A 57671-nucleotide genomic window follows, 5' to 3' on the forward strand; every position below is an offset into this window, starting at 1 on the left:
ATGACGTGAAGGTGCATCTGTTTCTCCAATCCGGAAGCCCGAGCAGCCTAGCATGCCCGCCAGGCGGCGAGTAGCACGGGCGTGTCGGGGCAGAACGACAGACACGTGGCATCCGGGCGTCGTGCAGGGGTCATGTCTTTCGGATATGATGCGGCGGGTAAGCGCCAGCCCGTTCAAGACCATGACAAGGAAGCAGAGACGAGAAGCCCATGCCCCAGCACAATGCCTTCTACGCCCAGTCCGGTGGCGTTACCGCCGTCATCAATGCCAGCGCCTGTGGCGTGATCGAAGCCGTGCGTGAACACGGCGACCAGATCGGCAAGCTCTACGCCGGTCATAACGGCATCATCGGCGCCCTGACCGAAGATCTGATCGATGTCAGCCAGGAAAGCGACGAGAACATCGCCGCCTTGCGCCACACCCCGGGCGGTGCCTTCGGCTCCTGCCGATACAAGCTCAAGAGCATCGAGGATCACCGTACCCAGTACGAGCGTCTGATCGAGGTGTTCAAGGCCCACGATATCCGCTACTTCTTCTACAACGGTGGCGGCGACAGCGCCGATACCTGCCTGAAGGTCTCCCAGCTGGCCGAGACCATGGGCTACCCGATCCAGGCCATCCACGTGCCCAAGACCGTGGACAACGACCTGCCGATCACCGACAACTCGCCGGGCTTCGGCAGCGTGGCCAAGTACATCGCCACCTCCACCCGCGAGGCCGGCCTCGACATCGCCTCCATGTGCGCCACTTCCACCAAGGTGTTCATCCTTGAGGTCATGGGACGTCACGCTGGCTGGATCGCCGCCGCCGGTGCCCTGGCTGGCGAAGATGCCACCCAGCCGCCGCACATCGTGGTCTTCCCGGAAGTCGCCTTCCACCGCAAGGACTTCATGGCGCGTGTCGACCAGTGCGTCAAGGACCACGGCTACTGCGTGGTGGTGGTCTCCGAAGGTGCCCGCTATGAAGACGGCACCTTCCTGGCCGATGCCGGCAACACCGATGCCTTCGGCCACCGTCAGCTGGGCGGCGTGGCGCCGACGCTGGCCGGCATGGTCAAGCAGGACCTCGGCTACAAGTATCACTGGGCCGTGGCCGATTATCTGCAGCGCGCGGCACGCCACATCGCCTCGAAGACCGACGTCGAGCAGGCGTACGCCACGGGTCGTGCTGCCGTGGAAATGGCCCTGGCCGGCAAGAACGCCGTGATGCCGGCGATCCGTCGCCTCGGCGATGGCGCTGACTACGCCTGGGACATCATCGAGGCGCCGCTGGAGCAGATCGCCAACCATGAGAAGTTCATGCCGCTGGAGTTCATCAGCGAAGACGGCTTCTACATCACTGACGCCTGCCGCCAGTACCTGTCACCGCTGATCCAGGGCGAGGACTTCCCGCCCTTCGTCAATGGTCTGCCGGCGGTCGCCCGCCTCACGCTGGCCAAGGTCGAGAAGAAGCTCACGCCGTTCTCGATCTGATCGATCGCGCTGCCCGTTTTCCCGAGCAGCGCTGTGCCAACGCCGTTGCGGCACCCATGAGAAAGCCCCGCACAGATCACTGTGCGGGGCTTTCTCGTTCATGACGCGAGGCTGCTCTCGACAACCGCACGCCACCGACACACGCAGGGCTATTTGAGCAACCAGGACAGCACCAGCAGCAACAGCAGGATGCCGGCGACGCCCTGCCAGAAATTGGCTGGTTCGCGCATGGCCTCGGATGGCGTGATGGCCTTGCCGGGGTCCTGCTGTGGCAGGCGCAGTGCATAGAGCAGCTCCGACAGACGTCGGAAGCGCAAGGTGCGCTGGGGGTCCAGCGCACGCCTCAGGGCATCGTCCAGCATCTGGGGAACCTGCGGGTTGCGCATGCGTGCCGGCTGATACTCCAGCAGCTCGAGGTCCGTCTGGGTGCGCAGCTGATCCATCGACTGAGCGTAGGGCTGCATGCCGGTCAGCAGCCAGTAGATCACCGACGCCAGCCCGTACTGATCGCTGCGGCGACTGACCTCGGCCCCCAGCGCATATTCCGGCGCACTGTGCTCGGTCAGCCCGACCTGGCGCACCAGGGGACCGGCACTCTCGTGCCCATCCCCTTCGCGCAGATGACAGGCCCCGAAGTCCACCAGCACTACCTTGCCGTGACGGTCGATCATCACGTTGTCGGGGTGGATCAACTGATGCAGCACTTCACGCCGATTGAGTGCGTGGACCGCCTTGCCCAGCTGGCGGGCGATATCCAGGCGCTGCTCGAGATTGGCCTGGGGATGCTGGCGCGCCCAGTCGGTCAGCGTCTGCGCCTCCAGATGCTCGAGCAGATAGTAGAGGTGATCCCGCGGGCGCGAGGGTTCCACCACCTTGACGACGAAGGGCGAGTTGACGCGATCCACCACCCACTGCTGGAGCAGGAAGTGCTCGAGATAGGCGTTCTTGAGCGAGAGCTCCGGACTCGGCGCCTTCATCACCATCACGCGCCGGCTCTTGAGATCCCGGACCTTGTAGACGCGCACCCGCGCACTGCGTGACATCACCTCCAGCACTTCCAGCCCATCGATGCGATCCCCCGGCTCCAGCTCGCGCGGCACCGGCAGATCCCCATAGATGCGCCCCGGCGTGTCCTCGCTGGCACTGGCCAGGCGATCGATACGCACCAGCTGGAAGCAGAACTGATCCGCGGTATAGCCACGTTCGTCGGCACGGTCCGCCGCGGCATGCGCGAGACGCTCGCTGGCGGCGTCCAGATCCGAGACATCATCACGAATCAGTGACACGAAGTCCGAGGGCAGCAAGGTGCCGCGCACCGCCTGGGTGGTCAGCAGGAAGATGTCGCCCTGCTTGAGCGGCAATTCGATGTAATCGATGTCGAGACTGACATCCATGCCCAGAGCCCGTGAGGGATAGCGATAACCGCCCAGGTCCGTGACATGATCACGCGAGATCTGTTCGAACTCGCCACCACGCAGACGGAACACCACGGTATCGCCGGCATGGAACAGATGCGCCGACTGGCCACGGAAGATGACCGCGGAAATCGAGGTGACGTAACTGCCGCCACGCACAAAGCGACTCTGGCTGTAGCACCAGCTGTTCAGCGCTCGCAGCACACGAGTCGCGGAATACTTGACGCTCCAGTTGTCGGGCGTGGCGAAGTAGTCGGCCAGAAAGCCACGCACGGCCAGATCGCCCGCCTGCTTGGCGATGGCGTTCTTGCTGGTGGTATCCGCGATCAACGCACAGCCGCCCTTGGTCGCCAGCGGGCCACGCTCGACAGGAATTTCCAGCGACATCGAGCTGCGGTGGCGCTTGCGGTCCGGTGCCACGAAGGCCTGACCATAACTGAGTGAAAGCTCTGCATCCGCCAAGGCGGTCTCCTTGCATGTCTGTCCTGCGGTGACGACCCTGCTGGTGCATGCCGGCCACGACAGGCCTCGTCACAGTGTCTGCACGGCACCGCGAGTCGCGCGGCGATCCTTGAACAACGGGCACACCATCGGCCAGAGTATCGAGGGATGGCCTCCACATGGGCTCGCGCGCTGCCAAGTGTTACCCGAGTCAGCCTGCAGTGCCACCACTCGTTGGTGCAACGCAAGGCGATCGAGCGTGGCATAATGGCAAAACGGTCTGCCAGTTCGTATAATTCAGCGGAATTTTGACCCGCAGGCCTTCAACCCGCAAACCCAAGGACTCGACAATGAGTTTCGACAAGATCCCCGCTGGCAAGGAATTGCCGAACGACGTCTACGTAGCGATCGAGATTCCGGCCAATCACGCGCCGATCAAGTACGAGATCGACAAGGACATCGATGCACTCATGGTGGATCGTTTCATGGCCACTCCGATGTTCTACCCGGCCAACTACGGTTACATCCCGAACACCCTGGCTGACGATGGCGATGCCCTCGACGCGCTGGTCGTGACTCCGTATCCGGTCGCGCCGGGCAGCGTCATCCGTGCGCGTCCGGTCGGCGTGCTCAACATGAGCGACGAAGCTGGCGAAGACGCCAAGCTGGTCTGCGTACCGCACCAGAAGCTGACCTCCCTGTACGACGACGTCCAGGAAGTCACTGATCTGCCGGAACTGCTGCGTCAGCAGATCGCGCACTTCTTCGAGAACTACAAGGATCTCGAGAAGGGCAAGTGGGTCAAGATCGATTCCTGGGACGGCGCTGATGCCGCGCGTGCCGCGATCGAGAAGGCAGCGGCTGCCTACCAGAAGGACTGATCCTTCCCGTGACGGTCGCCAACTGACCCTCATTTGCTGACCGCTCATGAAAAAGCCCCCGTCATTGACGGGGGCTTTTCGTTTTCTGGGCTCAGCCCGATCCAGCTCAGGCTGACGAGGCTGGCGGACATGACCTCCGTCAGGGTCCGCCAGCCTCGCGTCAGACTTCAGCCCTTCTCGAGCAGGCTGCGCAGGTCACTGATCGCGGAATTGGCACGTGCGATGTAGTTGGCCATGACCAGCGAGTGATTGGCGAAGAAGCCGAAGCCGGAACCGTTGAGGATCACCGGGCTGCCGATATCGGTCTGGGTCGACTCCAGCTCACGGATGATCTGGTCGATGGAGGTCAGGGCATTCTTGTCTTCCAGAACGCCCTGGAAGTCATGACGAACCGCCTTGAGCAGATGGATCAACGCCCAGGAGGTGCCGCGCGCCTGATAGAAGACATCGTCGATCTCGAGCCACGGCGTCTTGATCTCTTCTTCCGTCTGGGTGCTCTTGGCCGAGGTCGCGTTCTTGTCACCGGCCAGACTCAGATTGAGCTGAGACTTGCCGACGCTCGCGGACAGTCGCTGTGACAGGGAACCGAGACGATTCTCGACATCCGACAGCCAGGCCACCAGATTGTCGGCGCGCGCATAGAACTGGCCGTTGTTCTGGGTGTCATCGCTCAGACGCTTGAGGTAGTCCCCCAGCTGGCGGTTGGCATCGGCATATTCATGCTCGGCTTCCGGCAGCATCCAGGCATTGGCGTCGATGAACAGCAGCGATTCCGCCTTGCCCAACGCCTTGTCATCACTGGACTGGGACTGTGAACGACTGAATTCCTTGCGCAGCTCGCGCGTCATGTCGCGCACCTGCACCAGCACGCCATATTCCCAGTTGGGCATGTTGTCCAGCCACAGCCCCGGGGGTGCCACGTCATTCTTCAGATAGCCGCCGGGCTTGTGCAGCAGGGTATCGTTGAGTTTCATCAGGGTCGCGACGGTCGCCGTGCCCGTCGGCAGGACCTCGAAGGCCGGTGCCGGCTGCTCGCCATCGACACTGGCAACGGGTGCCGCCAGCCCATGTACGCGGGCCAGTTCGGTGCGCGTGGCCTGGTCGACATTGAATTCGTCCGGCTCGCTGCTCCAGTAGATCCCAAGGCCAACGCAGACCAGCAGGTAAATGACGAACAGCCCGACCAGTGGTTTCCAGATCCAGCCATACTGAGGTGTTTCCAGCACGTCGCGACCCGCGCCACGCTTGCTGCCTTTACCGAATAGGGCCATGCGTTCTTCCTTGTATGAAGCCTTGTAAAAAGCCGTGTGAAAAAAGACGAGTCAGAAGACCGTGAACCGGTGTCGATACCCGCGTTGCCTCCAGCGCCGGTACTCATGACGTACGTCCTATCCTATCATGCGTCCCTGCGTGTGCCAGTCGCGCTCATCGCGACGTCAGAACCGGGGGAGATCATCGCTACATGGTGGCGCATTCATCCTGGTGCAAGTCGCGACCCGTGATCATCGTGGGCATCATTGCCGGCCCTCTTTCCGTGACGAACACCTCAAGCGAGCTGATCGCGCAGAGGGCACAGGCACTCGCAAGATCGGCTTCTTCTCCCGGCACTGCAAAAGGATGCCTTCGTGCTTCGTCCGTTTCCCGCAAATGACGCGATCTCCCGCCAGATTCGCGCCAGTCTCGCCCTCGCCCGACCGATGCGCCCCGGGGTGCTGCTGGTCATTGTGCTGCTCCTCAGCCTGACCACTTTCGCCCTGCCAGCCCATGCCGGGCTGTTCGGCAGCAGTCCGGCCGCCTCCTCCAGCAGCGAATCGTCTACCGGGCTGTTCACGAGACAGGCATCCAGCAGCGACTTCCTGCCGGTCAACGAGGCCTTCACGCCCCGCGCATGGCGTGAAGGCGACACCCTCTATGTCGGCTTCACCAGTGCCGAGGGCTATTACCTCTATCGCCATCAATTCGACTTCGCGACCTCCCGTGACGACCTCCGGCTCGGTGCCGCGGACCTGCCCCCCGGCGAATTCAAGCAGGACCCCTATCTGGGCGACGTGCACGTCTTCCATGACCCACTGGTCATTCGCCTGCCTCTGACAGCCGCAGACCGTCAGAATGCCCCGGACGAGGCGTCATCGATCAGTGGTCCGGTACCGATATCCATCACCTTCCAGGGGTGTGCCGACGCCGGCCTCTGCTATCCCCCCGAGACCGTCACGCTCGAGGCCGGTGAGCAGAGTGCGCCCGACGCCTTTGCCCACCTGATGCCTGATGCTGCCGCCCTGGAGAACGGCGCTGCCGACGACACTGGCGCACATCGTGCCGGCGAGCCCACCGCTATCCCGGGGACGGATGGCAGCTTTCGAGCATTGTTCACGGATGCCGGCCTCGTCACCTTGCTCGGGCTGTTCTTCCTGGCAGGCCTCGGGCTGACCTTCACGCCCTGCGTGCTGCCGATGATCCCGATTCTCAGCTCGATCATCGTCGGCCAGCGCCCCAGCCGCCCGCGCGCCTTGCTGCTGTCGTCAAGCTACGCCCTGGGCATGGCGTTCACCTACGCCGCGGCCGGCACGCTGATGGGTCTGTTCGGCGCCGGCCTCAACCTGCAGGCCCAACTGCAATCTCCCGTCGTGCTGATTCCCTTTGCCGCCCTGTTCGTGCTGTTCGCGCTGGCCATGTTCGGCGCCTTCAATCTACGCCTGCCCGGCCGCCTGCATTCGCGCCTCGACACGCTGCAGGGGCGCCTGATGAATGCCGGCCCGGGGGGATTGGCGCTGGCAGGCGCGTTATCGGTACTCGTGGTATCGCCCTGCGTGTCGGCACCTCTGGCCGGAGCGCTGGTCTATCTCTCCGCCAGTGGCGATGCCACCAGTGGCGGGTTGGCGCTGTTCGCGCTCGGGCTCGGCATGGGGGTGCCGCTGGTACTGGTCGGCACCTTCGGCGCCAGTCTCCTGCCCAGGGCCGGCGGCTGGATGGAAGGCATCAAGCAGGCCTTCGGCATTCTGCTGCTGGGCGTGGCGCTGTGGCTGGTAGAGCGCTTGCTGCCGGCCTCGCTGACGGTGCTGGGCTGGGCGGCATTGGCCATCGGCACCGGGGTGGCGCTCGGCGCGATCAGCTCCTCAAACCACGGCTGGGCCCGCGCCCGTCAGGCACTGGGGCTGCTGGCACTCGGCTGGGGGATGATCAGCCTGCTGGGCGTGGCCGGCGGCGCAAGCGATCCGCTACGCCCATTGGCCCCCTTCACCGGAGGCGGAACTGCCTCGGGACAGGCAACCGAGCAGACGCTGGACTTCACCACCGTCACCGACTTGGCTGCCCTCAAGCGCGAGCTGGCACTGGCTGACCGTCGCGGGCAGCCGGTCTTCGTCGATTACTACGCCGACTGGTGCATCTCCTGCAAGGTGATGGAGCGCGAGGTCTTTCCGCGCGTCGCGAGTCAGCTGCGACAGTTTCATCTGATTCGCGCCGATGTCACCCAGACGGATGCCACCACCCGTGAGCTGCTGTCATCGTTCGGCCTCTTCGGACCGCCCAGCCTGCTGTTCTTCGCAGGACAACAGGAAATGACCGAAGCGCGGATTCAGGGAGAGGTCGATGCCGAGCAGCTGGGCGAGCATCTCGACGAGGTACTGCGTCACCATCGCACTGCCGCGGGTGCATGATCTGGCGGGAGTCAGCCATGCCGGACACCGGCAGATGACGTCGCGATGTTGACGGGATGGCAGCGCGGGAGAGTCGGCGTGGCAATCAGGATAAAAGCGGCAGGAAATCCGGTTCGGTGCCAAACTGGACAGCGTTCGAGAATTTCGGCAGAATCCGCGTCACTGCGACAACAGTCTAGGCTCAATAGGTAAACGTCGCGGATAGTGACGGTATCTTTGCATTTTCACCCAGGGTTAACAGCTCAGCGAGTCACGCACTTGCTTCCGCTGACAAGAGGACTTTCATGGCGCGCATCCTGGTACTCAACGGCCCCAACCTCAATCTGCTGGGCACCCGCGAGCCCGAGGTGTACGGCACGACCACCCTGGAAGATATCCGCTCGCGTCTGGAGACACGGGCCAGCCAGGCTGGCCACCAGCTGGACTGGCTGCAATCGAATGCCGAGCATGTGCTGGTAGATCGCGTGCATGCGGCCCGTGAGGATGGCACCGCCATCATCCTGATCAATCCCGCGGCCTTTACCCATACCAGCGTAGCGCTGCGCGATGCCCTGCTGGGGGTCGCACTGCCCTTCATCGAGCTGCACCTGTCCAATACCCATGCCCGCGAGGCGTTCCGCCATCATTCCTATCTTTCCGATGTGGCACGCGGCGTGATCATGGGGTTTGGCGCTCGAAGTTACGACATGGCGCTTGATGCCGCCCTGGCCGATCTTGCCTAGCAGGAACGTCCCGGCGCAGCCTTCAGGCACGGCAGGCCTCATAGCTGCCTGAGACAAGGATTGACCGGCCCATCGGTCGGGACAGCCAATATCGCTGTCACCCGCAACCAGTGACGTCTCGGTTGCACACCCCATTTCCAGCCACCTTTATATCGGGATGAATTTCATGGATATCCGCAAGGTCAAGAAGCTGATCGAGCTGCTCGAAGAGTCCAACATCAGCGAAATCGAGATCCAGGAAGGCGAAGAGTCCGTTCGCATCAGCCGCCATCCGCAGGGCTTCGCCCAGCAGCCGATGATGCAGGCCCCGATGATGATGCAGCAGCAACCGATGCAGCAGCAGGCCGCACCGGCAGCCGGCAGCGTCGAGGCACCGGCAGCCGCCGCTCCGGCAGCGCCGCAGGGCCACACCATCAATTCGCCGATGGTCGGCTCCTTCTATCGCTCTCCGGCACCGGGCTCCAAGGCCTTCATCGAAGTCGGCCAGAGCGTCAAGAAAGGTGATACCGTCTGCATCGTCGAAGCCATGAAGATGATGAACCAGATCGAAGCCGACAAGGATGGTGTGGTGGAAGCCATTCTGATCGAAGACGGCGAGCCGGTTGAATTCGACCAGCCCATGATCGTCATTTCCTGATCCCAACGGACACGTCACCATGCTCGACAAGGTACTGATTGCCAACCGCGGCGAGATTGCACTTCGCATCCTTCGCGCCTGCAAGGAACTGGGCATCAAGACGGTAGCGGTGCACTCCAAGGCCGACCGCGATCTGATGCACGTCCGCCTGGCCGACGAAGCTGTCTGCATCGGCCCGGCCTCCTCTGCCAAATCCTATCTGCACATCCCGGCGCTGATCGCAGCCGCCGAGGTGACGGACGCCGACGCCATCCATCCGGGCTACGGCTTCCTGTCGGAAAACGCCAACTTCGCCGAGCAGGTCGAACGCTCCGGCTTCGCCTTCATCGGCCCGCGCGCTGACACCATCCGCATGATGGGTGACAAGGTCGCGGCCATCGAAGCGATGAAGCTGGCCGGCGTCCCGACCGTACCGGGCTCCGATGGTCCGGTGCCGCAGGATGAAGACGAGATGTTCGCCATCGCCGAGCGCATCGGCTACCCGGTGATCATCAAGGCCGCCGCTGGCGGTGGTGGTCGCGGCATGCGCGTGGTGCACTCCAAGGCCAGCCTGCTGTCCTCGGTGAGCATCACCCAGGGTGAAGCCGCCGCGGCCTTCGGCGACGGCACGGTGTACATGGAGAAATTCCTCCAGAACCCGCGTCACGTCGAAGTCCAGGTGCTGGCCGATGGCCAGGGCAACGCCATTCACCTGTATGACCGCGATTGCTCCCTGCAGCGTCGTCACCAGAAGGTGCTGGAAGAAGCGCCGGCACCGCAACTGGATGAGGAAGCCCGTGCCAAGGTCCTCAAGTCGTGCACCGATGCCTGCATCGAGATCGGCTATCGTGGCGCCGGCACCTTCGAATTCCTGTACGAGAACGGCGGGTTCTACTTCATCGAGATGAACACCCGCGTTCAGGTCGAGCACCCGGTGACCGAGATGGTCACGGGCGTCGACATCGTCAAGGAGCAGCTGCGCATCGCCTCCGGCCTGCCGCTCTCCATCAAGCAGGAAGACGTCAAGCTGCGTGGCCACGCCTTCGAATGCCGCATCAATGCCGAGGACTCGCGCACCTTCATGCCGTCTCCGGGCAAGGTCGAGCTCTATCACGCGCCGGGCGGTCTGGGCGTGCGCATGGACTCGCACCTGTACTCCGGCTACACCGTGCCGCCGCACTACGACTCCCTGATCGGCAAGCTGATCACCTGGGGCGAGAGCCGCGAGATCGCATTGACGCGCATGCGCAATGCCCTCGACGAGCTGCTGGTGGAAGGCATCAAGACCAACACTGACCTGCAGAAGGATCTGGTGCGTGATGCCGGCTTCCAGGAAGGTGGCGTCAACATCCATTATCTGGAGAAGAAGCTGGGCCTGTAATCTGCCCTGCTTGAGACTGGCAGCATCGGTCGACACATGACAGAAGGGTGGCCTCGGCCGCCCTTCTGTCGTTTGCGCAGGGGCCCTTGAGTGCGCTCAGGGTCATGCCGGCATCCGAGCGCCCCTGCCCCACTGCCGCTTCGTCTATTCTCTTCACTCCCTACCTATTCGACAGGAGCCACCATGTCCTGGCTGCAACTCAAGGCGCGTATCGCCCCCGACCACGCCGAGATTCTCGAGCATCTGCTGATGGAAGAAGGTGCCTGCGCCATCACCCTGCAGGACGCCGAGGATCAGCCACTGTTCGAGCCGGACCTCGGCAGCACGCCGCTGTGGAGCGAGACAGTGCTTACCGGCCTGTGGGATGGCACCGAAGGCATCGAGACCATGCGCGAGCGGGTCAAGGCCGGCTGGGCAGCGCTGATTCCCGATGAGCCCTGCCCGGAGATCGAGGTCGAGATTCTCGAGGATCGCGACTGGACACGTGAGTGGATGGACGGCTTCGAGCCGCTCAAGATGGGCCAGCGGCTGTGGATCGTGCCCAGCTGGCATGACGCGCCGGAACAGGACGCCGTCAACCTGATGCTCGACCCGGGTCTGGCCTTCGGCACCGGCACTCACCCGACCACCGCCCTGTGCCTGGAATGGCTCGATGGCCTGGCCGTGGAGGGCAAGCTCGCCCGGCACAGCGTGCTGGACTTCGGCTGCGGCTCCGGCATCCTGGCCATCGCCGCACTCAAGCTCGGCGCGGTGGATGCCATGGGAACCGATATCGATCCTCAGGCCCTGCAGGCCTCCCGCGACAACGCCCAGCGCAACGAGGTCAGCGACAGGCTGACACTGTGCTACCCGGACCGCCTGCCGGACGCGGGCTATCAAATCGTGGTCGCCAACATCCTGGCCGGCCCGCTGGTCGAGCTGGCCCCGCAGATCGCGGGCAGTGTGGCCCCGGGTGGCCTCCTGGCGCTCTCCGGCATTCTCGCGCCCCAGGCGGGAGACGTGCTCGAGGCCTATCGTGAGGCCGGCCTGATCATGGAAGAGCCCACCGAGCGCGATGGCTGGGTGCGCCTCAACGGCCAGCGCCCGCTCGAGGGCTGAGCCACGCGATACCATGAGTGCCGCAGCGCAGGGAATCCACGGCGCAAAGGAAGACCTCCGGAACGCGCCACGGATGAAATAGCCCTTCAAACCCTGCGGCGCTCTAGGTATCATGACGCCCCCGTGATGCCTGCATCGCGCGCCACCCCACTGCATGACACGAGCCCCATGACCGAGACATCCCTTCACGCCGAGCTCCCGCGCATCGGTGTGCACCAGTTGCCCAATCGCGTGATTCTGGCCCCGATGGCCGGCGTCACCGATCGCCCGTTCCGACAGCAATGTCGTGAGCTGGGCGCGGGGCTCGTGGTCTCGGAGATGGTGACCAGTGACAAGCGCCTGTGGAACACCGTCAAGTCGCGCACGCGCATGAATCATGCCGGTGAACCCGGCCCGCGTGCCGTGCAGATCGCCGGGGGCGATGCCGCGATGCTGGCCGAGGCCGCCGCGCTGAATGCCGAGATGGGCGCCGAGATCATCGACATCAACATGGGCTGCCCGGCCAAGAAGGTCTGCAACAAGGCCGCCGGGTCTGCCCTGATGCGCGATGAGCGGCTGGTCGGCGAGATTCTCGAGGCCGTGGTGCGTGCCGTGAAGGTGCCGGTCACGCTGAAGATGCGCACCGGCTGGTGCGAGGAAACACGCAACGCCATCACCATCGCGCGCATGGCCGAGAGTGCCGGCATCCAGGCGCTCTCCGTGCATGGTCGCACCCGTCAGCAGAAATATACCGGTGAGGCCGAATACGACACCATCGCTGCGGTGAAGGCGGCAGTCTCGATCCCGGTCTTCGCCAATGGCGATATCGACAGCGGCGAGAAAGCGCGACATGTGCTTGACTATACGGGCGCCGATGCCGTGATGGTCGGCCGTGCGGCCCAGGGCAACCCCTGGATCTTCCGCGAGATCAATCACTATCTGGCCACTGGCCAGGTAGCTTCCGGCCCGAGCGATGCGGAGCGTGCCCAGGTGATGCGCACCCATCTCGAGGCCCTGTATGAATTCTACGGTGACTACATGGGCGTGCGCATCGCGCGCAAGCATGTGGGCTGGTACCTGGCGACCCGCGAGGATGGCAGTGAGTTGAAGCGCAGCTTCAATCCTCTCGAGGAGCCCGATGAACAGCGCCAGTTCCTGACCCGCCTGTTCGGCGAGCCGGAAGGCATCGCCCGCACCGAGACGCAAGGAAGTCACGCAGCATGACCAGCAGGCACCCTCTATCCCCTGACGACGCAAGCCAGGCCACGCTGATGACGCCCGTTCGGCACCATCAGACCCTGCGCGAAGCCGTCGAGCATTCCATGGCGCGCTACTTCGCCCACCTGGATGGCGAGCAGGTCACCGACCTGCATGCCATGGTGATGGCCGAGGTCGAGGCGCCGCTGCTGGAAGCGGTGATGGCCCACGCCCAGGGCAACCAGACCCGCGCCGCCGATATGCTGGGCCTCAATCGAGGCACGCTGCGCAAGAAGCTCAAGCAGTTTGATCTGATCTGACCCCGCCGGGGCATCCTCACAGGTGCCCCGGCGTCTTTTTGTTGATCCACGAGTGGAGCATCATGCAAGCCAAGCCCCAAGCCATCCGTCGCGCCCTCCTGAGCGTTTCCGACAAGACCGGCATCGTCGAATTCGCCCGTGCCCTCGACGCCCGTGGCGTCGCCCTGCTGTCTACCGGCGGCACCTTCCGTCTGCTCAAGGACAACGGCCTGGCCGTGACCGAAGTCTCCGAGCACACCGGCTTCCCGGAAATGATGGATGGCCGGGTCAAGACCCTGCATCCCAAGATCCACGGCGGTATTCTCGGTCGACGCGGTCAGGATGATGCGGTGATGGCCGAGCACGGCATCGACCCCATCGACATGGTCATCGTCAACCTGTATCCGTTCGCCGCCACCGTGGCCAACCCGGATTGCTCGCTGGAAGACGCCATCGAGAACATCGATATCGGCGGCCCGACCATGGTGCGTTCCTGCGCCAAGAACCATGCGCACACCACCATCGTCGTCAACGCGGCCGACTACGACCGCGTGATCGCCGAGATGGATGCCAATGACAACGCCGTCAGCGACGAAGCGCGCTTCGACCTGGCCGTGGCAGCCTTCGAGCACACCGCCGCCTACGACGGCGCCATCGCCAACTGGCTGGGTCAGCGGGTCGAGGGTGGCAGTGAAGGTCTGCCGCGTCAGTACAACGTCAGCCTGAGCAAGAAGCAGGACATGCGTTACGGCGAGAACCCGCATCAGCAAGCGGCCTTCTACGTCGAGGACGGTGCCACCGAGGCCAGCGTCGCCACGGCCGTGCAGGTCCAGGGCAAGGCGTTGTCCTACAACAACGTCGCCGATACCGATGCCGCCTTCGAGTGCGTCAAGGCCTTCGACGAGACCGCCTGTGTCATCGTCAAGCACGCCAACCCGTGTGGCGTCGCCATCGGCGAGTCTGCCCTGGCCGCCTACGAGCGCGCCTATCAGACCGACCCGACCAGCGCCTTCGGCGGCATCATCGCCTTCAACGTGCCGCTGGACGCCGAGACCGCGCAGGCCATCGTCTCGCGCCAGTTCGTCGAGGTGATCATCGCCCCGGGAATCAGCGACGAAGCCGCTGCCATCGTCGCCACCAAGGCCAACGTGCGTCTGCTCGACGTCGCGGATGCCTGGGCGGCCGAGCGTACCGGCGGTCACGACTTCAAGCGCGTCACCGGCGGTCTGCTGGTGCAGGACCGCGATCAGGGCATGGTCGGCCGTGATGAACTCAAGGTCGTCACCGAGCGCGCGCCGAGCGAGCAGGAACTCAACGACCTGACCTTCGCCTGGAAAGTGGCCAAGTTCGTCAAGTCCAACGCCATCGTCTACATCAAGGATGGCCAGACCATCGGTGTGGGCGCCGGTCAGATGAGCCGCGTCTATTCGGCCAAGATCGCCGGCATAAAGGCCGCCGATGAAGGGCTGGAAGTGCCGGGCTCCGTGATGGCCTCCGATGCCTTCTTCCCGTTCCGTGACGGCATCGACGCCGCGGCGGCGGCCGGTATCACGGCCGTCATCCAGCCGGGTGGCTCCATGCGTGATCAGGAAGTCATCGATGCGGCCAACGAAGCCGGCATCGCCATGGTCTTCACCGGCATGCGTCACTTCCGTCACTGATCGACGGCTCTGACACATGATGTGTGAGCCTCTCTGACGCTCACGAAAAAGCCCCCGCCAGCGAATCGCTGACGGGGGCTTTTCGTATGCCGGGGCATCAACGCCTGCCCCTATTCGACAGGCAGTCTGACCAGGCGCAGGAAGTTGTCACGGGCGACATTGTGCGCCGTCTGTGGCGACAGGGCATCGAGGAATGGCGTGTAACTTGCCAGGATATCGCCCACCGAGCCGAAGCGCCCGACCACGTCACTGCCAAGCACGAAGCGCTGTGGGAAGCGCTCGACCAGCTTGACCCAGCGCGGGCGCGGCTGGCCCTTGTCATCCAGCAGATACGGCTCCAGCACTGACCAGGACAGGTCGATATTCAGGTTGGGATAGGTTTCCAGCATGCGCTCGATCTCGCCGTACAGCCATGTCATGCGCCCCAGGCGACGATTGAGCTCGGCACTGGTACCCGCATGTGCCCAGATGAAGGTCGTGTCCGGATTGTCGCGCACCGCACTCTCGAATTCCTCGAGATACAGCCCCTCATGCCCCTCACGCTTGCTGGTGACATTGGAATGCACCATCACCGGCAGGCCCTTCTCCGCCGCCAGCGCATAGACCTTTCTCAAGGCGGGATGATTGGCTCGTGGCGTCTCGCCCTCGGTCAGGCGCGTCAGGTCATCATGACGCGTGAAGACCTCGCCGATGCCTTTCCAGAAGCCGGGATAGATCGCCATCAACTGGCGAATCTCATCGGCAGCATTCAGATCAGTGGGGTTGAAGCCGGTGATGAACGGCGAGAAACGCGCCTGGACCGGCTCGGGAGCGCGAGTCAACGCCTCGGCCAGAATGTAATCGGTACCGGAGTACCAGTAGACCGGCCCATCATCACCCATGTAGTAACGCGGCTTCTTGGGCGCGTCCTGCTGCCATTTCTTGGCGACACCGATGCCCGTGATCAGGGCATGATCCACCTGCGCCTCATCCATGGCATCCAGCAAGGCCCCCAGGCCATCGCCCTGCTGGAAGAAGTCGACGAAGTGCAGGTGGGCGTCGCTGTAGTGATAATCGCGTGTCTCATCGGCAGCCACGGGCTCGGCGACAGCCATGCTGCCGGCAAGCCCCAACAGCAACACCAGCGCCCCCTGGAGGAGAGGACGCTGGCGCAGACAGGACAGGCGAGAGGAACGGACGGGGCGAGAGGCAAGCTTCAGCATGGGTGGCTCCGAGGAAAGATCGCTCGATTCTGCGGTGCCCACCCTTGCCGACGCAAGTGTCCTCAGCTCGCCAATACCGCACCATTCATGCCGGAGGGGCGGCTGGCCTGTTGTTCAGCTGCCTGCTGACGACGGGCAGTCACACGATTCCAGACCTTCTCGTGGAAGAAGAAGGCGACGGTGTTGACCGCAGGCTCGACGATGGCGACCAGACCGCCGACCACGATGTCACCGGTCAGCAGGTAGGTGACACCGAAGGCGATGGAGAAGTGCATGCTGGCAAAGGTCAATGTCTTGATCATGTTGGCTGCCCTCCGGGCGGTCTGTGCTCAGCGAGACGCTGAACCCCAGCGCGTCGCGTGTCTCTTGGTGGGCAACCTGTTGTTGCCTCGATGTAATGAATGATAGTGAGTCTCATCTGCAACTTGAAATCACTTTGCCCTACCCCGCTGATAAGGGCTGGCTATCAAGCGCTCGGATCACCACGCGCCACAGCCCACAGGATTGGGTAGAATGCGCAGCCGTACCATGCGATTGCATTCCCATCCACTCTGTCTCCTCAAGGTCGCCATGACGCCGCCACTCGACTCTGATGCCCTCCAGACGCTGCTTGAACGCCTGTCCAATGATGCCAGCCGCTGCTTCAACGAGGGCAAGGTCGCGGATTACATCCCGGCCCTGGCACAGGTGGACCCGGATCAGTTCGGGATTGCCGTCTGTCATGTCGATGGCCGCGTCCAGTATGCCGGGGATGCACACACGCGCTTCTCGATCCAGTCGATCTCCAAGGTCCACGCACTGGTACTGGCGATGCAGCGTCTGGAAAGCGACGAGATCTGGTCACGCGTGGGACGTGAACCCTCTGGCCAGGCGTTCAATTCGATCATGCAGCTGGAGGTCGAGAACGGCATTCCACGCAACCCGTTCATCAATGCCGGGGCACTGCTGATCACGGACCTGCTGGTCTCGCGCATCGTCTCGATCCAGAACACGCTGCGTGAACAACTCAGACGCCTGTCCGGCAGCCCCGACATCGGCTTCGACGAGAAGGTGGCGCGCTCCGAGATGGACCACAAGGCACGCAATGCCTCGCTCGCCTACCTGATGCAGGCCTATGGCAACGTGCACTCCGATGTGGATGACCTGCTGGACACCTACTTCCACAGCTGTTCGGTATCGATGAACTGCGTGGAGCTGGCCCGCAGCTTCGCCTTCCTGGCCAATCGTGGCGTCAATCCGCTGGATGGCAAGGAAGTGGTCTCGCCCTTGGAGACACGTCAGCTCAATGCGCTATTGCTGACCTGTGGGCTCTATGACGCGGCGGGAGACTTCGCCTGGCGCGTGGGCCTGCCGGGCAAGAGTGGTGTCGGCGGCGGCATCATCGCCATCCTGCCGGGACAGATGAGCATCTGTGTGTGGTCGCCGCGCCTGGACGGCTATGGCAACTCGATTGCCGGCCGGCATGCATTGGAAGGATTGGTGGCGGGAATGGGGCTGTCACCGCTGGGCTGAGAAGTGCGGGCTGACAATACTGAGCTGGGAAGCGGCCATAAAAAAGGGCAAGTCGCGTCCGCCACGCCACTCGCCCTGTCTTCAATCCTTGAAGACTATCACCACAGGTCCCGCTCTTTGACTGTAGCGTAAATAAGCATATCCACAAGTAAGAGAATGCCGACAAAGCACACCTGTCTTTGTCCCTGATCCGCGGTAAAAGACAGCGGCATACCGCTTTGGTCTGACACGCGCAGCGCGATCAATGCCCAAGACACCTCACCTCTACGACCAATGACGCATGGGCCTCTTGTCGCGAGATTGCCCCCTCTCGCGCATGCCGCTCTCTTATCAGCAGCGAAAGATCGCTCGCAGCAGCAGCGAAAATTCCATAGGTTGCAGACACGCTTGGCGGCAACAGGCCGAATGACTGAATGACATGAAAAAGCCCGCCCGGTGTCCCGGGCGGGCTTTTTGGCATCTGATGTCATGTCCGGTCATTGCCTTGAGCGCTGGCCATCCATCGACGATGCCACGTTCAAGGATGCAGGCTCATGCAGGGATCGACGGCGCAGACCCGATGACGAACGGCTCAGCCAAGTGAGAGACACAGATACTTGGTTTCCATGTACTCCTCGAGGCCATACTTGGAGCCCTCACGGCCCAGCCCCGATGCCTTGGTGCCGCCGAAGGGCGCGGCGGCGTTGGAGATCAGTCCGGTGTTGATACCGACCATGCCGTAATCCAGACCTTCCGAGACGCGCCAGACACGCTTGAGATCCGTGCTATAGAAATAGCTGGCCAACCCGAACTCGGTATCGTTGGCCATCTCGATGGCCTCTTCCTCGCTCTCGAAGGGGAAGATGGCTGCCAGCGGCCCGAAGGTTTCCTCACGGGCCACCTTCATCTCCGGCGTCACCTGCGAGATCAACGTCGGGGTGAAGAAACTGCCACCCAGCGGATGCGGATGGCCGCCCAGCAGCAGCTCGGCCCCCTTGTCGAGCGCATCCTGCACGTGATCCGTGACCTTCTCGACGGCGTCACCATCAATCAGTGGGCCGACCTTGACGCCCTCTTCCATGCCGTTGCCCACGGTCAACTCGGCATTCATCGCCGCTGCCAGCTTCTCGCTGAAGGCATTGACCACGCTGGACTGCACCAGGAAACGGTTGGTGCAGACGCAGGTCTGGCCGGCATTGCGGAACTTGGCTGCCATCGCGCCTTCCACCGCCGCATCGAGATCGGCGTCTTCGAACACCAGGAAGGGCGCATTGCCGCCAAGCTCGAGCGAGATCTTCTGGATATGCTGTGAGGCATTGGCCATCAGTCCGCGGCCAACTTCGGTGGAGCCGGTGAAGGTGACCTTGCGCACGAGACGCGAATCGGTCATCGCCTTGGCGATATCCCTGGCAGAGCCCGGCACCACGTTGAAGACACCACGCGGCACACCAGCGCGCTCCGCCAGCACCGCCAGCGCCAGCGCCGAGAAGGGAGTCTGACTGGCCGGCTTGACCACGATGGGGCAGCCCGCCGCCAATGCGGCACCCGCCTTGCGGGTGATCATCGATGACGGGAAGTTCCACGGCGTGATCGCCCCCACGACACCGACGGGTTGCTTGAGCACCATGATGCGCTGATCACGCTTGGCTGCCGGAATGGTGTCACCGTAGACTCGCTGCCCTTCCTCGGCGAACCAGCGCAGGAAGCTGGCGGCATACTGGATCTCACCGGCGGATTCGGCGAGTGGCTTGCCCTGCTCCAGGGTCATGATCTGCGCCAGGTCATCCTTGTGCTCCTGCATCAGGGCGTACCACTTCATCAGGATGTCGGCACGTTCCAGCGCGGGGGTTTCCTTCCAGTCAGCGAAGGCATTCTGGGCCGCCTCGATGGCACGCTCGGTTTCCGCATAGCCCAGACGAGGCACTCGGCCGATGATCTCGCCGGTGGCCGGATTGTCGACCTCTATCTGCTCACCGGAATCCGCGGCGACCCAACCACCATCAATATAGGCAAAGGGGCGAAAGAGACTGGTATCGTTGAGATGTTCCATGAAGACTCCAGAAGCATGCAGGTGGATCGAGGCGGCGTTGAGCGCTAGCCGAGACTATTCAAGACTAGCCTAATAGAACCTAGATGCGGGTTCAGTGCCAGAACCACAACCCTGCCAGCACCAGCCCTGCCATGGCCAGCCCCGTGATCACACGCCCCATAGGCCACTCGCGTCGGCCGGATGGCTGCTTGCCGGCCCCGACAGACGACGGCGGTACCTCACCGAGCTCGCGCTCCGGCGGCATCGACACGACACGCCGCGCCTTCTGCTGCTTGACCCGCGCATTGAACACCTGGCTCGCACGCCCGTCACGCACCTCGAAATCCACCGCCAGTCCCGGCCCCGGGAGACCGCGGCCGCGCCAACCGACAAGATCGAACACGTACTCGGCGCCCCTGTCATCCGTGATGACACCCTCCTGGGTGGCATCATCGAACCGAGTGATCTCTCCGATCATGCTGCCCCTCCTGACATCCCGTCTCTCCTGACTGTCTAGCGTCCGACACTTGCCGTCTGGATATGGTCTTCCCGGCTGTCCGACAGGGTGATGGACACCGAATCGGAGAAGCGCAGCGCATGCGGCTTGTCGATCTCGACCTGAGCCGTCAGCACCTGCTCATGCTGCATCACGATATCCAGCACTTCCCGCGTCATGCGCTCGAGCAATGCGAAACGCCCATCCTCGACATGCGCGATCAGCTGCTTGGTGATGGTGCGATAGTTGAGGGCTTCGCTGATGTGGTTGAACTGAACCGCACGCGCGGCGCGGTAGCGGATCACCACATTGATCACGACATCCTGACGATTCTGGATCTCGTCATCGTTGATCCCGATATAGGTGCGCAGACGCAGGTTCTTGATGCGAATGGTGGCAAGATCATGATCGAGATGTTCATCGTGCAAGGCATGCATCGGCATCGACGGGGACTCCTGAACAAGAGATGTCAGACAAACGACTCACAGACGACGACGCCGCCTCGAGAGGCGGCGTCGTGGCTATCGGATCAGCTGATCAGGGTCAGGAATTCCTGACGGGTCGGCTGATTCTCGCGGAAGGCCCCCAGCATCACGGAGGTCTTCATGCTGGAATTCTGCTTTTCCACGCCACGCATCATCATGCACATGTGGCGCGCCTCGACCACCACCGCCACACCCCGTGCGCCGGTCACCTGCTGGACCGCCTCAGCGATCTGCTTGGTGAGGTTTTCCTGGATCTGCATGCGGCGCGAGTACATGTCGGTGATGCGCGCGAACTTGGACAGCCCCAGCACCTTGCCCGCCGGCAGATAGGCGATATGGCACTTGCCGATGAACGGCAGCATGTGATGCTCGCACATCGAGTAAAGCTCGATGTCCTTGACCAGTACCATCTCGTCGGTGTCCGAGGTGAAGACGGCGCCGTTGACGATCTCCTCCAGCGACTGATGATAGCCATGGGTCAGGAACTGCATGGCCTTGGCAGCACGCATGGGCGTGTCCTGCAGGCCCTCGCGCTGCGGATCCTCACCCAATGCAGTGATGATCTGGCGGTAATGGTTGGCAATCTCTTCGGTCATCCGTCTGCCTATGGTATCGGTCAGGGGCGCGCATGAGCGCACGCATAGCAGGGGTAAAGCACATAACTTATACAATATCTTAACGTTGAATTGATCTTGTACAAGTTAGTGTTCAATGTCAGCGCAGATTCTACCTCAGGCCTGCCTCCAACGCAGGCCTGATCACGTCTTTCCCGCAAGGCCGCAACGACGACGCCCTCAACGCAAGGCGTCGAGGGCGTCGGGTCATGGGACTCAAGAATGGCCCACAGGTCTCCGGCGCGGGCGGCTCACGCCAGCCAGCGAGGAGCATCAAGCACGACTCGCTGCTGCTCAAGACTGCGGATGTGGTCATCCCAGTACCCCAGGCTCGCGACATGCGAGAAGGCCTGCGGGAAGGCGGGATCCGTCCAGCGCCGTACCACCCAGGCACTGTGACGCACCATGCGCAGCGTACGCAGTGTCTCGATCCACTTCAGCTCCCCGCGATTGAAGTCGCAGTGCTGCTCATATCCTTCCAGCACCTCGGACAACTGCATGTGGAGCTCGGGGTCACTCTCTCCCGTCAACAGCATCCACAGATCCTGAATGGCAGGCGCATTGAGACAATCATCGAAATCCACCAGCGCGAAGCTGTCATCCCGCCCCAGCATGTTGCCGATATGGCAGTCACCATGCGCACGCAGCAAGCCACTCTGCGGCCAGCTCTGCTCCGCCACCAGGGGGCGCAACGCCTCGATGACACGCTGATAGCTTTCACTCTGACGCTCACTCAGCCAGTCGGAGGCCAGCACGCTGTCACGACTCTCGTCGAGGATGCGCAGTGGCGTGAGCGTTTCACGCTCCTGGAAGAGGCCTTGACGTCCGACGGCGTGCACGCGACCGATCAGCTCTCCCAGATGGTAGAGGTGCTCGGGAGATTCGAGTTCGGGAGCCCGCCCGACCACATGGGGAAACAGCGCGAAGTCGAAGCCTTCGTGATGATGCAGGGTCTCCCCCCTGGCATCCGCCCAGGCGGGCGCACCGGGAACGCCCTCGGCTTCCAGCTCGGCCAGAAAGGCGTGTTCCTCGAGGATCTGGGCGCGGCTCCAGCGATCCGGACGATAGAACTTGGCGACCCAGCGCCGCCGGTCATCATCGGCCAGGTGATAGACCCGATTCTCATAACTGTTGAGCGCGAAGGGCTCGCCGGGCAACCAGAAACCAAGCGACTCGACGGCGGCCACGACACGATCCGGCGCAAGCGCATCAAAGGGATGTGAACGCTTGTCCAGTTCGCCTTCCCGGGATGACGCAGCCTCCCAGGTGTTGCCGTTGGCGCGCTCATCAAGCTCGCGCGAGGTGCCGGATGATTGCGAATCAGCAGGTGTAACAGGATCAATAGGCATGGCAATTCCTCGGGCATGGACCAGCAAACGGCTGCCGGACCTTGCATGCTATGAGATTAGACCCTCACACCGCCAGTCCCGCAGGCCATAGACCAATAGCATCATGACGAACCAGGCGGCGTACGCGCCAGCACACAGGCGACGACCTCTCGAGCCCCCGCCCGCTGACAGGCCTGCGCCAGGCTGTCGAGGGTCGCGCCACTGGTCATGACATCATCGATCAACAGCACGCTTTCCGGCAGAGGAGCGCTGATGTCATAACGTCCGCGTTGCGCCTTCAGACGTCCGCGCCGCCCCCGCAGACGCTGATCCTCATCGGCCGCATGTCCCGAGCGAATCCGCACCACGTCACCGCGTTGTCGTTCACGCACCCGCAGACCACGCGTCAGCTCCACCAGCACCTCATGCCCCCGCGTTCGTCGCCGTCGCGAATCCCCCGGCACCAGGATGACCCATGCCTCGGGACGTGCTGCCAGCCACTCCCGGCAGAACGGGGCCAGCTCTCGCGTCATCAATTGACGCAGCAGGAGCCCGGCACGCCTCTGATGCTGGTCCTTGTAACGCTGGAAGAGACCCGCGATCAGCCCCTCATAGCGCAATGGAGCGTATACGTGCTGATAGGCCGGTGGCGTCCGCAGACACCGTGCACAGGCCACCTGACTCAATGCCTCGGAGGCCACCGGCTCGGCACAGCACGGGCAGGCATGACGATTGCGCACGATCCGCTCTTCACAGGCCTCGCACCAGTCGCCATGGCGACCCCTCGGGCGCCTGCCATGCGCATGCCCTCGTTGCTGCTGCAGGCAGAAGGCACAGGGGCGTGACACACGCCTCCTGTCAACCAGCAGACCTTCTAGCGTTGACAGCACTCGCGAAAACTCTATCATTTCAGTCAACCCTCATTCATGAATCGCGTTGACTGACCGACAGCCGTTGCTCGCGGGACTGGATGGCGGCGTGCGCCTGACCCGAAGACACTGGCGATCGTCCGGCGCTGACTGCCACCTGACGCGTCTCACTGCCTGCCTGAAGAAGGATCTCACTCCCATGACCGTAGAAGCCCCGAGCGTGACCACGCAAACCTCGCACGACGAACGGACCAACGCAGATGGCGAGGTACGTCACGACTGGCGCGTCGAGGAAATCGAAGCGTTGTTCGCCCTGCCCTTCAATGACCTGCTGTTCCGGGCCCAGCAGGTCCACCGCCAGCACTTCGATCCGAATGCCGTCCAGGTCTCGACCCTGCTGTCGATCAAGACCGGCGCCTGCCCGGAGGACTGCAAGTACTGCCCGCAGTCAGGCCACTACAACACTGGCCTGGGCAAGGAAAAGCTGATGGAGATCCAGAAGGTGGTCGAACAGGCCCGCGCCGCCAAGGATGCCGGTGCCAGCCGTTTCTGCATGGGCGCCGCCTGGAAGAGCCCGCGGGAGCGCGATCTCGAGGTGGTCACCGAGATGGTGCGTCAGGTGAAATCACTCGGACTGGAAACCTGCATGACGCTGGGAATGGTCGATACCGATCAGGCCAGAAAGCTCGCGGATGCCGGCCTCGACTACTACAACCACAATCTGGACACCTCACCGGAGTACTACGGCGAGATCATCACCACGCGCAGCTACAGCGAGCGCCTGGACACCCTGGCCAGCGTGCGCGAAGCCGGCATGAAGGTATGCTCCGGCGGCATTCTCGGCATGGGGGAAACCACCACGGATCGTGCCGGCCTGCTGCGCCAGCTGGCCAATCTGCAACCACAGCCGGAATCGGTGCCGATCAACATGCTGGTCAAGGTGGCGGGCACACCGCTGGAAAATGTCGAGGATCTCGACCCCATCGAGTTCATCCGTGCCATCGCCGTGGCGCGCATCATGATGCCGAAGAGCCACGTGCGCCTGTCCGCCGGTCGCGAGCAGATGGACGATTCCACCCAGGCGCTGGCCTTCCTCGCCGGTGCCAACTCCATCTTCTATGGCGAGCGTCTGCTGACCACCGGCAATCCGCAGGCCAACCGTGACCGCGAGCTGTTCGAGCGCCTTGGCCTGCACCCGGAAACCCGCCAGGAAGTCGCCAGTGACGATGTGCGGGAAGCGGCGCTCAAGGCGGCCATGGAAGAACAGGCGCGCGCCAACGTCGAAGGCAGCCTGTTCTACGATGCCACCCGCGAGGCGACGCCCGCCAGCGATGAAGGCCACGTCCGTGAACGCAAGCCCTGCGGTCTGGTGGTCTGATCCCACGTGGCCACCGACATGCCCACCCGCTCACACACGCGCTCCAGTGGCGGCGCAAGCTTCGCCCACCTGGACGACCTGCTCGCCAGACGCGAGCAGGTCGGGCGCTATCGCCGGCGCCTGACACTGGGCTCCCCACAGGGGCCCAACGTCAGCCTCTCCGGGCAGGCAGCAGATGAAGAGGCACGTCCGCTGCTCAACTTCGCCGCCAACGACTACCTGGGGCTGGCCAACCACCCGGCACTGGTCGAAGCCGGCTGTCGTGCAGCCCGGAAATTCGGTGTCGGCAGCGGCAGCGCTCACCTGGTCAATGGCCACCAGCGCGCTCACCACCAGCTGGAAGCCCGTCTGGCCAAATTGACCGGACGCCCGCGTGCGCTGCTGTTCTCCACCGGCTTCATGGCCAATCTCGGCGTGATCGATGCGCTCGCGAGCGCCTCGCGCGAGGCCGGGCGCACTCTCGAGATCTTTCATGACCGTCTCAACCACGCCAGCCTCCTCGATGGCGCGCGGCTGGCATCCTCCGGCAACTCAACCGTGCGCTCGCGCCGCTTCCATCATCGCGACCTCGAGGATCTCGAGCGCCAGCTGGCACGCTCACAGGCCGACGACAGACTGGTGATCAGCGATGGCGTGTTCAGCATGGATGGCGACTGTGCCGATATCACGGGCCTCGCTCGGGCATGTGCTCGCCATGGCGCCTGGCTGATGATCGACGATGCGCATGGGGTGGGCGTGCTGGGCGAGCACGGCGAAGGACTGGTCGGACGGGACACTCCGCTGGCCGAAGTGCCGGTATTGGTGGGCACGCTGGGCAAGGCCCTGGGCAGCGCTGGCGCCTTCGTCGCCGGCAGCGAGGCATTGATCGAAAGCCTGATCCAGCTGGCCCGCCCGTATATCTACACCACGGCGCAACCCCCGCACGTCGCTGCCGCCACCCTGGCAGCGCTGGATATCGTCGAGCAGGAACCACAGCGACGCGAGCACCTGGCGGCGCGCGTACGACAGTTTCGCGAGGGGTGTGCAGCTCTGCTGGCAGGCAGTGATCTGGCGCTCGGCCTGCCCCCGGTGACGGCAGGCGCCCCCTCGCTCCTCACTGACCCGATGACACCGATCCAGCCACTGATACTCGGTAGCGAAACTCGTGCCCTTGCCTGGAGCGCGGCACTGCGCGAGCGAGGCATTCTGGTATCTGCCATTCGCCCCCCGACGGTCCCAGCCGGCAGTTCACGCCTGCGCTTCACCTTCAGTGCCGCGCACAGCGAGAACGATGTCGAGACTCTGCTGGCCGCCCTCAGGGAGGTGCTGGAATCGAGCACTACCAGACCCACCACGGGGGCCGAGACATGACGCGATTGACACGTCTGGTGCTGTTCAACGGCTGGGGTATCGATGCCCGCATCTGGCAACCCTTGAAGACGCGACTGGCCGAGCGACAGCAAGCTGCCGAACGAGAGCGGACTGCCGGACCTGCGACACGCCCGATCGAGATCGTGACGGCAGACTGGCCCCTTGCGGCGCCTGACGATCCCGAAGCAGCTCCTTCGCACCTCGGCGGAGCGGACACGCTGTGGCTGGGCTGGTCATTGGGTGCGCTACGCGCCGAGGCACTCGCGACTGCGCTGCCGATGGACCAACGGCCCGCGGCACTCATCGCGTTGGCCATGGGGCCGGCGTTCATCACGCCGGATCACGCGACTCCCGAGACGACTCTTGCTCATCGCAGGTCCCCGGCGCCCCTTCCGGCACTGCCCAGCACCACGCTCACCACTTTCCAGACAGCCTTTGCCCGCTCTCCGCTCGCCAGCTGGCAGCATTTCCTGCGCTGGCAGGCCAGTGGCGAGCCTGACCCGCGCGACTGCCTGCGGCAGTTGCGTGAATTGATCGGCACTCGCCCTGAAAGCTCTGTCGATGCACTCTCGGCAGGGCTCGAGGAGCTGGCCACGCGGCGAATGTCACTGACACGAGCAGGTCCGAATCTCGAGTTCTGGCTGGGCCGGGATGATCCATTGCTGGCACCGGGACTTGCCGAGGCACTGCGTGATCACGGCCATCAGGTGGTGGAATATTGCGGCGGACATTGTCTGCCACTGAATCACCATGATGACCTGGCCGATGCCCTGCTGACTCGCATGGGCCATGTCGTCGTTGCAAGGGAAGAAGACTGAGATGCAGATGGTGACCCTGCCCCACGCGACGTCGCGCCAGCGTATCGCTCAGGCCTTCGATCGCGGCGCGAGCGAATACCTCACCCTGGCACGCGCCCAGCATGTCATGGCCAGCCGATTGTTCGAGACCTTGCCGACAACGCTTCCGGATGCTGCGGTGGTGCTGGACCTGGGGTGCGGCCCCGGCCAGTGGACACGTGAGCTGGCGTGCCACTACCCCACCGCACGTTGCCTGGGGCTGGATCTGTCGATGGCCATGCTCAGAGAGGCCTCGAGATCCCCCGACACGCCGCCTCGGCACATGACACTGGGCAACTCGCAACCTCCTATCCACTGGTTGCGCGGCGATGCCGAGCGCCTGCCAGTGGCCGACAACAGTCTGGACCTGGTGTTCTCGAGCCTGGCAGTGCAATGGTGCCACACCCCCCGCCATTGGCTGGGGGAGCTTGCGCGTGCTCTGAAGCCGGGTGGCAGGGCGCACATCAATACGCTCGGACCAGGCACATTGGCAGAGATCCGCCATGCCTGGCAGCGACAGGATGACTCGGTCCGACACTTTCCCTCCCGAGAGCAGCTGATCGACTGGGCACGGCGCACTGGCCTCAAGGTGCATTGTCAGACACATCGTCATGTCTTCCATTATCCTGACGTCTCGGCCGTGATGCGCTCCATCAAGGGAATAGGCGCCCAGACAGCGAGCGGGTATCGCCTGACACGTGCGGATCTGGCCCAGGCGACCGCCCGACACGAGGCGCTTCGCACATCGCAAGGATTACCTGTAAGCTATCAAGTCATTGAACTTGTCATGGAAAAATCAGTCACAGACTGACAAACATCAACGCGAACACTTTGCAGAAAGATAACGAAATGCCATCAGCGCACTTGAGCAATACCAGCCAGCCTTCCGCCTCCCATGCCATCCCCCACGGCATCGCGGCCTTCGTGACCGGCACCGACACGGAAATCGGCAAGACCTTCATCGCAAGCGCCTTGCTGGCTCGTGCCCGCATGCGGGGCCTGAGCACTCTCGGACTCAAGCCCGTGGCGTCAGATTGTTTCGAGAGTCACGACGGGCTGGTCAATGCCGATGCCCTGTCGCTGCAGGCACAGTGCGAGCCGCCCGCGGATTACGAGAGCATCAATCCCTGGCGATTCGCTCCGGCCATCGCGCCACACATCGCCGCACGCCAGGCAGGCGTGAGTCTCGAAGTGGCCAGGATCTCTCGACACATTCGTCACCAGCGCGAGACGGCCCCGCGTGACCTGACCTTGATCGAGGGAGCAGGCGGCTGGCGCGTTCCGCTCAATGACGAGGAAGATTTCTCGGATCTGGCCATCGCCTTGGGGCTACCGGTGATCCTGGTGGTAGGCCTGAGACTCGGGTGCATCAATCATGCACGTTTGACCCTGGAAGCCATCGAGCGCGATGGGCTTGAGGTGGCAGGCTATGTCATCAACCATCTGGAAGCCGACATGGAAGTCAGTGAAGACAACATGGCGACGTTGTCGCGCACGCTGAAAGCGCCCTGTCTCGGCGTGGTGCCTTGGGTGCGTGATGATGACCTCACTGACAGCCGCCATGCGGCAGAACGCGCCGCGAGCTATCTGCAATTGCCCTGCGGACTCGAGTCACGCAGCCAACATGGCCACCATGACTGACAAGCCGTCGCTATGGCCTCCCTCAAGGGATAATTGGCCACAAGCGATTGACTTGAAAGGCATCGCAGGTAAAATGCACGCCAGCTTCTCGCGGAAGTGGTGGAATTGGTAGACACGCCAGATTTAGGTTCTGGTGCCGCAAGGTGTGGGGGTTCGAGTCCCCCCTTCCGCACCATCAGCACATCCTGCTGATGCCCTCTCGAAGCATCCTCTCTGTCTTTCCTGATCTATCCCCTGCTCCATCAGTCCGCTGTCCACATGATGCGACCTTTCATGGGATACGACTTTCCATGTGCTTCTCACGCGTATCGCGATCTCTCGTAGTGGCTTGCCGCACGCTGCATTCCCATGGCGTCGGGCTTGTGTACTCCGTCATTTCCCCTTGCCGTTCTCGCTAGCCGTTTCCCCTTGGCTTCTCCCTCTGTCGTCACACTCCAGTCGTTTCCCTGTCGGATTCAGCGCCCCCTTTCAGCGTCCAATCGCTTGCATCGAGGAAACGACATCCTCGCTGTCTTTGTCTGGCTCAACGAGGCCTCAGCCTGTCCTGCAGCGTCGCCAGCGTCAGGCGCGCGTCGTCCAGAAGTGCCTGTTGCTCATGACGATCATGATACGCCTCACCGGCCGCTGCCAGTTGCAGATTCAGATACTCGACACCGCTGGTGAAGCGATAGAACGCCTTGTGCGAGGCCACGGCACGGAATGCCTCGAGCTGATCTCCGGGCACCTCAAGCGGTCTGCCGGCGATGACCTCGGGCTCAGCCTCGCGAAGTGTCGCAAGCAGTGGCCTCACGGCAGCATTCCACTCGTGACGACGCGGTAGATGGCGTGCGAGCAAGAATCCGACGAAGCCGCCAAGCACTATCCCACCAAGGCCCCACAGCAGTTCACTTGTCATGTTGGTGTCTCGGTGCATCCATCAGTGATCCAGCATCCTGGTAATAAAGCATGAGTCCTTCTGATACTAACGCGCTGGTGCGCAAGGGGTGTAGCGCCTTGACGGAATCCTCCATTCCCGACATCCGTCATGGGACCTTCGTCCTACAAGATCGGCCTGCTGCAGCGGGCGATCACGCCATCAGCGCCAGGCGTTCAGGGACCGGCTCAGCGAGCCCGCCCGCGGACTCACTGCGCCCGCCCTCCCCACAGAATCAGCGCACTGCCCAGCAGGCAGACCAGCGAGCCGAGCAGATCCCAGCGACCCGGCACCTGTTGCTCCACCAGCCAGAGCCAGAGCAGCGAGGTGACGATATATACCCCACCATAGATGGCAAAGGCTCGCCCCGCCTGATCGACATCCACCAGCGACAGCAACCAGGCAAACGCACCAAGGCTCATCATGCCCGGGATCAGCCACAAAGGGCTGCGATCCAGTTTCCACCACGCCCAGAAGGCGAAACAGCCGGCAATTTCCGCCAGTGCCGCCAAGGGATAGATCCATACGATTGCCATGACGATATCCTTGCAGGGAAAGATGACAGCGCCTCATCACCTGTCGTGATCAGACGACTCCCCTGTACGAGAAAAAGCGAATAGGATTGACCTGCGGCTGACAGGAACCTCGGGGCCACCCGGACGCCAACCGCTTCCCACGAAAACAATGCCAGGATTGGCGACGTCTTGCGGCGCAGCATAGCGCGACGCGACGTGATGACAAGGAACCTGCAGATGACTCGGCCACGTCTGATCATCAACCGTCTGGATGCGGATCGCATTCAGCGCCTGATCGATAGCCAGCAGCATGATGACGAGCTGGCAACCCGCCTGGAAAGCCGCCTGATTCAGGCGGAGATCGTGCCACCGGATGACTTCCCGAACAATCACGTCAGCATGCGCAGTCATCTGCGCCTCACCGGCTCTCGCTCTGGCCATCATGAACTGATGCTGCGTTATCCAGACCCCGCAAGCGAGGAATGCATTCCGTTCGCCTTCGGCTCCACCGCGCCTTCCCTCCAGTCGGCCATAGCCCCGCTGTGCATCATGTCCCCCCTGGGGATCGCCCTGCTGGGACTGGCTGTCGGCGAGCAGATCACCCTGCCCTGCGAGGATGGCCTGAGCGACATCATCCGTGTCGATGCCATCCTGCATCAGCCAGAGGCCTGTGGTCAGTTCCACCTCTGAATTCGCCGCCAGCGCTGTCGCCTTCTCGCCCGCGCTGGCGCGGCAGACCCCAGACCGGCCAGGCTGACAGCCGCCCTGTGCCCTGCCGGCCGACACGATACGCTATGATGAAAGTCAGCAGGGTTGCCGGACCTTGCTGCATCACGCCAATGCTCTCTGACCTCCCCACGCCACCTATCCCGCTGCGCACGCGCCAGCCGGGCACTCATCATGTCTGTCAGGAGATCTTCACATGGGCATCTCATCGCACTCGCACATGAGTCTTGGCGCTCAGGCGCGCCTCAAGGAATCGCTGGCCCACTACTCGGCCAGCCATCGGCACCCCGACAATATTCGTCTGCATCTCATCTGTGTACCGCTCATCTTCACCGCGACGCTGATCCTTGTCTGGCGGCTGCTGGGGGGCCAGGGGATGTCCAGCGAACCCGGCGCGGGACTGTGGATGCTGCCCGGCGGCCTGCTGACCCTCGCTGCGCTCGGGTTCTATGCCCGACTCTCGTGGCGCGCATCGCTGGTGATGCTGGTCTGGAGCCTGATCAGTCTTGCCGCGATGTTCGCGATGCTTGGCCTACGCTGGCCAGTGGTCCCGTTGATGGTGGCAATCTTCCTGCTTGCCTGGGTCGGTCAGATCATCGGCCACCGTCTCGAGGGGCGAAAACCCGCATTTCTCGATGACCTGCGCCAGCTTCTCATCGGCCCGCTGTTCGTACTTGTCGAACTGTTTCCCGACCTGCGTGACTGGCTTCTCGCATCCAAATCCTCCTCTGACGACGCCTGAGTCCGCCCTCTGCCATGCAAAGATCTGCAATGCAAAGGCCTGAAACGCAAACGCCCAGCGATCCGGAAGGATCGCTGGGCGTTTGCGTTTCAGAGTGTCACGAATGAGCCGTTGCCCGAATCATCGCATGGCTCGCCGTACCGGCACGGCTCACTGCGCCGGATCGAAATCCTCGAGACGGAAGGCCATCAGCGGTGCAGCACCTGCCGCGATCTGGGCTTCCAGCGCGACGGCGCGCGGCAAGACCCGCTGGACGAAGTAGTTGCCCATGGCCAGCTTGCGACGGTAGAAATCCTCCCCGCTGGCACCCGATGTCGCCAATCCCTGTACCGCGGCGCGCGCCATGCGCAACCACAGATAGCTGTAGACACACAGCCCGGCCAGGTCGAGGAAATCGCAGGCCGCTGCCCCCAATTCCTCGGGATTATCATCCGCGCGGGCCAGCAACTGCTCGGCGACACGCTCCAGGCGCGCCAGTTCCTGCTGGCAGGCCTCGGCGAACGGCCGGGTCCGCTCGTCGTCATCCTGCCCCTCAAGCTCGGCCCTGACCTGCTCGGCAAAGCGTGCCACGTACGCCCCGCGATTGCGGTAGAGCTTGCGTCCGACCAGATCCATCGCCTGGATCCCATTGGTGCCTTCGTAGATCATCGCGATGCGGGCATCACGCACGTACTGCTCGGCACCCCACTCCACGCAATAACCATTACCGCCATAGAGCTGTTGCGCCATGACAGTGGCATCGAAGCCACGATCCGTCAGCAGCGCCTTGGCGATCGGCGTCAGGAATTGCACCAGTGCATCCGCATCAGCCTTCACCGCTTCATCGGCGTGATACTTGACGCGATCCAGCTGCTGACCGACGAAGACGGCAAAGGCCCGTCCGGACTCGTTCCAGACACGGGTTTCCAGCGCCATGCGGCGAACATCAGGGTGAACCAGAATCGGATCAGCCGGCTTGTCTGGTGCCTGTGCGCCCGTCGGTGCGCGGCTCTGCAGACGTTCAGCAGCGAAATCCATCGCACTCTGATAGGCCACTTCCCCCAGTCCCAGCCCTTGCAGACCGATGGAGAGGCGCTCGTAGTTCATCATGGTGAACATCGCCGCCAGCCCCTGGTGCGGCTCGCCGATCAACACCCCTTCGGCACCATCGAAGTTCATCACGCAGGTCGCGCTGCCCTTGATGCCCATCTTGTGCTCGATGGACCCACAGCTGACCGCATTCGATGCCGCGGGCTGTCCCTCGGCATCGAGCAGTTGCCTGGAGACCAGAAACAGCGAGATGCCGCGGGTGCCGGAAGGCGCATCCGGCAGCTTGGCCAGCACCAGATGCACGATGTTGTCGACCATGTCGTGCTCGCCACCGGTGATCCAGATCTTGGTGCCGGTAATGCGATAACGTGGCAGCCCCAGCAGTGGGTCATCACCCTCGAGGGGCTCGGCACGAGTGCGGATCATGCCCAGGTCCGTCCCGCAGTGAGGCTCGGTCAGACACATGGTGCCCAGCCAGTCGCCGGCGTACATGCGCGGCAGAAAGACCCGCTTGACGGATTCAGGGGCATGACTGTCCATCGCCAGACAGGCCCCGGCATTCAGTGCCGGGTAGAGCGCGAAGCTGGTATTGGTGGCGTAGAGCATTTCCTCGAAGGCCACGGTGAGCATCTTTGGCATGCCCTGACCGCCGTATTCAGGGTTGCCACCCAACCCCATCCAGCCACCCTCGGCGAGCACCCGATAGGCTTCCTTGAAGCCCTTGGGCGTGGTGACACGCCCCTCTTCGAAGCGCGCGCCCTCGGCATCACCACTCAGGTTCAGCGGCAGCAGCTCTGCCTGGGTCACGCGCGCGCCTTCCTCGAGTATCGCCTCGGCCAGTTCCGCATTCACCTCGGAAGTGGCCTCCATGGTCGCCCATTCCTGCTCGGCCGCGAATACCTCGTTGAGCACGAAACGTGCATCCTTGAGCGGTGCCTGATACTTGGCCATGTGACTCTCCTTGCAGGTCTCTTCCGACGACGTCTTGCAACGGCGTGGTTCGTGATGGCGTGCTGTCGGCCGCGAGCCTTCCGTCGTGACACTGCAATACCGTGACACTGCGCCGCTGGAGCGCTGACAGGGTCCGACCCGCGATTCAAACGATTGCTTGAAACAATAGGCGCAATCGCTGTCTGCGTCATCTCGACCTTGGCCCAAGGCGTACCGCGCGACGCTCGCTGCGCGCCACGAGACCTCATGACGCAAGACGCCGCCCCGGCAGGAACCGGGGCGGCGTCTTGAGTACTTGATTACTTGAATGCTCGAAGCCTCACCTCTCTCAGGCAGTGTTCACCTGGGCCAGCGGCGTCGGGTGCTTGCCATCTTCCCAGCCAAGGCTGCTGTCGGCCGTCGGCGAGAACCACTTGAGGGAATCATGCAGGCTGACGACATCCCCGACGATGATCAACGTCGGCGGCTTGAGCCCCTGCCCCGCCACCTGTGCCGGCATCTCCGCCAGAGTCGCCACATGCACGCGCTGACGCGCGGTAGTGCCCTGCTCCACCAGCGCGATCGGCGTGCTGGCCGCCAGACCATGGTGGATCAGCTGCTCGCAGATCAGCGCCAGACTGCCCAGCCCCATGTAGAACACCAGGGTCTGGGCGGGGCGTGCCAGCGCCTCCCAGTCAAGGTCACAGCTGCCATCCTTGAGGTGCCCGGTGACGAAACGCACCGACTGGGCATGATCGCGGTGGGTCAGCGGAATCCCGGCGTAGGCGGCGCAACCGGAGGCCGCGGTGATACCTGGCACCACCTCGAAACTGATCCCGGCATCCGCCAGCGTCTCGAGTTCCTCGCCACCACGCCCGAAGATGAAGGCATCGCCTCCCTTGAGGCGCACGACGCGATGGCCAGCGCGCGCATAGTCCACCAGTGCCTGATTGATGCCTTCCTGGGGCACGCTGTGGTCACTGCGCGCCTTGCCGACATACAGCCGGCGGGCTTCAGGCCTGGCCAGTGCCAGAATCTCGTGACTCACCAGCCGGTCATGGATGATCACGTCGGCCTGCTGCAGATGACGCAATGCCTTGAGGGTCAGAAGCTCCGGGTCGCCGGGGCCGGCGCTGACCAGCGCCACCTGACCATGCGTGCCGGTGAAGCGATCCTCCTCCTTCACCGGCAACACCGCCTCGCCCGCGACCAGCCGGGGCGGAAGACGCACGCTGGAGTCCGCCGGATGACGCGGCGCAAACACCATGACGTGCTGCTCACGCGCGTGGCGCAGGATACCGCGGTCCCGGCCCTCGCTGCCCGTGACGACCAGCCACAGCTGGCCGGGTGCAGGCACCGGCAACAGCGTATCGGCCACTTCCCAGCCCTCTTGACCGCACAGTCTCTCCAGCGCCGGCATTCGGGCATCGCCGTAGACACACAGATCCGCCCCCAGGCCGGCAAAGCGCTCGGCCAGCGCCAGCGCCTCCTGGCCACCACCGATCAGGCACAGCTGGAGTCGTGAAGGATCACAAGAGAGATTGAGAAATTCCATGGGCATATCCACAAACGGGGCGAGGCTGGATAGCAGCCTTCGATGAACGGCATTTTAGAGCATAAGAAACACTCTCTAAAATAACCAATAAGCATAACGACCCCGAAGGCACGTTGTAGCAGAGCCGCAGACGAAAAACCCCCGCTTCCGGCAGGAAGCGGGGGTTCGGGGCGCGAGCGGAGCTGCGCGGCGGGCCTCAGACGTTGAGGGTGTCCACACCGCCCATGTAGCTGCGCAGCGCCTGCGGCACGCTGATGGAACCATCCGCATTCTGATGGTTCTCGAGCACCGCGACCAGACAACGTCCCACCGCCAGGCCGGAGCCATTCAGTGTGTGTACCAGCTGCGGCTTCTTCTGTCCTTCGACACGGGCGCGTGCCTGCATGCGACGTGCCTGGAAGTCTTCGCAGTTGGAGATGGAGGAAATCTCGCGATAGGTATTCTGGCTCGGCAGCCAGACTTCCAGGTCATAGGTCTTGGCCGCCGCGAAGCCCATGTCGCCGGTGCACAGCGTCACGGCACGGTACGGCAGCTCCAGCGCCTGCAGGATGGCCTCGGCATGGCCGCGCATCTCTTCCAGCGCGTCATAGCTCTTGTCCGCCTCGACCACCTGCACCATCTCGACCTTGTCGAACTGGTGCTGGCGAATCATGCCGCGGGTATCGCGACCATAGGCACCCGCCTCGCTGCGGAAGCACGGCGTATGCGCGGTGAACTTGAGCGGCAGATCGCTGGCGTCGAGAATCTCGTCGCGCACCATGTTGGTCAGCGGCACTTCGGCGGTCGGGATCAGGAAGAATTCGCGATCGTCATTGAGCTTGAACAGGTCTTCCTCGAACTTGGGCAGCTGGCTGGTGCCCATCAAGGAATCACGGTTGACGATGTAGGGCACGTAGAACTCTTCGTAACCGTGCTCGAGGGTCTGCTTGTCGAGCATGAACTGCACCAGCGCACGATGCAGGCGTGCGATGGAGCCGTGCATGATGGCAAAGCGTGAACCGGTGATCTTGGCGGCGAGCTCGAAGTTGAGCTGCCCCTTGAGTTCCCCGAGGTCAACGTGATCACGCACCTCGAAATCGAACTCACGCGGGGTGCCCCAGCGATGCAGCTCGACATTGTCATTCTCGTCGGCGCCTTCCGGCACGTCGGCGTTGGGCAGGTTCGGGATGCTGGCGGCCATGGCCTCCGCCTTGCTCTGCAGCTCGGAGAGCTCTTTCTTGGCGGCGTCGAGGCGCTCGCCCAGATCACTGACTTCCGCCAGCAGCGGTGCGATATCTTCACCGCGAGCCTTGGCATTGCCGATGGACTTGGAGCGAGTGTTGCGCTCGTTCTGCAGCGATTCGGTCTCGATCTGCAGATCACGGCGACGCGCTTCCAGGGCGGCGAAGGCCTCGGTATCCAGCTGATAGCCACGACGTGCGAGGCGCTCGGCGGTCGCGTCAAGATCGGCGCGCAGAAGTTTCGGGTCCAGCATGTGGGAAGGCTCTCTCGTCAGTTCACTCAGGCCGCATCGCGGCACGGTAAGGTCATGCGCACTAGTCTACCTCAGCCACGCCCCGCTTCGCAGCCGCCGCAATGCCGAGGCAGCCACCCGGGGGCAGGCCGTCGCTCACAGCAGGGCGCGGGCGAGCTTCATGCCGAGCGCCACCATGCCCAGACAGGCCACCACGCTCACCGCGACGTAGATCAGCCCTGCCAGCATGCGACCGCTGATCATCAGATTGAGCGCTTCGAGGGCGAAGGTGGAAAAGGTGGTGAAGGCGCCGGTGAAGCCGGCCACCATGATCGCATGCCAGACAGGCGCAAGCTTGAGCTCCTGGGTGACCCAGATGAACAGGAAGCCCATCAGGCAGCTGCCGAGGAGATTGACCCCGAGCGTCCCCCAGGGGAACCCTCGACCCGCCGTTCCCGTGATCCAGCCACTGACCAGATAACGTCCAAGAGCGCCGATGGCGCCGCCCGCTGCTACTGCCAACCAGGTTCCCATGTCTCGCATCTGCCTCATGTCATGAGCCGCCAACGGCTCGTCCAGCTGTCGAAATACAAGACCATGCCTCAGGTACGCAGCCGCACCTGAGGCATGTCATTGACTGCCAGTGTAAGAAAATCGCGGGACGCGGGGAACTCGGGTCACGGGAAAGACGGGTTCAGCAAAGCATGACTCGCCGCCCGTGATGACCGACGGCCATGGAATCAGTTCAGCTCGCTTCTCAGCCCATCCAGCACTTGCTGCCACCGATGGTGGGCACCGTCCTTGCCGCCCAGTTGCTCAAGCCCGCGTGCCGTCCAGGTGCCGGGCGTGCCGATGCGCGAGGCAAGCTCGCCCGGCGGGGTATCGGGGTGGGCTTCCATCAGGGCAAGGGCATCACGCATCTGGGTCATCAACAACTGGCGGGCCTGCGGCCCGGTGATGCCGGGGACAGTCTGGAACCAGTCAAGCAGCGCCTGCTGCTGGGCCAGCTGCCAGGCATTCACGCAGACTGCCAGCATGCTGGCCTCGAAGGCGGCCTCTTCCTCGAAGGCAATCACCTGCCGGACTGCCGGACTGAGCAGGTCCCGCGTGAGGGGGTCTTCCGGATAGAGCGTGAGCGCGCTCTGCCCCTCGGACACCGCCAGCCCCGTCATCACGCGCACCACCCTGGCCGGCGCGAACCAGCGCTGCAGGTTGGCGAGTGAGACACCGGCCGCCATCACCATCAGATGATGGTCCTTGCTCAGAGCGCGGCTTTCACGCAGTTCCATGGCCAGCGCTTCCAGCTGCTGCGGTCGGACCCCGACCAACACGCAGAGGCTGGCTTCGCATACCGCGACGTTGCTGGCGTGGCGGACGGCACCGAAACGCCAGCCCAGACGGTGGCTGCGGACATCATTGCGCGGCGAGAGGTGGAACTCGAGATCATGCCGCGAGCGCCCATCGCGCAGGCAGCCTCGCGCCAGCGCGACCAGAAGAGACTCCGCCAGTTCTCCCACGCCCAGCACCCCCAGTCGCGTAGGAGGCTGACGGGATTCGCGATGGCAGGTGGAGGTCGAGGGATAGGATGACGATGCCATGGAACGGCTCCTGCTGAGAGAAAGGAAACGAGCAAACCACAAGGGTGTCGGTCGATGGTGCCTCTGCCGATATCCTGCATCGGTAGCTCCTTCACGGCAGAGGATGCGGCAAGGGGGATTGCCTCGAGAAGCTCCCGCATGAAGGGGCGTGCCACAACGAGACGTGGCGGGAACTTCCCGGCGATCTAGCCCCTTTCTAGCGTAGTCAGTCCTGACTCGGATGACCGGATTATCCTGACGGAACAGCGCAGGATGCCCCTTGAGGCTGGGGCCACGCCTTCAGCTCAGGTAAGCTTAGGCACATCGGCCCACGTGGCCTGCCTGACGCGACTCACTGCCCGAGCGAGATCATGACCGAACGCCTGCTGGATACGCCTGCCCCCGTCGATGCCCTCTACCTGGACTTCCTGGCCGCCCTGCGCGATGCAGGCTTTGCCGGTGACATCAGTCCGGACTACGCCAACCGTACCGTGTTGTCGACTGACAACTCACTGTATCAGGTACTGCCTCAGGCCGTGGTCTATCCACGTCATGCCGAGGACATCCAGTGCATCGCGCGGCTGTCCAACGACCCCCGCTTCGCGGCGGTCACCCTGGCACCGCGTGGCGGCGGTACCGGCACCAATGGCCAGTCACTCAATGATGGTGTGCTGGTGGATGTGTCGCGCCACATGAACCGCATTCTCGAGATCGATGTCGAGAAGCGCCGCGTACGGGTCGAGGCCGGCGTGGTGAAGGATCAGCTCAATGCCGCGCTCAAGCCGCATGGTCTGTTCTTCGCCCCGGAACTCTCGACCTCCAATCGTGCCACCATCGGCGGCATGATCAATACCGATGCGTCCGGCCAGGGGAGCTGTGAATACGGCAAGACTCGTGACCACGTGATCACGCTCGACAGCGTGCTGCTGGATGGCACGCGACTGGCGAGCCATGCCATCGACGATGCCGAGCTCGAGACACTGTGTGCGCGTGAGGATCGCGTCGGTGAGATCTACCGCACCGCGCGCGCCATCGCCGATGAGCGTGCCGAGGAAATCGCCGACATCTTCCCGCCGCTCAATCGCTGCCTGACCGGCTACGACCTCGCCCACCTGCGCGAGGCCGATGGGCGCTTCAACCTCAACAGTCTGCTGTGCGGCGCCGAGGGCACGCTGGGCTTCGTGGTCGAGGCCGAACTGAATGCCCTGCCCATCGCGCCCTGCTCGACGCTGATCAACCTGCGCTACGCGAGCTTCATGGACGCGCTGCGCGACGCCAAGACGCTGATGGCGGTCGAGGGCAACCGTCCGACTTCCATCGAGACGGTGGATGACACCGTGCTCAACCTGGCCATGCAGGATTTCGTGTGGGACAGCGTCGAGGAATTCTTCCCGGCCAGTGCCGAGGGCTCCCCGGCCATCGGCGGCATCAACCTGATCGAATTCAATGCCGACAGCGAAGCGGCACTGGACGCCAAGGTGGCCGCCTTCAGCGAGCATCTGGCCAGTGACACCAGCGTCGAGCGCCTCGGCTTCACCGAAGCGCGTGGGCGTGCGCAGATCAGTCGCGTCTATGGCATGCGCAAGCGCTCGGTGGGCTTGCTGGGCAATGTCGAGGGGGAAGCCCGTCCGCTGCCCTTCGTCGAGGACACGGCCGTTCCGCCGGAGCATCTGGCGGACTACATCGCCGAATTCCGCGCCGCTCTCGATGCCCGCGGCCTGCGTTATGGCATGTTCGGGCATGTCGATGCCGGCGTGCTGCACGTACGCCCGGCACTCGACATGAAGGACCCCGCCCAGCAGGCGATGATTCGCGAGATCTCCGACGAGGTCGCCGCCCTCACCCACAAGTACGGTGGCCTGCTGTGGGGCGAACACGGCAAGGGCGTGCGCTCGGAATATGCCCCCCGCTTCTTCGGCAGCCTCTATGGGGCGCTGCAGGACGTGAAGGCGGCCTTCGACCCGCGCAATCAGCTCAACCCGGGCAAGATCACCTCGCCCCGCCTGTCAGCCACTCTGGTCGACGACGCTGGCGCCAGCGAAGGTGAGAGCGAGAGCGAGAGCGACAAGCGTGATCACGCTGACAGCGCCGTCGAGGCCTTCGACCCCCGCTTGATGCGCATCGATGACGTGACCATGCGCGGCGATCTCGATCGCCAGATCGATGAACGCGTGTGGCAGGAATACGCCAGCGCCGTCTACTGCAACGGCAACGGTGCCTGCTACAACTACGACCCCAACGACGCCATGTGCCCGTCCTGGAAGGCGACGCGTCAGCGCATCCATTCGCCCAAGGGGCGCGCCAGCCTGATGCGTGAATGGCTACGTCTGGAAGGCAATGCCGGACGTGACGTGATCGCCGAGGCGCAGGCCGCCCGGACGCCGGGCCTCAAGGGGGCCGGCCTGTGGCTGGCGCGTCTGCCGACCCGCATCGGCGCTTCGCTGAAGGCGCGTCGTGGTGGACAGACGCAGACTGGCGCTCAGGAGGCCGGCTTCGATCAGCAGGTCTATCAGGCGATGGCCGGCTGTCTGGCGTGCAAGTCCTGCGCGGGCCAGTGTCCGATCAAGGTCAACGTGCCGGATTTCCGCAGCCGCTTCCTCGAGGTCTATCACCATCGCTATCAGCGTCCGCTGCGCGATTACCTGATCGGCAGCCTAGAGTTCGTGCTGCCGTGGGCCGAACGCGTCACGCCGCTCTACAACGGCCTGCTGTCCAATCGCCTGGTCAGTCGTCTGCTGGAAGGCCCGATCGGCATGGTCGATGCCCCACGCCTGTCGCGCGCCAGTCTGCGCAGACAGCTCAAGAGCTGGGGCGTCTCGGAGGCGACCCCGACCCAGCTCGGCCGCCTGACCGAGTCCCAGAAGGCCAGAAGCGTGATCCTGGTGCAGGACGCCTTCACCAGCCACTTCGAGGCCCAGCTGGTGATGGACATCATCGAGCTGCTGTCACGACTCGACATTCGGGTGTTCGTCGCGCCCTTCGCCCCCAATGGCAAGCCGCTGCAGGTACAGGGCTTCACCGGCGCCTTCCAGCGCACCGCGCGCGCCCAGGCCAAGCGTCTCAAGGCGATCGCCGATTTCGGCGTGCCGCTGGTCGGCATCGACCCGGCGATGACCCTGACCTATCGTCAGGAGTATGTGAAGACCCTCGGCCCGGACGCCGTGCCGGATGTCCTGCTGCTTCAGGAGTGGCTGATCAGCCTGCGCAAGCTGCTGCCGGTGGGTGTCACCAAGACGGTGCTGGGCAAGATGGACCCGGGCCTGACACTCCTGAGCCACTGTACCGAGAGCACCAATGCGCCGGGGTCCGCCAAGGCCTGGCAGCAGGTGTATGCCGCCTTTGGTCTCAGCCTCGAGACACTCTCCACCGGCTGCTGCGGCATGTCCGGCACCTATGGTCACGAAGCGCGCAATCTCGAGACCTCACGTGCCATCTATGAGCTGTCGTGGAAGGCGGTGGTCGAGGACGAGGCCAATCAGGGCAAGCTGGTGGCCAGTGGTTATTCCTGTCGCAGCCAGAGCAAACGCTTCTCCGAACGTCAGCTGCCGCATCCCCTCCAGGCGCTGCTGCCACTGGTGCGTCGCGCGCAGTGACTGCCAGGGGGCCCAGTGGCCGTGCAGGAAGAATGACATGAGGGGAGCGCGATAAGGCAACGCGACGTTGCATACCACGGAATCAATCGCTAGTCTGCGCCCTTCCGGCCAGCCGTGATGTTGGCATCTGGCCGAGACAAGACGATTCGATGAGCGGTGACCGCGTCAGTGGCACCGCTCATTTTCGCTGACTCCAAGGAAGCTTCCCGATGACGGAACCCGCACTGGCCCTGACCCTGATCGGTCTGATGGCTCTCGGCTGTCAATGGCTGGCCTGGCGCATGCGTCTGCCCGCCATCCTGCCGCTGCTGATCGTTGGCATCCTTGCCGGCCCCGTCACGGGCTGGCTCAAGCCGGATGAGCTGCTGGGAGACCTGCTGTTCCCGCTGGTCTCGCTGGCAGTGGCGGTGATCCTGTTCGAGGGCAGTCTGACGCTGGACTTCAAGGACCTGCGGGGACACGGGCACATCGTCAGACGACTGGTGACCACCGGGGTGGTGATCACCGGCGTGATCGGTACCGTGGCGGCGCATTATCTGCTCGACATGCGCTGGGAGATGGCCGCCGTGCTCGGGGCACTGCTGGTGGTGACAGGCCCGACCGTGGTGATGCCATTGCTGCAGACCCTGCGCGCGCGCGGCAACCTGACCCAGATCCTGCGCTGGGAAGGCATCATGATCGACCCGGTGGGCGCGCTGCTGGCGGTACTTGTCTATGAGTACGTCGCACTGGGCATGACCGGCAATGCGGTGTCACATACCCTGGTGCTGTTCGCCCAGACGGTGGGCCTCGGCCTTGGCATGGGCGCGCTGGGCGGCTGGTGCTGGGGGCTGGTGCTGCGCCACTTCTGGCTGCCCCAGAAGCTGCACAACTTCGGCACCCTGATGGTGATGCTGGGACTCTTCGCCATCTCCAATACCCTGTTCCACGAATCCGGACTCCTGACCGTGACCGTCATGGGGGTATGGCTGGCCAACATGCGCGGCGTGCCTACCCAGCAGATCATCGAGTTCAAGGAGACGCTCACCGTCCTGTTGATCTCCGGGCTGTTTCTGCTGCTGGCGGGGCGCCTGACCGTCGAGCAGCTTTCGCTGCTGTCCTGGCCGGCGTGGGTCTTCCTGGCCGTGTTGATGTGGGTCGCGCGCCCGCTGACTGTCTGGCTGTGCACCCTGGGCAGCGAATTGACGCTGCGCGAGAAGGCGCTGCTGGCCTGGCTGTCTCCTCGCGGTATCGTCGCGGCCGCCGTGGCCTCGCTGTTCGCGCTCAAGCTCGAATCCCAGGGCATCGAAGGCGCCGAGATGCTGGTCCCGATGACCTTCCTGGTCATCATCGGCACGGTGGTGATCCAGAGCTTGCTGTCACGCCCCATCGTCAAGGTGCTGGGTGTCGGTGAGCCACCGCCCTCGGGCTTCCTGATTCTCGGGGCCAACTCGGTGTCGCGCCTGGTCGCCCGCGAGCTGGTGGATGCCGGCTTCTCGGTACGCCTGACCGATACGAACTGGGACGCGGTACAGGAAGCCCGCATGGCAGGCCTGCCGGTCTATTACGGCAACCCGCTGTCCGAGCATGCCTCACAGCATCTCGAGTTGACGGGCATCGGCCATCTCATGCCCCTGTCGCCCTATCGCGAGCTCAACAGCCTCGCGGCGCTGCATTTCGAGCACATCCTCGGCCACGGCCGGGTCTTCCGGCTCGCCGAGGACAATGGCAAGAATGCCAAGCGCCAGCAGGACCAGGCGCTCGGCCACCTGCCGCTGTTGTTCGATGGCCAGGTCACCTACGCCAAGCTGGCCAGCCTGCTGTCACAGGGGGCGGAGTTCCGGCGTGCCCGCATCAGCGAGAACTTCAGTCTCGAGGACTATCGCCGGATTCATGATGACCGCCTGCTGACCCTGTTCTGCATCAGCAGCCAGGGCCGGATTCGCATCGCCAATTCCGCCGTCGCACTGGAACCCAAGGCCGGTGAGACGCTGATCAGCCTGATCTATGCCGACTCGCCTGAGCTGACCCGACCGGCACAATCCAAGGCGGACAAGGCTGAATCGAGCAAGTCATCCCAGGCCGCAGAAGGGGCAGGCTCTGACGCGAGTTCCTCCACCCGCTCCACCGCGAATCCCGGCACCGCCACGGGCTCCGGCCCCCTGCCCGCCAGCCGTCTCCCCGGTGGCCGAGCCTGATGACGGCTTGAATGCATCCCGAAAACGGCATGCGCGCAGACAGCACGGCGCCCGGAGATGATGCCAACCCCCTGACCACGAGGCCCGCTTCCTGCGGGCCTCGTGGCGAATGGCGCACAGCCGCGAAGCGGGATTCACAAAAAATGCCTAAAACGTTAGTGGCAGACTCCGACAGCCGCCCAAAATGCTGGTAGAGTACGCGCCAGTTTTGGCAGCCCTGTCCGGCAGCCAGCGCTATTGCCTTGTCCTCAACGTAACACCTACGCATTCAGGAGCTGCTTGATGCAGATCGTCATGGGCCTGGTGGGCGTCTTAGCCCTCCTGGGGATCGCCTTCCTATTATCTGAAAACCGACGCGCCATCAGCTTGCGCACCGTACTGGGGGCCTTTGCCATCCAGGCATTGCTGGGGGCATTCGTACTCTACGTTCCCGCCGGCAAGAGCATGCTGCTCGGTCTCAGCGAAGGGGTTCAGGCCGTCATGTCCAGCGCCAACGTGGGCATGGACTTCCTGTTCGGTGGCCTGGTCAGCGACAAGATGTTCGAAGTCTTCGGTGGCGGTGGTTTCGTGTTCGCTCTGCGCGTACTGCCGATCATCGTGTTCTTCTCGTCATTGATCGCGGTGCTCTACCACCTGCGCGTGATGAACGTCGTGATCAGTGTGCTGGGTGGCGGGCTTTCGAAGATTCTCGGCACCAGTCGTCCCGAATCGCTGTCCGCCGCGGCCAACATCTTCGTCGGCCAGACCGAAGCACCGCTGGTCGTGCGTCCGTTCATCGCCGGCATGACCCGCTCGGAACTGTTCGCGGTGATGACCGGTGGCCTGGCCTCCGTGGCCGGTTCCGTGCTGGTGGGCTATGCCTCGCTGGGCATTGACCTCAAGTACCTGCTGGCAGCGTCCTTCATGGCAGCCCCGGGTGGCCTGCTGATGGCCAAGATGCTGATCCCGGAGACCGAATCCAAGACCCAGAGTGTCGAGGAAGCCCTGGGCAAGGACATCGATCGCCCGACCAACGTCATCGATGCTGCCGCGTCCGGCGCAGCATCCGGCGTGCAGCTGGCCATCAATGTCGGCGGCATGCTGCTGGCCTTCATCGCCTTGATCGCGCTGGGCAACATCATCATCGGCTGGGTCAGTGGATTGTTCGGCTATCAGGACATCACGCTGCAGCTGCTGCTGGGCTACGCCTTCGCGCCGGTCGCCTGGGTCATCGGCGTGCCGTGGCATGAAGCCATCCAGGCCGGCAGCTTCATCGGTCAGAAGCTGGTGCTCAACGAGTTCGTCGCCTTCGCCGACCTCGCCAGCCATCAGATCAAGCTGTCCGAGCATTCCGAAGCGATCATCATCTTCGCGCTGTGTGGCTTCGCCAACCTGTCCTCCGTGGCCATCCTGATGGGCGGCCTGGGACTGATGGCACCGAACCGCCGCAGTGACATCGCGCAGATGGGCATGAAGGCGATTCTCGCCGGTACGCTCTCCAACCTGATGTCAGCCAGTCTTGCCGGACTGTTCCTGTCGCTGTGACGCTCATCGCAAGCCTCGCATGCGAGTGAGACACGCCGTCAGGTGACCTCTCGACAACGCCCGCCCAGTGCGGGCGTTGTCGTATCCAGCCCGCGTCACGAGCCAGCGAACGCCAGACCGGCAGACGACAGGGCCTGCCGATTGACTCCCTGTCGCCCTCCCCAGACAATAGCTCGGGTAGAAGCTTGGGTGCTCGGGAATCGGGTGAAAGCCCCGTACTGCCCCCGCAACGGTGATCGCAACGCTCATGCCGGTCGAGATGACCAGCCACTGCCTCCGGGACGTCCTCGTGACGACCCTCAAGGGAAGGAGGTGGGAAGGCGCATGAGGGGGTGAGACGTTCCAACAGGACGTCCGCCAGGCGTCAGTCCGGAGACCGGCCCTCGCTTCCACACTGGTTGATGCGGAGGGCCTCACCAGTGGCAAATTCGTCGGGATGTCCTTTTTCAAAGGGGCACGCCGCGACGATGTGCATCCACGCACCCTGTCACGCCTGTCCTCCTCATTGCGTCTGACGCTTGAGGATCATTCATGAATACTTACAAGACCCGTGGTCGCGCGCACGCGCAGGCCAAGTACACCCTCGTGGGCAGTCTACTGCTGCTGACACCTCCTGCCCTGGCGGCACAGGAGACCACCGCCCCTTCATCGGATAGCCTGGAGACCGTTCAGGTCACCGCCAATCGCATCCCCCAGCTGCAGAATGATGTGCTGGCCAGCACCGACGTCATCACGCGTGACGAGATCGAACGCCTGCAGGCCAGCTCGCTGGTGGACCTTCTGCAGTCGCGCAATGGCATCGAAGTCGCGCGCAGCGGTCCGATGGGGAGCCAGACCAGCCTGTTCATGCGTGGCACCGAGTCCGACCACACCTTGATCCTGGTCAACGGCCAGCGCATCGCCAACAGCGCCGATGGCCTGGCGCACTTCGAATTTCTGCCGCTGTCTGCCATCGAACGTGTCGAGATCGTGCGGGGGCCGCGCGCCAGCGTCTACGGCGCCGATGCCATCGGCGGCGTGATCAACCTGATCACGCGTGGCGGCAGCGAAGTCGGCCAGCACGCGGAAGTCACCCTGCGCGCCGGCAGCGACGGCACCTTCCGCCAGAACGCCCAGTTCAGCTCGGTGGAAGATGACACGCGTCTCTCCGCCAATCTCCATCATGATGAAAGCGATGGTTTCTCCGCCCGCGATACCGGCAGTGAAGATGATGGCTACGAGGCCACGGGCGCCGAACTGCGCCTTGGGCACGACTTCGGCCAGCGAGCCACGCTGTCTCTCGGCGTCGCCAAGACCGACACGGACTACGATTACGACGATTGCTACGACAGCAGCTTCAGTGCCTCTGAAGACTGCAGCGGAGAAGGTAGCCAGCTGGTACTGGATGCCAGCCTGCTGACCCACCTGAACCCGAACTGGGACATGACGGTCAGCGTGGCGCGTACGCGCGACGAGTACGAGAACACTGAAGCCGGCAGCGATGCCGGGCGTGTCGCCAGTGCCCGCAACGAGATCGGCCTGCGCCACGACTTCTACACCGACCTCGGCACGCTCAGCCTGGGGGTGGATCACCGCGAGGAAAGTCTGGACGCCGATGGCCCCTACTTCACCGCCGACGGCTATGAAGTGGACAGCCGCTATGCCACGGGGGTCTATGGCAGCTGGCAGCTCCAGCAACAACGCCATCACGTCACCACCAGCCTGCGGTATGACGATGACAATCGTTATGGTCATCAGATGACCGGTGGCTCCAGCTATGCCTATGACCTGACTCAGGCACAGCAGCTCGGCGCCAGCTACTCGAGCGCCTTCAAGGCCCCCAACCTGATCGATCTCTACAGCCCTTACGGCTCAGGCAACCCGGATCTGGATGCCGAGACCTCCACCACGGCCGAACTCTTCTGGCGTCTGCAGGAGCAGCGGTGGCATGTGGGCGTCAATGCCTTCCAGACGGATATCGACAATCTGATCAGCTACGAAGGCGCCGACTTCACGCCGATCAATATCGACCGCTCACGCATCCGTGGCATCGAGCTGAGCAGTGGCTGGAAAGGTGACGCGCTCAGCGTCAATCTCGCCATGACCTGGCAGGACCCGGAAGACCGCGAGACAGGAGAGCAGCTGAAACGTCGGGCCAAGCGCTTTGCGCGCCTGGATGCCGATTACGCCCTCGCCGACTGGAGCTTCGGAGCAACGCTGCGTGGCAGTGCCAGCCGCAGCGATACCGATGCCGATACCTACACGGATACTCGCACCGCCGGCTATGGCGTCTTCGACCTGCGCACCAGCTGGCAGGTGATGCAGAACGTCAAGCTGAGCGCCAAGCTGGAGAACGTCTTCGATCGTGATTATCAGCTGGTCAACGGCTACAACACCCAGGGGCGTTACGTCGAAGGCGGCGTGACCTTCTATTTCTGAGCACCTCTGACTGACGACGGGCCACACTCCTCACTGCGCCGCCCCGAGAGCGGCGCAGTGACAATGACTGACGGAGCACACGCATGACGGACCGCAATACCCGCCACAAGACGGCAATGGAAAAGCTCAAGTCACATGTCGACGACAAGGTGGCACAGGCCAATGAGGAGCGCGGCCAGCTGCTGGTCTTCACCGGCAACGGCAAGGGCAAGACGACCGCTGCATGGGGCACCATCACCCGGGCACTCGGCTATGGCTACAAGGTCGGTGTCATCCAGTTCATCAAGGGACTGTGGGAGTGCGGGGAGCGTGAGCGCCTTGCAGAGGATGCCAATCTGGAAGTCCACGCCATGACCACCGGCTTCACCTGGGACACCCAGAATCGTGACGCCGATACCGCGGCCTGTCAGGCGGTGTGGCAGGAAGCGAAGCGCCTGATGCGCGATGAAAGCGTCTATCTGGTCGTGCTTGATGAACTGACCTACATGGTCAAGTTCGGCTACCTGCCATTGGAAGAGGTGATGACGGCGCTGGAAGGTCGCCCCGAGGAGCAGACCGTCATCATCACCGGACGCAATGCCAACCGCGAGATCGTTGCCTGTGCCGATACCGTCACCGAGATGACCGAGATACGTCACGGCTTCAATCATGGTCTCAAGGCGCGCCGCGGCATCGACTTCTGAGCAGCTCGACCCACGTCACCGCGCTGCGCGCTGCACCGAGATGGCATGGCAGATCTGCGCCATCGCCTCGACGCTGCGCGGCCCCGGACGGCTGACCGGGTCCGGATCCAGTCCGACAAGCGCCACCGAGGCCAGCGGGCCACCCCTGGCTCGCCAGGCTGCCTTCCAACGCTCACGGGGGGCGCCTGCGGCCACCGGATGCAGAATCAGCCGAGGCCCTGCCAGCCACAGCGCTTCACGGCGTATCTGAGGCACCACGGTGGGGGCGTCAGACAACAGCGGCTCTCCCCCGCAGCGGCGAATCAATTCATTGACCAGATGCCCTCCTGCCAGAGTCGTCATCGGGCTCTCGCCCAGCTGGAAGAAGACCGGCAAGGGCGCGTCGCCCTCCATGCCATCGCGTGCCTCCAGGTGACTGATGCGCTTCTCGAGACGCGCCACGTAGGCCTCTGCCTCGGGCCGGGTGCCCATCAACACCCCCAGGCGCTCGATATTGGAGAGTACCTGCGCCAATGTCCTGGGCTCGCTGAGGAAGGTCGTCAGCCCCAGCGCCGCCAGGCGCGCCTGCATTTCCGCGGACAACCCGCTGCCCCACGCCACGATCAGCGCGGGTCTGGCCGCCAGCACCGCCTCCAGATTCGGCCCTTGATAGCTCGCGACACGCGGCAGCGTCTTGACCTGTGGCGGGTAATCACTGCCCTGGCTGACGGCGACCAGATGTGCAAGCCCTCCCGCCGCCGCGACCAGCTCCGCGGCATGGGGCGCCAGGGTGACCACACGATGAGCGGGCCGGGAAAGCGTCACCGTCTCGCCACCATCATCCACGACGGAAAGACTCGCCGCCCAGGCGAGCGACGGCATTGCGGTGAGCAGCAACGCTGACAGTCCCCCGAGGAGCGCGCGTCGCCCCTGAGATAGCGTGACGGTATTGATCGCTTCAGCGCCTCTCGTGCGAAGTGCTATCGTGATCCACGCGATGTCGGACGTTCACGCCATCATTCTGTGTCAATATCGACATATGAAAATATCACCATATGACAATATAGCCATGTGCCAAAAAGGAGTTTCCATGCCCCGCATCCTGCCATCCGTAACTGCCGACGCGAGCTCAGGCGTCCAGCATTCCTTCTTGCGTCTAGGGCTGGTGCTGGCACTGAGTGCCGTCAGCGCCGTGAGTACGGCACAGGCTGACCAGACACCTGCACCGGCGCTTGTCCATGTCAGTGCCAGTGCCAGCATCGAAGCCGCGCCGGACAAGGCCAGCATCGAGGCGCGTCTCTGGGAGAAGACACCAGCCAGCAAGGTGGACGACAAGGCACCGGACAGTCAGAAGCAGGGAGAAGCCGCGCGCCAGGCCCGCCAGACACTGGAAGGCCGCATGAGCACGCTGATCCAGGCACTGGAAAGCGCCGGTATCGAGAGTCGCCTGATCAAGGCGGGCAGCCTGACCCTGCGACCGGAGCGCTACTACGAGCGCACTGCCAATGATCAGAACCCGCAGCAATGGCAGCGTACCCATCTCGAGCGCCCGATCAGCATTTCGCTGAAGAATCTGGACCAGGTGCCGGAGGTGATCGACCTGCTGTTGGGAGCGGGGGTGAATCAGCTGGCGGGCGTGCAATATCAGCTCAGTGATCGTGCAGCACTCGAGGACAAGGTACTGCAGCAAGCCCTGACCAAGGCACGCCACAAGGCCGAACTGATGGCCGAGACGCTGGGAGCGACACTGGGTGATGTGCAGTCGATCAATGAATCTTCCCAGAGCCCTCGCCCGCCGATGATGGCCATGCGCGCCGACATGGCAGAAGCCAAGAGTGGTGGCAACGAGTATCGTCCCGGCGAGCTGTCACTGGAAAGTGATGTGCAGGTCAGCTGGGGACTGACATCAGCCGACTGAGCGTCGACACCCCGAACGCCACTCTCAAGACGCCAGCCGCTTGTCCAGAGCCGCTGGCGTCCACGCGTGACATGAAGCTCGGCCTATCTCGAGAGTGATGCCCCGCGATTCACATCCCCTCGGGCGCTGACTTACGCCCGGCCACCAAGCTCCGTCTCGATGGCGGCAAGCGCTGCCATGGGATTCTCGGCCTGAGTGACCGGACGCCCGATCACCAGGTGGGTGCTGCCAGCCGCCATTGCCTCGCCCGGCGTCATGGTGCGTCGCTGATCACCGGCCTGGGCAAAGCTCGGGCGGATACCGGGCGTCACCTTGAGGAAGTCCGGCCCACACAGCGCCTTGAGACTGGGTGTCTCGCGCGCCGAGCACACCACACCGTGCATGCCGCTTTGCTGGGCAAGGCTCGCCAGACGCTCGACCTGGGCCAGTGGCGTGACATCCAGACCGATACCCGCAAGATCACTCTGCTCCATGCTGGTCAGCACGGTCACGGCAATCAGGCGCGTCTCGAGCTGGCGCGTGGCCAGTGCACTGGCGGCGGCTTCCATCATGCGCGCGCCACCACCGGCGTGCACGTTGGTCATCCAGACACCGTGCTCGGCAGCCGCCAGCACGGCCTGCGCGGTGGTATTGGGAATATCGTGGAACTTGAGATCCAGAAAGACCTCGAAGCCGCGCTGATGCAGCGCCTTGAGGATGTCCGGCCCCACTCGCGTGAACAGCTCCTTGCCCACCTTGACGCGGCAGCGCGTCGGATCCAGCTGGTCCGCCATGGCCAGTGCGGCGGCCATATCCGGGTAATCGAGGGCGATGATCAGGGGGGAAGTCGTGGTAGGCATCCGGGCTCCGGGCAATGAGACTAGGCGCGATGACAGGGGGTCATGGGCTCGGGGCAACATTATAGCGCCCACCAACGCACCTGTAAGCTCAGAGAAAGCCGAATCGAATCAGCTCGCTATTCGCGTTAGCACTTTCGCGCGTTGAGCGCTGAAGCGGCCCCAGGGATGAGGAATCGTTTAATTCTTAATGACTACAAAACTCATCCTTCAGCCACAGTGATTCACGTGCTGGGCACAGGGCATCACGGCCCGACCAGACGCCCCGACAATCATCATGAAACAAGGAAAAGCTCATGAAAACTCTGATGGGATCACTCGTCGTCGCAGGCCTGATGGCTTTCACCCCTCTGACGCAGGCTGCCGAGATGAACATCAACACCGCCACCCCTGAGCAACTGACTCAGCTCAAGGGCATCGGTGACAAGAAGGCACAGGCCATCGTCGCCTGGCGCAAGGCCAATGGCCCCTTCACCAGCGTCGATCAGCTGGCTGAGGTCAAGGGCATCAGTGCCAACACGCTCGAACGCATGGAGACCACACTGACGCTCGACAAGACCGGCAACAGCGCCATAACGACGGGTCAGCCGGTCAGCGACAAGGCCGCGCCGCAGGTCAAGACATCCGGTGAGGCGACGCCCAGGGAGATCACCAGCAACCAGAGCTGACCAAGACGGCCGAGGTCAGGTCTCGACTCCCGCCACCCTGCAGGTGGTGAGAAACCACCGGCGAAAGACCAGCCTGGCCAGCGGCAGGGGAGTTCCGACAAAAGCAGCGCCGCAGACTTCCTGCGGCGCTGCTTCATCGTCGGGGTCAACACGACGGTGCCCGAGAAGCACGGCTTACATGAGGCGTTGCTTTCCTGCCACGAAAAAAAGCCGACCCGAAGGCCGGCCAGCGGGGTTTCCCCCTCCCCTGACGGTGAATCGGGCACCTGCGTGCCCGATTCTGGCAGTGAAGCCATCCCTGGCTTTCCCCTTCCCCAAGGGGCTTCCTCAAGCGCCTGCCTCTGCCGGCAACCGACGCCCTGCAACTTCTCCCTGACCAGACGGTGGCCTGCGCCGCTTTCCGATACCTCGAAGAGTATCTCCCCCGAAGCATGATGCCCCATGCGGCATCCTCGTACGCCGCCCGTCTCGACATGAGCACTCTATCGCGATCATCGGCAGGCGAAGATGACATGCGTCAATTTCGTGAGCCTGGGTGGCATCATGCCGCTGCCTTCATGATCCACGTCAATTCATGGGCGCTTCGCTCCCATGAATCCGTCCCGGAATGACACGCAGCAGACCCGAAACGAAGCAGACCCGAAACGAAGCAGACCCGAAACGAATAAGGCGCCTTCGATCATCATCGAAAGCGCCTTCCTGATCAGCGACAGGGACACCCCTGAAGCGGCATGCGGCATCAGTGCGACTTCAGCGACGCACCTTCTTGTCTTCCACTTCGGTATGGCTCACCTCAAGCCCCAGCGGATGGCCTGCTGCCAACTCGGCCCGAGTGGCATCGCGGACCTCCAGCACCTCGACATCCCAGCTGAGGGCCTGACCGGCCAGGGGATGATTGGCATCGACCTTGACCTGCTGATCACCGACTTCCAGTACGGTCACCGAGCGCTGCCCTTCGGGAGTTCGCGCCTGGAAGCGCATGCCCGGTGCAAGCTCCCCCGGGCCGAAGGCATCACGCCCGAAGTACTGGACCAGCCCCTCATCCCGCTCACCGAAGCCTTCCGCCGGCGTCAGGTTGACGACCTTGCTGTCGCCGACGCTGCAACCTTCAAGCGCGGATTCCAGAGCGGCAAGTATATTGTCATGGCCGTGCAGGTAATCCATCGGTTCCCGATCACGAGAAGTGTCCAGGACGGTGCCATCTGCGGTACGCAGCGTGTAGTGCAGGCTGACCACCTGCTGAACGGTAATCGACATGAAACAACTCCAGAAATGACAAGTGCGGTGAGCTCACGCCCTCCTCGGAGGGCGCAGGCACCGAGACTCAGGATTCGCGACGACGCAGCTGACGACTGGACAGCTCGACGCGCTGCTGCTGATTGATCAGATTGAGCAGCACGATGACGCGCTCGTCACCCTTGGCACTCTCGAAGACACCACTGAGCGAACTCAGCGGCCCATCGATGATCTCGACCTGCTCGCCGGCACGGAAGTAGAGGTTCTCGGCTGGCTGCTCCTGGCGTTGCTCACCATTGGCGATCAGCGCCTCCACCAGCGAGGTGGGGACCGGCGTCGGGGTCGTGCCGAAGCTGACCAGCTTGAGCACGCCACGTGTCGAGCGAATCGGGCGCCAGTTGTCGTCCACCTGATCCAGACGGATGAACAGGTAGTAGGGGAAAAGGGGCTCTTCCACCCAGCGCAGCTTGCTGCCGCGCTTTCTTTCCACTTCCAGCAGGGGGTGGAAGACGTGAAATCCCTGATTGGTGAGGTTCTCCGCCGCACGGAAGGACTCTCCACCCTTGCACTGGATCAGATACCAGTGCGCCTTGGCAGCGTCTCGGACTTCACTCATGATGACCTCTCATTGCCTACCTGCCCACAGGGGCCCGACGCAAGCCCTTCATCACGCCAGCCAGCTGATGGTCAGCGGCACCTCAGGACAATGCATGGCCCTTGCGCTCAGGCAGTGCGACAATCCCGCCATTGACGATGCATGTGGCGCATGGCCATTGGTCACGCGCGACTCCCGCGCGGATACACTCTCTGCAAGGACAGGCAAGGCTTTGACTTCAAAGGATTTACGCTTACTCGTTGGCCGTCATGGTATCACGTTCCTGATGGGATTCGCCTCAGGCCTGCCGCTGCTGCTCACCGGGAGTGTCCTGCAGGCCTGGATGACGGATGCCGGCGTATCACTGGACGCCGTGGGCCTTCTGGCACTGGTCGGCCTGCCCTATACCCTCAAGTTCCTGTGGGCCCCCTTGCTGGATCGCATCATGCCGCCCGCACTGGGGCGGCGACGCGGCTGGCTGATGATCGCGCAGCTGGCCCTGACCGCGCTGATCGCGCTGCTTGCCCTGCAGGACCCGCACATGTCGCCGCTGACCATGGGGGCCATCGCGCTTTCCGTCAGCTTCTTCAGTGCCACCCAGGACATCGTGATCGATGCCTACCGACGTGAGCATCTGCCGGACAACGAACTGGGGCTGGGCTCCAGCTTCTATGTCTATGGCTATCGCATCGGCATGCTGATGGCCTCGGCCGGTGGCCTGGTGCTGGCAGACATGATCGGTTTCCGCATGACCTACCTGATCATGGCCGCGACCCTGGGAGCCTGCATGCTGGTGACCCTGCTGGCGCCGGAACCCGAGGCACAGGCAGCGCCGCGTGCCCATCACCTGCACGAGATCCTCTGGGACCCCATCCGCCATTTCATGAAACGTGATGGGGCCATCTGGCTCTTGCTGTTCATCCTGCTCTACAAGCTCGGTGATTCCGTGGCAGGCAATCTGACGACGCCTTTCTACAAGGAGATCGGCTTCAGCAACTCACAGATCGGCGCGACCGTGAAGCTGTTCGGCCTGTGGCCATTGCTGGCAGGCACCTTCTTCGGCGGCCTGATGATCATGCGAATCGGCATCTACCGTGCACTGTGGTGGTTCGGCATCCTGCAGATGGTGTCCACAGCCGGCTTCATCTGGCTGCATCACGTCGGTGACTCGCTGGCCTGGCTTGCCGGAGTGGTGGCATTCGAGAACCTGGCGGCCGGCATGGGCAGCGCCGCCTTCATCGCCTTCATGGGCGCACTGACCGACAAGCGTTTCACCGCCGGCCAGTACGCGATGCTTTCCTCGATCATGGGCCTGCCGCGCGTGGTGATCGCCGCCCCCTCGGGCTATCTGGCCGATGCCGCCGGCTGGGACAGCTTCTTCTGGATCTGCACCCTGGCCGCCATCCCGGGGCTGTTGTTGCTGCTGCGCTTCCGTCATTGGGGAGCCATGCTGGCAACGCCCCACAAGGCGCCAGCGATGTCGGGAGATTGAGAGACGAGCTCCCTGAACTGTCTCGGCCGTCGACAGGCTGAGCCGGAAGAAGAGAAAAGCAGGGAAGGATGAAAGAAAGAAAGGAAGATAGGAAGGGTGAAGGAAGGAGAAGGAACCAGACATCTCATCAGTCAGGACTGAGACAATTCCCGTCATGTCGTTGACACCGCGACGACAGGCAAACGATGCTTGTGCGGCATAGTGCATAAAGATAACAAGTCGCACCGCAGGCCCGACATGGCGCCAGCCGGTGACGGCAGGCACAGGGAATTCGCCATGCCCATCACCACCAGAATTGACGAAGGCATCATGATCACGCCGCCGGCTCAGCTGACAGGCGAGGTCGCGCGTTATTTCCGCCAGGAGATGCTCGCGATGATCCCGAACCACACCGGCAAGCTGGCAGTGGATCTGAGTCATGTGACAGCCATCGATGCCGACGGACTTTCCGTGCTGGTCAGCCTGCATGATGCTTTGTCACCGCAGGCTCTGATCGTGGTGGAACCCTCTCCCATCATGCAGACCGAGCTGGAACGCGTGCGCCTGTTCGAACTCTTCGACATCTACTATCAGCGCGACCCGCTATTGGTGCCAGATGCCCACGCGCCAGGGTCTTCTCGCGAGGTAGCCTGATGACGTCTTCCCTGGCACGCCTCACCTCATGGACCCAAGTCTCACGCCGCCTTTCGGGGATTGCCATGCTCGCCGGTCTGATCAGCGGCTGTACGCCGCTGATGCTGGACGACACCCCGGCCGAAGAGCACTGGCAACAGGTGACCTACTGGCCACTGGAGCTGCCCACGCCGCAGGCCGATGATCGCTTTTCCCATCGGCCTGCAAGCGATGACCAGCGCCTGGCCGCCGGCGATCGAGTGAACGTCAGGGTCGCCGGCAGCGAGCTGTTCGATGGCAGCTACGAGGTGGATCACGATGGGCGTCTGCGCCTGCCCTGGCTCTCGCCGGTCGATGCCTCCAACCAGACCATCGATGCCCTGGCACGTGAGATCACCGAGCGTCTGATACAGGAAGAGTTGATCCGCCTGGGGCTGGCCCATGTCAGCGTTCGTCTCGAGGAATGGGCGCCGTTGGCGGTAGCCGTCTCCGGGGCAGTGTTCTTCCCGGGCGAAGCCGTCGTCAATGCCCGCGAACCGGAAGAGCGCATGGTGCGTCGCGACTTTGCCGGAGGCGATGCCAGCCAGCAACGGCGGCTGTCAGCGGCCTTGACCACGGCTGGCGGCGTGCGGCCGGACGCGGATTTGAGCCACGTCGAACTGATTCGCGACAACCAGACACAGATTCTCGACATGCGCGGCCTGATCGATGGCGAATATGCCGCCAACCCCTGGCTGCGCGAAGGGGATCGCATCCATGTGCCCTCCAGCGGTGCCTTCCAGGCAGCGCTGATGCGCCCGTCCCCCATCACCGCGCCGGGCATCGTCATCTACGCCTCCAACCTGACCACACCGGCCAACAACAACAATGTCAGCAATTACACGGTGCTGCGCTCCCAGGTGCCTTACGGCGTGCGCATGCTGCAGGGGGTGATCAACGCCAACTGTGTCGGTGGTATCCAGGCGACGTCCGGTTCGCGACGCGCCGTGCTGGTCAGCACCAATCCGATGACGCATCAACCGGTCGTGGTGGATCGCGGCATCGACGACCTGCTGGCCAATCCAGCGGACGTGGGCGTCAATCCGTATCTGATGCCGGAAGATGTCGTCGGCTGCTATGACTCAGGTGTCACCAACATCCGGGATATCGCCAGAACGCTGACGGACCTGCTGACGCCGGCCACTCTGCTGTAACGCTTCGCCTGTGCGTTGCCGGAAGGCAACTGATCACTACCACGCGACAAGGATGTGCATGACAGAGTCCCGCTCACCCGACACGCCGCAAGACACGGCGAAGCCCTCACTGGGGCGTCGAATGCTTGGCGTATTGCTGGGCTGGGCAGCTCGTGGCTCCAGCATGCGCCCGCGCACCCGCCGCGCGGCCTATCTGTTGTTGACCACCGCCATCCTGAGTGTCATCTGGGGGCTGACCATCGCCTTCATCGCCGTGGCACCCGTCACCTATACCACCAGCTGGACGATGATCCTGCCGGGTACCGGCTCGGGGCTTTCGGTGAACTTCGAGAGCATCGGCCAGGCCAGCACCAGCGCCAACTCGTCCTATTCCAGTTCCTCGCTGGACCCCAAGGTCAACTACCGCGCCATCGCCGAGAGCCCTGCCGTGCTGGAGCGTGCCGCCAGGACGGTCGACATGCATCCCGACGATTACGCCAAGCCCAAGATCAAGCTGACCGACCAGACCGCCCTGATCGCCTTCCAGGCCAGCGCACCGAGCGCCAAGGCCGCGCTTGAACGCGCCAATGCGCACATCGATGCCTTCAATGAGGTGATCGAACAGCTGCGCAACGATGAACAGGCGCGACGCGAAGCCGTCATCCGTCGCTCGCTCGAGACCTACGATCGCACGCTCAAGGACACCCAGCGCAAGCTGCTGGACTTCCAGTCCACGTCAGGCCTGGTCTCCATGGAGCAATTCAAGGAGCTGACACTGAGTGTCGAGGAGT

At 63.4% G+C, this 57671-nt stretch carries 51 protein-coding genes, 1 tRNA gene and 1 riboswitch (2 of these 53 only partly in view); of the genes, 30 read left to right on the forward strand and 22 right to left on the reverse strand.

Going from position 1 to position 57671, the window contains the following annotated elements; translation table 11 throughout:
• Positions 1-17 carry the 5' portion of a UDP-N-acetylmuramate:L-alanyl-gamma-D-glutamyl-meso-diaminopimelate ligase gene (mpl, locus tag ACZYGA_RS05190; RefSeq protein ID WP_479398524.1) on the reverse strand. 1426 nt of this gene lie to the left of the window's left edge, so only the first 17 of its 1443 coding nucleotides appear in the window; its start codon is at positions 15-17; its stop codon lies beyond the left edge, outside the window.
• A 192-nt stretch (positions 18-209) separates the two neighbouring features.
• Between mpl and ACZYGA_RS05195 the strand changes: the two genes are divergently transcribed.
• Positions 210-1472, forward strand: coding sequence for a 6-phosphofructokinase (locus ACZYGA_RS05195; RefSeq protein ID WP_077371881.1), 1263 nt, complete (start codon positions 210-212; stop codon positions 1470-1472).
• 149 nt (positions 1473-1621) lie between these two features.
• On the opposite strand, the gene ACZYGA_RS05200 is transcribed toward ACZYGA_RS05195, so the two are convergent.
• Complete coding sequence (locus tag ACZYGA_RS05200; protein ID WP_077371878.1) at positions 1622-3349, reverse strand: bifunctional protein-serine/threonine kinase/phosphatase; 1728 nt, start codon at positions 3347-3349, stop codon at positions 1622-1624.
• Positions 3350-3678: 329 nt separating this feature from the next.
• On the opposite strand from ACZYGA_RS05200, the gene ppa reads away from it, so the two are divergent.
• The gene (gene ppa, locus ACZYGA_RS05205; RefSeq protein WP_043331979.1) at positions 3679-4209 is read left to right on the forward strand and encodes an inorganic diphosphatase; all 531 of its coding nucleotides are present in this window, start codon (positions 3679-3681) and stop codon (positions 4207-4209) included.
• 167 nt (positions 4210-4376) lie between these two features.
• Here ppa and ACZYGA_RS05210 read toward each other — a convergent pair whose 3' ends face one another.
• Entirely contained in the window at positions 4377-5480 is a 1104-nt protein-coding gene (locus ACZYGA_RS05210) for a DUF2333 family protein (protein WP_077371875.1), read from the reverse strand.
• 354 nt (positions 5481-5834) lie between these two features.
• Here ACZYGA_RS05210 and dsbD point away from each other — a divergent pair, with 354 nt between their 5' ends.
• From dsbD to purH, 8 genes are all read left to right on the forward strand, one after another.
• On the forward strand, positions 5835-7865 hold the full coding sequence (gene dsbD / locus ACZYGA_RS05215) for a protein-disulfide reductase DsbD (RefSeq protein ID WP_479398526.1): 2031 nt from the start codon (positions 5835-5837) through the stop codon (positions 7863-7865).
• A gap of 284 nt (positions 7866-8149) precedes the next feature.
• Positions 8150-8587, forward strand: coding sequence for a type II 3-dehydroquinate dehydratase (gene aroQ, locus ACZYGA_RS05220; protein ID WP_077371872.1), 438 nt, complete (start codon positions 8150-8152; stop codon positions 8585-8587).
• 166 nt (positions 8588-8753) lie between these two features.
• On the forward strand, positions 8754-9224 hold the full coding sequence (gene accB, locus ACZYGA_RS05225) for an acetyl-CoA carboxylase biotin carboxyl carrier protein (RefSeq protein WP_077371869.1): 471 nt from the start codon (positions 8754-8756) through the stop codon (positions 9222-9224).
• Between the two features lie 19 nt (positions 9225-9243).
• Positions 9244-10584 carry an acetyl-CoA carboxylase biotin carboxylase subunit gene (accC, locus tag ACZYGA_RS05230; RefSeq protein WP_077371866.1) on the forward strand — a complete coding sequence of 447 codons (1341 nt, stop codon included), beginning with the start codon at positions 9244-9246 and terminating at the stop codon, positions 10582-10584.
• Positions 10585-10767: 183 nt separating this feature from the next.
• Entirely contained in the window at positions 10768-11682 is a 915-nt protein-coding gene (prmA, locus tag ACZYGA_RS05235) for a 50S ribosomal protein L11 methyltransferase (RefSeq protein WP_077371862.1), read from the forward strand.
• 168 nt (positions 11683-11850) lie between these two features.
• The gene (dusB, locus tag ACZYGA_RS05240) at positions 11851-12885 is read left to right on the forward strand and encodes a tRNA dihydrouridine synthase DusB (protein WP_077373125.1); all 1035 of its coding nucleotides are present in this window, start codon (positions 11851-11853) and stop codon (positions 12883-12885) included.
• Complete coding sequence (gene fis / locus ACZYGA_RS05245; protein ID WP_043331993.1) at positions 12882-13178, forward strand: DNA-binding transcriptional regulator Fis; 297 nt, start codon at positions 12882-12884, stop codon at positions 13176-13178. Before dusB ends, fis begins: the two co-directional genes overlap by 4 nt.
• 62 nt (positions 13179-13240) lie before the next feature.
• On the forward strand, positions 13241-14818 hold the full coding sequence (gene purH / locus ACZYGA_RS05250; protein WP_479398527.1) for a bifunctional phosphoribosylaminoimidazolecarboxamide formyltransferase/IMP cyclohydrolase: 1578 nt from the start codon (positions 13241-13243) through the stop codon (positions 14816-14818).
• A gap of 110 nt (positions 14819-14928) precedes the next feature.
• Here the strand turns inward: purH and ACZYGA_RS05255 are convergent, their stop codons facing one another.
• Both ACZYGA_RS05255 and ACZYGA_RS05260 read right to left on the reverse strand, forming a co-directional pair.
• Complete coding sequence (locus ACZYGA_RS05255; RefSeq protein WP_479398528.1) at positions 14929-16020, reverse strand: amidohydrolase family protein; 1092 nt, start codon at positions 16018-16020, stop codon at positions 14929-14931.
• Positions 16021-16082: 62 nt separating this feature from the next.
• Positions 16083-16322, reverse strand: coding sequence for a DUF2061 domain-containing protein (locus tag ACZYGA_RS05260; protein WP_077371853.1), 240 nt, complete (start codon positions 16320-16322; stop codon positions 16083-16085).
• A gap of 211 nt (positions 16323-16533) precedes the next feature.
• Here ACZYGA_RS05260 and glsB point away from each other — a divergent pair, with 211 nt between their 5' ends.
• Positions 16534-17532: a glutaminase B gene (gene glsB, locus ACZYGA_RS05265; protein ID WP_254696424.1), complete on the forward strand. Its 999-nt coding sequence runs from the start codon at positions 16534-16536 to the stop codon at positions 17530-17532.
• A 571-nt stretch (positions 17533-18103) separates the two neighbouring features.
• Here glsB and ACZYGA_RS05270 read toward each other — a convergent pair.
• From ACZYGA_RS05270 to ACZYGA_RS05295, 6 genes are all read right to left on the reverse strand, one after another.
• Positions 18104-19561: an NAD-dependent succinate-semialdehyde dehydrogenase gene (locus tag ACZYGA_RS05270; protein WP_084209170.1), complete on the reverse strand. Its 1458-nt coding sequence runs from the start codon at positions 19559-19561 to the stop codon at positions 18104-18106.
• A gap of 91 nt (positions 19562-19652) precedes the next feature.
• Positions 19653-20018: a hypothetical protein gene (locus tag ACZYGA_RS05275; protein ID WP_279874199.1), complete on the reverse strand. Its 366-nt coding sequence runs from the start codon at positions 20016-20018 to the stop codon at positions 19653-19655.
• A gap of 35 nt (positions 20019-20053) precedes the next feature.
• Positions 20054-20479: a dihydroneopterin triphosphate 2'-epimerase gene (gene folX / locus ACZYGA_RS05280; RefSeq protein ID WP_077371844.1), complete on the reverse strand. Its 426-nt coding sequence runs from the start codon at positions 20477-20479 to the stop codon at positions 20054-20056.
• A gap of 86 nt (positions 20480-20565) precedes the next feature.
• Positions 20566-21117, reverse strand: coding sequence for a GTP cyclohydrolase I FolE (gene folE / locus ACZYGA_RS05285; RefSeq protein ID WP_077371842.1), 552 nt, complete (start codon positions 21115-21117; stop codon positions 20566-20568).
• A 269-nt stretch (positions 21118-21386) separates the two neighbouring features.
• Positions 21387-22370: a serine/threonine protein kinase gene (locus tag ACZYGA_RS05290; protein WP_373996117.1), complete on the reverse strand. Its 984-nt coding sequence runs from the start codon at positions 22368-22370 to the stop codon at positions 21387-21389.
• Positions 22371-22585: 215 nt separating this feature from the next.
• A complete protein-coding gene (locus ACZYGA_RS05295; protein WP_479398529.1) occupies positions 22586-23203 on the reverse strand; it encodes a ComF family protein in 618 nt (205 codons plus the stop codon).
• Positions 23204-23531: 328 nt separating this feature from the next.
• Here ACZYGA_RS05295 and bioB point away from each other — a divergent pair, with 328 nt between their 5' ends.
• The 6 genes from bioB to ACZYGA_RS05325 all read left to right on the forward strand — a co-directional run bounded on the left by bioB (position 23532) and on the right by ACZYGA_RS05325 (position 28712).
• Positions 23532-24710 (forward strand): biotin synthase BioB, encoded by a 1179-nt coding sequence (gene bioB / locus ACZYGA_RS05300; RefSeq protein ID WP_279874204.1) that lies wholly within the window; start codon positions 23532-23534, stop codon positions 24708-24710.
• Between the two features lie 18 nt (positions 24711-24728).
• Positions 24729-26060: an aminotransferase class I/II-fold pyridoxal phosphate-dependent enzyme gene (locus ACZYGA_RS05305; protein WP_479398531.1), complete on the forward strand. Its 1332-nt coding sequence runs from the start codon at positions 24729-24731 to the stop codon at positions 26058-26060.
• Positions 26057-26878: an alpha/beta hydrolase family protein gene (locus tag ACZYGA_RS05310; RefSeq protein ID WP_479398532.1), complete on the forward strand. Its 822-nt coding sequence runs from the start codon at positions 26057-26059 to the stop codon at positions 26876-26878. The genes ACZYGA_RS05305 and ACZYGA_RS05310 overlap by 4 nt, the downstream gene beginning before the upstream one ends.
• A 1-nt stretch (position 26879) precedes the next feature.
• Positions 26880-27707 carry a methyltransferase domain-containing protein gene (locus tag ACZYGA_RS05315; protein WP_479398534.1) on the forward strand — a complete coding sequence of 276 codons (828 nt, stop codon included), beginning with the start codon at positions 26880-26882 and terminating at the stop codon, positions 27705-27707.
• A gap of 38 nt (positions 27708-27745) precedes the next feature.
• Positions 27746-28537, forward strand: a complete 792-nt coding sequence (gene bioD, locus ACZYGA_RS05320) for a dethiobiotin synthase (protein WP_077371825.1) — start codon at positions 27746-27748, stop codon at positions 28535-28537.
• Positions 28538-28627: 90 nt separating this feature from the next.
• Positions 28628-28712, forward strand: a tRNA-Leu gene (locus ACZYGA_RS05325).
• Between the two features lie 348 nt (positions 28713-29060).
• Here the strand turns inward: ACZYGA_RS05325 and ACZYGA_RS05330 are convergent.
• Complete coding sequence (locus ACZYGA_RS05330) at positions 29061-29432, reverse strand: hypothetical protein (protein WP_479398536.1); 372 nt, start codon at positions 29430-29432, stop codon at positions 29061-29063.
• Between the two features lie 227 nt (positions 29433-29659).
• Positions 29660-29986, reverse strand: coding sequence for a YnfA family protein (locus ACZYGA_RS05335; RefSeq protein WP_077371819.1), 327 nt, complete (start codon positions 29984-29986; stop codon positions 29660-29662).
• 216 nt (positions 29987-30202) lie between these two features.
• Here ACZYGA_RS05335 and ACZYGA_RS05340 point away from each other — a divergent pair, with 216 nt between their 5' ends.
• Together ACZYGA_RS05340 and ACZYGA_RS05345 are read left to right on the forward strand one after the other, a co-directional pair.
• Entirely contained in the window at positions 30203-30655 is a 453-nt protein-coding gene (locus tag ACZYGA_RS05340; RefSeq protein ID WP_191236657.1) for a GreA/GreB family elongation factor, read from the forward strand.
• A 232-nt stretch (positions 30656-30887) separates the two neighbouring features.
• Positions 30888-31433, forward strand: coding sequence for an Mpo1 family 2-hydroxy fatty acid dioxygenase (locus ACZYGA_RS05345; protein ID WP_479398537.1), 546 nt, complete (start codon positions 30888-30890; stop codon positions 31431-31433).
• A 150-nt stretch (positions 31434-31583) separates the two neighbouring features.
• Here the strand turns inward: ACZYGA_RS05345 and ACZYGA_RS05350 are convergent, their stop codons facing one another.
• From ACZYGA_RS05350 to ACZYGA_RS05370, 5 genes are all read right to left on the reverse strand, one after another.
• Entirely contained in the window at positions 31584-33413 is a 1830-nt protein-coding gene (locus ACZYGA_RS05350) for an acyl-CoA dehydrogenase C-terminal domain-containing protein (protein WP_479398538.1), read from the reverse strand.
• Between the two features lie 328 nt (positions 33414-33741).
• A complete protein-coding gene (cobA, locus tag ACZYGA_RS05355; RefSeq protein ID WP_255304421.1) occupies positions 33742-34539 on the reverse strand; it encodes a uroporphyrinogen-III C-methyltransferase in 798 nt (265 codons plus the stop codon).
• Between the two features lie 604 nt (positions 34540-35143).
• The gene (serS, locus tag ACZYGA_RS05360; RefSeq protein WP_077371807.1) at positions 35144-36421 is read right to left on the reverse strand and encodes a serine--tRNA ligase; all 1278 of its coding nucleotides are present in this window, start codon (positions 36419-36421) and stop codon (positions 35144-35146) included.
• 135 nt (positions 36422-36556) lie between these two features.
• Positions 36557-36943, reverse strand: coding sequence for a fluoride efflux transporter CrcB (gene crcB, locus ACZYGA_RS05365; protein ID WP_479398540.1), 387 nt, complete (start codon positions 36941-36943; stop codon positions 36557-36559).
• A gap of 197 nt (positions 36944-37140) precedes the next feature.
• Positions 37141-37998, reverse strand: a complete 858-nt coding sequence (locus ACZYGA_RS05370; protein ID WP_077371804.1) for a pyrroline-5-carboxylate reductase family protein — start codon at positions 37996-37998, stop codon at positions 37141-37143.
• Positions 37999-38348: 350 nt separating this feature from the next.
• Here ACZYGA_RS05370 and ACZYGA_RS05375 point away from each other — a divergent pair, with 350 nt between their 5' ends.
• The 5 genes from ACZYGA_RS05375 (at position 38349) to cobO (ending at position 48372) form a co-directional block, all read left to right on the forward strand.
• A complete protein-coding gene (locus ACZYGA_RS05375) occupies positions 38349-41570 on the forward strand; it encodes an FAD-binding and (Fe-S)-binding domain-containing protein (protein ID WP_479398541.1) in 3222 nt (1073 codons plus the stop codon).
• A 209-nt stretch (positions 41571-41779) separates the two neighbouring features.
• A complete protein-coding gene (locus ACZYGA_RS05380) occupies positions 41780-43747 on the forward strand; it encodes a cation:proton antiporter (RefSeq protein WP_077371798.1) in 1968 nt (655 codons plus the stop codon).
• Between the two features lie 282 nt (positions 43748-44029).
• On the forward strand, positions 44030-45271 hold the full coding sequence (locus ACZYGA_RS05385) for a NupC/NupG family nucleoside CNT transporter (RefSeq protein WP_077371796.1): 1242 nt from the start codon (positions 44030-44032) through the stop codon (positions 45269-45271).
• A 170-nt stretch (positions 45272-45441) separates the two neighbouring features.
• Positions 45442-45670: riboswitch (cobalamin riboswitch) on the forward strand.
• Positions 45671-45802: 132 nt separating this feature from the next.
• On the forward strand, positions 45803-47689 hold the full coding sequence (locus tag ACZYGA_RS05390) for a TonB-dependent receptor domain-containing protein (RefSeq protein WP_176492910.1): 1887 nt from the start codon (positions 45803-45805) through the stop codon (positions 47687-47689).
• Positions 47690-47772: 83 nt separating this feature from the next.
• Positions 47773-48372, forward strand: a complete 600-nt coding sequence (gene cobO / locus ACZYGA_RS05395) for a cob(I)yrinic acid a,c-diamide adenosyltransferase (protein WP_077371790.1) — start codon at positions 47773-47775, stop codon at positions 48370-48372.
• Between the two features lie 15 nt (positions 48373-48387).
• On the opposite strand, the gene ACZYGA_RS05400 is transcribed toward cobO, so the two are convergent.
• On the reverse strand, positions 48388-49248 hold the full coding sequence (locus ACZYGA_RS05400) for an ABC transporter substrate-binding protein (RefSeq protein WP_167593048.1): 861 nt from the start codon (positions 49246-49248) through the stop codon (positions 48388-48390).
• 193 nt (positions 49249-49441) lie between these two features.
• On the opposite strand from ACZYGA_RS05400, the gene ACZYGA_RS05405 reads away from it, so the two are divergent.
• Positions 49442-50269: an SIMPL domain-containing protein gene (locus tag ACZYGA_RS05405; protein WP_170212639.1), complete on the forward strand. Its 828-nt coding sequence runs from the start codon at positions 49442-49444 to the stop codon at positions 50267-50269.
• A 131-nt stretch (positions 50270-50400) separates the two neighbouring features.
• Here ACZYGA_RS05405 and pyrF read toward each other — a convergent pair whose 3' ends face one another.
• Positions 50401-51108 carry an orotidine-5'-phosphate decarboxylase gene (gene pyrF / locus ACZYGA_RS05410; protein ID WP_479398542.1) on the reverse strand — a complete coding sequence of 236 codons (708 nt, stop codon included), beginning with the start codon at positions 51106-51108 and terminating at the stop codon, positions 50401-50403.
• Positions 51109-51401: 293 nt separating this feature from the next.
• Here pyrF and ACZYGA_RS05415 point away from each other — a divergent pair, with 293 nt between their 5' ends.
• Positions 51402-51773 carry a ComEA family DNA-binding protein gene (locus ACZYGA_RS05415; RefSeq protein WP_271302632.1) on the forward strand — a complete coding sequence of 124 codons (372 nt, stop codon included), beginning with the start codon at positions 51402-51404 and terminating at the stop codon, positions 51771-51773.
• Positions 51774-52523: 750 nt separating this feature from the next.
• Here the strand turns inward: ACZYGA_RS05415 and ACZYGA_RS05420 are convergent.
• Positions 52524-53030 (reverse strand): FKBP-type peptidyl-prolyl cis-trans isomerase, encoded by a 507-nt coding sequence (locus ACZYGA_RS05420; RefSeq protein ID WP_077371771.1) that lies wholly within the window; start codon positions 53028-53030, stop codon positions 52524-52526.
• Positions 53031-53097: 67 nt separating this feature from the next.
• The gene (gene rfaH, locus ACZYGA_RS05425) at positions 53098-53625 is read right to left on the reverse strand and encodes a transcription/translation regulatory transformer protein RfaH (RefSeq protein WP_077371768.1); all 528 of its coding nucleotides are present in this window, start codon (positions 53623-53625) and stop codon (positions 53098-53100) included.
• 265 nt (positions 53626-53890) lie between these two features.
• On the opposite strand from rfaH, the gene ACZYGA_RS05430 reads away from it, so the two are divergent.
• From ACZYGA_RS05430 to ACZYGA_RS05445, 4 genes are all read left to right on the forward strand, one after another.
• On the forward strand, positions 53891-55096 hold the full coding sequence (locus ACZYGA_RS05430; protein ID WP_103751364.1) for an AmpG family muropeptide MFS transporter: 1206 nt from the start codon (positions 53891-53893) through the stop codon (positions 55094-55096).
• A 276-nt stretch (positions 55097-55372) separates the two neighbouring features.
• Complete coding sequence (locus ACZYGA_RS05435; protein WP_479398543.1) at positions 55373-55729, forward strand: STAS domain-containing protein; 357 nt, start codon at positions 55373-55375, stop codon at positions 55727-55729.
• Complete coding sequence (locus ACZYGA_RS05440; protein WP_479398544.1) at positions 55729-56901, forward strand: polysaccharide biosynthesis/export family protein; 1173 nt, start codon at positions 55729-55731, stop codon at positions 56899-56901. Before ACZYGA_RS05435 ends, ACZYGA_RS05440 begins: the two co-directional genes overlap by 1 nt.
• Before the next feature lie 58 nt (positions 56902-56959).
• Positions 56960-57671, forward strand: partial view of a GumC family protein gene (locus tag ACZYGA_RS05445; RefSeq protein ID WP_479398546.1) — the 5' portion only. The gene runs 743 nt beyond the window's last position; only the first 712 of its 1455 coding nucleotides appear in the window; its start codon is at positions 56960-56962; the stop codon falls past the right edge of the window.

The sequence above is a fragment of the Cobetia sp. BL01 genome, from assembly GCF_056493605.1.

Bases quoted from the DNA above. Each gene is read 5' to 3' on its own strand.
- ACZYGA_RS05195 (WP_077371881.1), top strand. From the start codon at position 210: ATGCCCCAGCACAATGCCTTCTACGCCCAGTCCGGTGGCGTTACCGCC.
- ppa (WP_043331979.1), top strand. From the start codon at position 3,679: ATGAGTTTCGACAAGATCCCCGCTGGCAAGGAATTGCCGAACGACGTC.
- ACZYGA_RS05210 (WP_077371875.1), bottom strand. From the start codon at position 5,480: ATGGCCCTATTCGGTAAAGGCAGCAAGCGTGGCGCGGGTCGCGACGTG.
- aroQ (WP_077371872.1), top strand. From the start codon at position 8,150: ATGGCGCGCATCCTGGTACTCAACGGCCCCAACCTCAATCTGCTGGGC.
- accB (WP_077371869.1), top strand. From the start codon at position 8,754: ATGGATATCCGCAAGGTCAAGAAGCTGATCGAGCTGCTCGAAGAGTCC.
- accC (WP_077371866.1), top strand. From the start codon at position 9,244: ATGCTCGACAAGGTACTGATTGCCAACCGCGGCGAGATTGCACTTCGC.
- prmA (WP_077371862.1), top strand. From the start codon at position 10,768: ATGTCCTGGCTGCAACTCAAGGCGCGTATCGCCCCCGACCACGCCGAG.
- dusB (WP_077373125.1), top strand. From the start codon at position 11,851: ATGACCGAGACATCCCTTCACGCCGAGCTCCCGCGCATCGGTGTGCAC.
- fis (WP_043331993.1), top strand. From the start codon at position 12,882: ATGACCAGCAGGCACCCTCTATCCCCTGACGACGCAAGCCAGGCCACG.
- purH (WP_479398527.1), top strand. From the start codon at position 13,241: ATGCAAGCCAAGCCCCAAGCCATCCGTCGCGCCCTCCTGAGCGTTTCC.
- ACZYGA_RS05255 (WP_479398528.1), bottom strand. From the start codon at position 16,020: ATGCTGAAGCTTGCCTCTCGCCCCGTCCGTTCCTCTCGCCTGTCCTGT.
- ACZYGA_RS05260 (WP_077371853.1), bottom strand. From the start codon at position 16,322: ATGATCAAGACATTGACCTTTGCCAGCATGCACTTCTCCATCGCCTTC.
- glsB (WP_254696424.1), top strand. From the start codon at position 16,534: ATGCGCAGCCGTACCATGCGATTGCATTCCCATCCACTCTGTCTCCTC.
- ACZYGA_RS05270 (WP_084209170.1), bottom strand. From the start codon at position 19,561: ATGGAACATCTCAACGATACCAGTCTCTTTCGCCCCTTTGCCTATATT.
- ACZYGA_RS05275 (WP_279874199.1), bottom strand. From the start codon at position 20,018: ATGATCGGAGAGATCACTCGGTTCGATGATGCCACCCAGGAGGGTGTC.
- folX (WP_077371844.1), bottom strand. From the start codon at position 20,479: ATGCCGATGCATGCCTTGCACGATGAACATCTCGATCATGATCTTGCC.
- folE (WP_077371842.1), bottom strand. From the start codon at position 21,117: ATGACCGAAGAGATTGCCAACCATTACCGCCAGATCATCACTGCATTG.
- bioB (WP_279874204.1), top strand. From the start codon at position 23,532: ATGACCGTAGAAGCCCCGAGCGTGACCACGCAAACCTCGCACGACGAA.
- ACZYGA_RS05305 (WP_479398531.1), top strand. From the start codon at position 24,729: ATGCCCACCCGCTCACACACGCGCTCCAGTGGCGGCGCAAGCTTCGCC.
- ACZYGA_RS05310 (WP_479398532.1), top strand. From the start codon at position 26,057: ATGACGCGATTGACACGTCTGGTGCTGTTCAACGGCTGGGGTATCGAT.
- ACZYGA_RS05315 (WP_479398534.1), top strand. From the start codon at position 26,880: ATGCAGATGGTGACCCTGCCCCACGCGACGTCGCGCCAGCGTATCGCT.
- bioD (WP_077371825.1), top strand. From the start codon at position 27,746: ATGCCATCAGCGCACTTGAGCAATACCAGCCAGCCTTCCGCCTCCCAT.
- ACZYGA_RS05330 (WP_479398536.1), bottom strand. From the start codon at position 29,432: ATGACAAGTGAACTGCTGTGGGGCCTTGGTGGGATAGTGCTTGGCGGC.
- ACZYGA_RS05335 (WP_077371819.1), bottom strand. From the start codon at position 29,986: ATGGCAATCGTATGGATCTATCCCTTGGCGGCACTGGCGGAAATTGCC.
- ACZYGA_RS05340 (WP_191236657.1), top strand. From the start codon at position 30,203: ATGACTCGGCCACGTCTGATCATCAACCGTCTGGATGCGGATCGCATT.
- ACZYGA_RS05345 (WP_479398537.1), top strand. From the start codon at position 30,888: ATGGGCATCTCATCGCACTCGCACATGAGTCTTGGCGCTCAGGCGCGC.
- ACZYGA_RS05350 (WP_479398538.1), bottom strand. From the start codon at position 33,413: ATGGCCAAGTATCAGGCACCGCTCAAGGATGCACGTTTCGTGCTCAAC.
- serS (WP_077371807.1), bottom strand. From the start codon at position 36,421: ATGCTGGACCCGAAACTTCTGCGCGCCGATCTTGACGCGACCGCCGAG.
- crcB (WP_479398540.1), bottom strand. From the start codon at position 36,943: ATGCGAGACATGGGAACCTGGTTGGCAGTAGCAGCGGGCGGCGCCATC.
- ACZYGA_RS05370 (WP_077371804.1), bottom strand. From the start codon at position 37,998: ATGGCATCGTCATCCTATCCCTCGACCTCCACCTGCCATCGCGAATCC.
- ACZYGA_RS05375 (WP_479398541.1), top strand. From the start codon at position 38,349: ATGACCGAACGCCTGCTGGATACGCCTGCCCCCGTCGATGCCCTCTAC.
- ACZYGA_RS05380 (WP_077371798.1), top strand. From the start codon at position 41,780: ATGACGGAACCCGCACTGGCCCTGACCCTGATCGGTCTGATGGCTCTC.
- ACZYGA_RS05385 (WP_077371796.1), top strand. From the start codon at position 44,030: ATGCAGATCGTCATGGGCCTGGTGGGCGTCTTAGCCCTCCTGGGGATC.
- ACZYGA_RS05390 (WP_176492910.1), top strand. From the start codon at position 45,803: ATGAATACTTACAAGACCCGTGGTCGCGCGCACGCGCAGGCCAAGTAC.
- cobO (WP_077371790.1), top strand. From the start codon at position 47,773: ATGACGGACCGCAATACCCGCCACAAGACGGCAATGGAAAAGCTCAAG.
- ACZYGA_RS05405 (WP_170212639.1), top strand. From the start codon at position 49,442: ATGCCCCGCATCCTGCCATCCGTAACTGCCGACGCGAGCTCAGGCGTC.
- pyrF (WP_479398542.1), bottom strand. From the start codon at position 51,108: ATGCCTACCACGACTTCCCCCCTGATCATCGCCCTCGATTACCCGGAT.
- ACZYGA_RS05415 (WP_271302632.1), top strand. From the start codon at position 51,402: ATGAAAACTCTGATGGGATCACTCGTCGTCGCAGGCCTGATGGCTTTC.
- ACZYGA_RS05420 (WP_077371771.1), bottom strand. From the start codon at position 53,030: ATGTCGATTACCGTTCAGCAGGTGGTCAGCCTGCACTACACGCTGCGT.
- rfaH (WP_077371768.1), bottom strand. From the start codon at position 53,625: ATGAGTGAAGTCCGAGACGCTGCCAAGGCGCACTGGTATCTGATCCAG.
- ACZYGA_RS05430 (WP_103751364.1), top strand. From the start codon at position 53,891: ATGGGATTCGCCTCAGGCCTGCCGCTGCTGCTCACCGGGAGTGTCCTG.
- ACZYGA_RS05435 (WP_479398543.1), top strand. From the start codon at position 55,373: ATGCCCATCACCACCAGAATTGACGAAGGCATCATGATCACGCCGCCG.
- ACZYGA_RS05440 (WP_479398544.1), top strand. From the start codon at position 55,729: ATGACGTCTTCCCTGGCACGCCTCACCTCATGGACCCAAGTCTCACGC.